54 protein-coding genes and 5 pseudogenes (2 of these 59 cut by a window edge) are annotated in these 56,503 nt (G+C 60.7%); 30 read left to right on the top strand and 29 right to left on the bottom strand.

What is annotated here, in order from left to right; translation table 11 throughout:
- The 18 genes and pseudogenes from IQ26_RS04465 to IQ26_RS04385 form a co-directional block, all read left to right on the top strand.
- A protein-coding gene (locus IQ26_RS04465) for a FliI/YscN family ATPase (RefSeq protein WP_145714115.1) crosses the window boundary here: on the top strand, positions 1-299 show its end. It extends 1,063 nt beyond the left edge of the window; the window shows 299 of its 1,362 coding nt (coding positions 1,064-1,362); the start codon falls outside the window, past its left edge; it ends in the stop codon at positions 297-299.
- A complete protein-coding gene (sctO, locus tag IQ26_RS04460) occupies positions 286-777 on the top strand; it encodes a type III secretion system stalk subunit SctO (protein WP_162457861.1) in 492 nt (163 codons plus the stop codon). The genes IQ26_RS04465 and sctO overlap by 14 nt, the downstream gene beginning before the upstream one ends.
- Before the next feature lie 64 nt (positions 778-841).
- Positions 842-1,867, top strand: a complete 1,026-nt coding sequence (gene sctQ / locus IQ26_RS04455; RefSeq protein ID WP_162457860.1) for a type III secretion system cytoplasmic ring protein SctQ — start codon at positions 842-844, stop codon at positions 1,865-1,867.
- Positions 1,860-2,513: a type III secretion system export apparatus subunit SctR gene (sctR, locus tag IQ26_RS04450; RefSeq protein ID WP_145714106.1), complete on the top strand. Its 654-nt coding sequence runs from the start codon at positions 1,860-1,862 to the stop codon at positions 2,511-2,513. Before sctQ ends, sctR begins: the two co-directional genes overlap by 8 nt.
- Positions 2,514-2,545: 32 nt before the next feature.
- Complete coding sequence (locus tag IQ26_RS04445) at positions 2,546-2,815, top strand: EscS/YscS/HrcS family type III secretion system export apparatus protein (RefSeq protein ID WP_145714102.1); 270 nt, start codon at positions 2,546-2,548, stop codon at positions 2,813-2,815.
- A 2-nt stretch (positions 2,816-2,817) separates the two neighbouring features.
- Positions 2,818-3,627 carry a type III secretion system export apparatus subunit SctT gene (gene sctT, locus IQ26_RS04440; RefSeq protein WP_240546994.1) on the top strand — a complete coding sequence of 270 codons (810 nt, stop codon included), beginning with the start codon at positions 2,818-2,820 and terminating at the stop codon, positions 3,625-3,627.
- 216 nt (positions 3,628-3,843) lie between these two features.
- A complete protein-coding gene (locus tag IQ26_RS04435) occupies positions 3,844-4,656 on the top strand; it encodes a D-glutamate cyclase family protein (protein WP_240546993.1) in 813 nt (270 codons plus the stop codon).
- Positions 4,657-4,846: 190 nt separating this feature from the next.
- Positions 4,847-6,211, top strand: coding sequence for an ABC transporter substrate-binding protein (locus IQ26_RS04430; protein ID WP_145714088.1), 1,365 nt, complete (start codon positions 4,847-4,849; stop codon positions 6,209-6,211).
- On the top strand, positions 6,199-8,133 hold the full coding sequence (locus IQ26_RS04425; protein ID WP_145714085.1) for an ATP-binding protein: 1,935 nt from the start codon (positions 6,199-6,201) through the stop codon (positions 8,131-8,133). Before IQ26_RS04430 ends, IQ26_RS04425 begins: the two co-directional genes overlap by 13 nt.
- Entirely contained in the window at positions 8,130-9,482 is a 1,353-nt protein-coding gene (locus tag IQ26_RS04420; protein WP_208760101.1) for a sigma-54-dependent transcriptional regulator, read from the top strand. Before IQ26_RS04425 ends, IQ26_RS04420 begins: the two co-directional genes overlap by 4 nt.
- Before the next feature lie 172 nt (positions 9,483-9,654).
- Positions 9,655-10,974 carry an ABC transporter substrate-binding protein gene (locus tag IQ26_RS04415; protein WP_145714082.1) on the top strand — a complete coding sequence of 440 codons (1,320 nt, stop codon included), beginning with the start codon at positions 9,655-9,657 and terminating at the stop codon, positions 10,972-10,974.
- 176 nt (positions 10,975-11,150) lie between these two features.
- Entirely contained in the window at positions 11,151-12,860 is a 1,710-nt protein-coding gene (locus IQ26_RS04410) for an ABC transporter permease (protein ID WP_145714079.1), read from the top strand.
- A gap of 16 nt (positions 12,861-12,876) precedes the next feature.
- On the top strand, positions 12,877-13,974 hold the full coding sequence (locus tag IQ26_RS04405) for an ABC transporter ATP-binding protein (protein ID WP_240546992.1): 1,098 nt from the start codon (positions 12,877-12,879) through the stop codon (positions 13,972-13,974).
- A gap of 19 nt (positions 13,975-13,993) precedes the next feature.
- The gene (locus IQ26_RS04400; protein WP_145714075.1) at positions 13,994-14,599 is read left to right on the top strand and encodes a histidine phosphatase family protein; all 606 of its coding nucleotides are present in this window, start codon (positions 13,994-13,996) and stop codon (positions 14,597-14,599) included.
- Positions 14,600-14,741: 142 nt separating this feature from the next.
- Positions 14,742-14,930: pseudogene (locus IQ26_RS40265) on the top strand (DUF2269 family protein); the annotation flags it as partial.
- 49 nt (positions 14,931-14,979) lie between these two features.
- Entirely contained in the window at positions 14,980-15,300 is a 321-nt protein-coding gene (locus IQ26_RS39415; protein ID WP_162457859.1) for a hypothetical protein, read from the top strand.
- 426 nt (positions 15,301-15,726) lie between these two features.
- Positions 15,727-16,023 carry a DUF1236 domain-containing protein gene (locus tag IQ26_RS04390; protein ID WP_145714071.1) on the top strand — a complete coding sequence of 99 codons (297 nt, stop codon included), beginning with the start codon at positions 15,727-15,729 and terminating at the stop codon, positions 16,021-16,023.
- Between the two features lie 114 nt (positions 16,024-16,137).
- Positions 16,138-16,299 carry a hypothetical protein gene (locus tag IQ26_RS04385; protein ID WP_322791106.1) on the top strand — a complete coding sequence of 54 codons (162 nt, stop codon included), beginning with the start codon at positions 16,138-16,140 and terminating at the stop codon, positions 16,297-16,299.
- Positions 16,300-16,365: 66 nt separating this feature from the next.
- Here the strand turns inward: IQ26_RS04385 and IQ26_RS04380 are convergent, their stop codons facing one another.
- Positions 16,366-16,617 carry a hypothetical protein gene (locus IQ26_RS04380; protein ID WP_145714064.1) on the bottom strand — a complete coding sequence of 84 codons (252 nt, stop codon included), beginning with the start codon at positions 16,615-16,617 and terminating at the stop codon, positions 16,366-16,368.
- Between IQ26_RS04380 and IQ26_RS04375 the strand changes: the two genes are divergently transcribed.
- From IQ26_RS04375 to IQ26_RS04340, 6 genes are all read left to right on the top strand, one after another.
- Positions 16,600-16,956, top strand: a complete 357-nt coding sequence (locus IQ26_RS04375; protein WP_145714061.1) for a sunset domain-containing protein — start codon at positions 16,600-16,602, stop codon at positions 16,954-16,956. The two genes, IQ26_RS04380 and IQ26_RS04375, sit on opposite strands and share 18 nt — an antisense overlap.
- Before the next feature lie 1,024 nt (positions 16,957-17,980).
- Positions 17,981-18,352 (top strand): ATP-dependent DNA ligase, encoded by a 372-nt coding sequence (locus IQ26_RS41225; RefSeq protein ID WP_338101578.1) that lies wholly within the window; start codon positions 17,981-17,983, stop codon positions 18,350-18,352.
- A gap of 56 nt (positions 18,353-18,408) precedes the next feature.
- Positions 18,409-19,071: a hypothetical protein gene (locus tag IQ26_RS41220; protein WP_338101577.1), complete on the top strand. Its 663-nt coding sequence runs from the start codon at positions 18,409-18,411 to the stop codon at positions 19,069-19,071.
- A gap of 252 nt (positions 19,072-19,323) precedes the next feature.
- Positions 19,324-19,716 carry a DUF982 domain-containing protein gene (locus IQ26_RS04355; RefSeq protein WP_240546991.1) on the top strand — a complete coding sequence of 131 codons (393 nt, stop codon included), beginning with the start codon at positions 19,324-19,326 and terminating at the stop codon, positions 19,714-19,716.
- A gap of 450 nt (positions 19,717-20,166) precedes the next feature.
- Positions 20,167-20,739, top strand: coding sequence for a histidine phosphatase family protein (locus tag IQ26_RS04345; protein ID WP_145714054.1), 573 nt, complete (start codon positions 20,167-20,169; stop codon positions 20,737-20,739).
- Positions 20,740-20,895: 156 nt separating this feature from the next.
- Positions 20,896-21,690 (top strand): inositol monophosphatase family protein, encoded by a 795-nt coding sequence (locus IQ26_RS04340; RefSeq protein ID WP_145714051.1) that lies wholly within the window; start codon positions 20,896-20,898, stop codon positions 21,688-21,690.
- On the opposite strand, the gene IQ26_RS04335 is transcribed toward IQ26_RS04340, so the two are convergent.
- The 25 genes and pseudogenes from IQ26_RS04335 to IQ26_RS04215 form a co-directional block, all read right to left on the bottom strand.
- The gene (locus tag IQ26_RS04335) at positions 21,680-22,756 is read right to left on the bottom strand and encodes an ABC transporter ATP-binding protein (RefSeq protein WP_145714048.1); all 1,077 of its coding nucleotides are present in this window, start codon (positions 22,754-22,756) and stop codon (positions 21,680-21,682) included. The genes IQ26_RS04340 and IQ26_RS04335 overlap by 11 nt on opposite strands.
- Complete coding sequence (locus IQ26_RS04330; RefSeq protein ID WP_145714045.1) at positions 22,756-25,038, bottom strand: ABC transporter permease; 2,283 nt, start codon at positions 25,036-25,038, stop codon at positions 22,756-22,758. The genes IQ26_RS04335 and IQ26_RS04330 overlap by 1 nt, the downstream gene beginning before the upstream one ends.
- 2 nt (positions 25,039-25,040) lie before the next feature.
- Complete coding sequence (locus IQ26_RS04325; protein WP_407660218.1) at positions 25,041-26,027, bottom strand: ABC transporter substrate-binding protein; 987 nt, start codon at positions 26,025-26,027, stop codon at positions 25,041-25,043.
- A 181-nt stretch (positions 26,028-26,208) separates the two neighbouring features.
- Positions 26,209-26,457: pseudogene (locus IQ26_RS40255) on the bottom strand (IS110 family RNA-guided transposase); the annotation flags it as partial.
- A gap of 196 nt (positions 26,458-26,653) precedes the next feature.
- A pseudogene (locus IQ26_RS04315) lies at positions 26,654-26,915 on the bottom strand (IS110 family transposase); the annotation flags it as partial.
- Positions 26,916-27,011: 96 nt separating this feature from the next.
- Positions 27,012-28,036: pseudogene (locus IQ26_RS04310) on the bottom strand (PQQ-dependent sugar dehydrogenase); the annotation flags it as partial.
- Between the two features lie 343 nt (positions 28,037-28,379).
- On the bottom strand, positions 28,380-28,586 hold the full coding sequence (locus tag IQ26_RS04305) for a hypothetical protein (protein WP_240546990.1): 207 nt from the start codon (positions 28,584-28,586) through the stop codon (positions 28,380-28,382).
- A 608-nt stretch (positions 28,587-29,194) separates the two neighbouring features.
- Positions 29,195-30,331, bottom strand: coding sequence for an acyltransferase family protein (locus IQ26_RS04300; RefSeq protein ID WP_145714037.1), 1,137 nt, complete (start codon positions 30,329-30,331; stop codon positions 29,195-29,197).
- Between the two features lie 56 nt (positions 30,332-30,387).
- Positions 30,388-30,885, bottom strand: a complete 498-nt coding sequence (locus IQ26_RS04295; protein ID WP_145714488.1) for a DUF995 domain-containing protein — start codon at positions 30,883-30,885, stop codon at positions 30,388-30,390.
- Between the two features lie 191 nt (positions 30,886-31,076).
- Positions 31,077-31,385 (bottom strand): hypothetical protein, encoded by a 309-nt coding sequence (locus IQ26_RS39910; protein ID WP_208760100.1) that lies wholly within the window; start codon positions 31,383-31,385, stop codon positions 31,077-31,079.
- Between the two features lie 162 nt (positions 31,386-31,547).
- Positions 31,548-32,852 (bottom strand): HipA domain-containing protein, encoded by a 1,305-nt coding sequence (locus tag IQ26_RS04285; protein WP_145714033.1) that lies wholly within the window; start codon positions 32,850-32,852, stop codon positions 31,548-31,550.
- Positions 32,853-32,857: 5 nt separating this feature from the next.
- Positions 32,858-33,451, bottom strand: coding sequence for a helix-turn-helix transcriptional regulator (locus IQ26_RS04280; RefSeq protein ID WP_145714030.1), 594 nt, complete (start codon positions 33,449-33,451; stop codon positions 32,858-32,860).
- 402 nt (positions 33,452-33,853) lie between these two features.
- Complete coding sequence (locus tag IQ26_RS04275; protein WP_145714027.1) at positions 33,854-35,500, bottom strand: ABC transporter ATP-binding protein; 1,647 nt, start codon at positions 35,498-35,500, stop codon at positions 33,854-33,856.
- Positions 35,497-36,420 (bottom strand): ABC transporter permease, encoded by a 924-nt coding sequence (locus IQ26_RS04270; protein WP_145714024.1) that lies wholly within the window; start codon positions 36,418-36,420, stop codon positions 35,497-35,499. The genes IQ26_RS04275 and IQ26_RS04270 overlap by 4 nt, the downstream gene beginning before the upstream one ends.
- Positions 36,421-36,423: 3 nt before the next feature.
- Complete coding sequence (locus tag IQ26_RS04265; RefSeq protein WP_145714020.1) at positions 36,424-37,338, bottom strand: ABC transporter permease; 915 nt, start codon at positions 37,336-37,338, stop codon at positions 36,424-36,426.
- 82 nt (positions 37,339-37,420) lie between these two features.
- Entirely contained in the window at positions 37,421-38,929 is a 1,509-nt protein-coding gene (locus tag IQ26_RS04260) for an ABC transporter substrate-binding protein (RefSeq protein WP_145714017.1), read from the bottom strand.
- Between the two features lie 96 nt (positions 38,930-39,025).
- Positions 39,026-39,931, bottom strand: a complete 906-nt coding sequence (kdgD, locus tag IQ26_RS04255) for a 5-dehydro-4-deoxyglucarate dehydratase (protein WP_145714013.1) — start codon at positions 39,929-39,931, stop codon at positions 39,026-39,028.
- A 63-nt stretch (positions 39,932-39,994) separates the two neighbouring features.
- A complete protein-coding gene (locus IQ26_RS04250; protein ID WP_145714010.1) occupies positions 39,995-40,747 on the bottom strand; it encodes a FadR/GntR family transcriptional regulator in 753 nt (250 codons plus the stop codon).
- 564 nt (positions 40,748-41,311) lie between these two features.
- On the bottom strand, positions 41,312-42,373 hold the full coding sequence (locus IQ26_RS04245) for a 4-oxalomesaconate tautomerase (protein WP_145714007.1): 1,062 nt from the start codon (positions 42,371-42,373) through the stop codon (positions 41,312-41,314).
- Entirely contained in the window at positions 42,366-43,037 is a 672-nt protein-coding gene (locus IQ26_RS04240; RefSeq protein WP_145714004.1) for a 4-carboxy-4-hydroxy-2-oxoadipate aldolase/oxaloacetate decarboxylase, read from the bottom strand. Before IQ26_RS04240 ends, IQ26_RS04245 begins: the two co-directional genes overlap by 8 nt.
- A complete protein-coding gene (locus IQ26_RS04235) occupies positions 43,034-43,756 on the bottom strand; it encodes a PIG-L deacetylase family protein (RefSeq protein WP_145714000.1) in 723 nt (240 codons plus the stop codon). Before IQ26_RS04235 ends, IQ26_RS04240 begins: the two co-directional genes overlap by 4 nt.
- Before the next feature lie 12 nt (positions 43,757-43,768).
- Positions 43,769-44,731, bottom strand: coding sequence for a catechol 2,3-dioxygenase (locus tag IQ26_RS04230; RefSeq protein ID WP_145713997.1), 963 nt, complete (start codon positions 44,729-44,731; stop codon positions 43,769-43,771).
- 303 nt (positions 44,732-45,034) lie between these two features.
- Positions 45,035-46,444 carry a vanillate/3-O-methylgallate O-demethylase gene (ligM, locus tag IQ26_RS04225; protein ID WP_145713994.1) on the bottom strand — a complete coding sequence of 470 codons (1,410 nt, stop codon included), beginning with the start codon at positions 46,442-46,444 and terminating at the stop codon, positions 45,035-45,037.
- Complete coding sequence (locus IQ26_RS04220; protein WP_145713991.1) at positions 46,441-47,382, bottom strand: methylenetetrahydrofolate reductase; 942 nt, start codon at positions 47,380-47,382, stop codon at positions 46,441-46,443. Before IQ26_RS04220 ends, ligM begins: the two co-directional genes overlap by 4 nt.
- Positions 47,383-47,384: 2 nt before the next feature.
- Positions 47,385-48,152 (bottom strand): GntR family transcriptional regulator, encoded by a 768-nt coding sequence (locus IQ26_RS04215; RefSeq protein ID WP_145713988.1) that lies wholly within the window; start codon positions 48,150-48,152, stop codon positions 47,385-47,387.
- A 268-nt stretch (positions 48,153-48,420) separates the two neighbouring features.
- Between IQ26_RS04215 and IQ26_RS04210 the strand changes: the two genes are divergently transcribed.
- Genes IQ26_RS04210 through IQ26_RS04190 form a run of 5 tightly spaced genes read left to right on the top strand, consistent with a single transcriptional unit; the run spans position 48,421 to position 52,952 of the window.
- Positions 48,421-49,599 (top strand): ABC transporter substrate-binding protein, encoded by a 1,179-nt coding sequence (locus IQ26_RS04210; protein WP_145713985.1) that lies wholly within the window; start codon positions 48,421-48,423, stop codon positions 49,597-49,599.
- 24 nt (positions 49,600-49,623) lie between these two features.
- The gene (locus IQ26_RS04205) at positions 49,624-50,487 is read left to right on the top strand and encodes a branched-chain amino acid ABC transporter permease (protein ID WP_145713982.1); all 864 of its coding nucleotides are present in this window, start codon (positions 49,624-49,626) and stop codon (positions 50,485-50,487) included.
- Between the two features lie 5 nt (positions 50,488-50,492).
- Positions 50,493-51,479, top strand: a complete 987-nt coding sequence (locus IQ26_RS04200; protein ID WP_145713979.1) for a branched-chain amino acid ABC transporter permease — start codon at positions 50,493-50,495, stop codon at positions 51,477-51,479.
- Positions 51,479-52,240: an ABC transporter ATP-binding protein gene (locus IQ26_RS04195; RefSeq protein WP_145713975.1), complete on the top strand. Its 762-nt coding sequence runs from the start codon at positions 51,479-51,481 to the stop codon at positions 52,238-52,240. Before IQ26_RS04200 ends, IQ26_RS04195 begins: the two co-directional genes overlap by 1 nt.
- On the top strand, positions 52,233-52,952 hold the full coding sequence (locus tag IQ26_RS04190) for an ABC transporter ATP-binding protein (RefSeq protein WP_145713971.1): 720 nt from the start codon (positions 52,233-52,235) through the stop codon (positions 52,950-52,952). The genes IQ26_RS04195 and IQ26_RS04190 overlap by 8 nt, the downstream gene beginning before the upstream one ends.
- Positions 52,953-53,811: 859 nt before the next feature.
- On the opposite strand, the gene IQ26_RS04180 is transcribed toward IQ26_RS04190, so the two are convergent.
- Together IQ26_RS04180 and IQ26_RS04175 are read right to left on the bottom strand one after the other, a co-directional pair.
- A complete protein-coding gene (locus tag IQ26_RS04180; protein ID WP_145713968.1) occupies positions 53,812-54,138 on the bottom strand; it encodes a HigA family addiction module antitoxin in 327 nt (108 codons plus the stop codon).
- A gap of 11 nt (positions 54,139-54,149) precedes the next feature.
- Entirely contained in the window at positions 54,150-54,440 is a 291-nt protein-coding gene (locus tag IQ26_RS04175; RefSeq protein ID WP_145714486.1) for a type II toxin-antitoxin system RelE/ParE family toxin, read from the bottom strand.
- A gap of 656 nt (positions 54,441-55,096) precedes the next feature.
- Here IQ26_RS04175 and IQ26_RS04170 point away from each other — a divergent pair.
- Positions 55,097-55,316: pseudogene (locus IQ26_RS04170) on the top strand (transposase); the annotation flags it as partial.
- Between the two features lie 57 nt (positions 55,317-55,373).
- On the opposite strand, the gene IQ26_RS04165 reads toward IQ26_RS04170, so the two are convergent.
- Positions 55,374-56,503: the 3' portion of a bifunctional sugar phosphate isomerase/epimerase/4-hydroxyphenylpyruvate dioxygenase family protein gene (locus IQ26_RS04165; protein ID WP_145713962.1), read on the bottom strand. Its footprint extends 757 nt past the window's final position; 1,130 of the gene's 1,887 nt are visible here — the last part of the coding sequence; its start codon lies beyond the right edge, outside the window; it ends in the stop codon at positions 55,374-55,376.

The following is a 56,503-nucleotide window of genomic DNA, read 5'->3' as shown; positions in this document are numbered from 1 at the left end:
AACGCAATCACTTCCCGGCGATTGACATACCGCGCAGCCGCAGCCGCCTCATGGATACTGTGGTGTCGCCCCGGCAGCGAGCGCAGGCCGGACGCCTTCGCGAGTTGATCGCTCGCCACGCCGACATCGAACTGTTGCTGCGGATCGGCGAATACGAAAAAGGCAGCGATCCGGTCGCTGACGAGGCGGTGGCCAAAATCGGCAGGATCAATGCCTTCCTGCGGCAATCGTCGGCCACCCATGAGTCGATGGAAAAGACGCAGCAGTGGATGCGGGAGATCGTCGATGAAAGAGCATGAGATGATCTCCCGGCTGCGGGATCTGCGCCGGCGGCGCGAGCAACGTTCGCAGAACATGGTCATTCGAAGTCAGGCTGAAGCCAGACGGGCGGCAAACGACGTGCAGCAAACGACTGACGCGATTGCGGCGCATCGCCGGCGGGCCGTTGCCGATGAGCAGGCCGCATTCGACGCAATGATCGGCCAACCGGTGACCATGCCGAGCCTCCACCGGCTGCAGGGAAAATTCGAAAAGGCGGCCGCACAAGCAATGCAGCTCGAGGACAGCCGCAGGGAAGCAGGCGCGGCGGAGGAAAAGTGCAACGCGGACCTTGCGGAAGCGCGGCGCCGTCACAATTCGCATTTCAAGGCGGTCACCAAACTGGACAGGCTGCTGGAGCAATTAACTCGTCGGGCAGCGGGCCGGCAGACGGCAATCACCGAGCTGGGCGACGAAGACGACCGTGGCGGGATGCCGGCCTCGGGCGACCGGTCGTGAGTCGCTGATGCTTCAGTCCATGCCGCCAAAAAAGAGAGCGACTTCCAAGGTATCGGCAACGCGGATGGCTCGCGCAGAGCCGCTTGAGCTGACACAGGTCGCGGCGATCTATCTCGATGCGTTGAATGCCTTCTATCGCCGCCGTCCGCCGGTCGAGGTGGTCGTAGGTGCCGAATCCGTGACGATCAAGGCTGTCTGGCCACGGGTTGCCGGACAGGAACCAAGAAGCTCGATTGGATTCGAGATCGCAGGTTCCAAGGCGTCGTTGGAGATGCCGCGGGCGCTGCTCGATAAATGGCTGGTACAGGCCGACCCTGCCGTAGACCTCGAGCGCATCGCGTTAGAGCACGCGGCGCTGCTTGTGGAATCCTTCCTTGCCAGCGAGTTGTCCTGGCTGGAGGCAAAGCTCGGCGAGGCGATCACGCTGGATGCGGTGAATGGCAAAAGCATGACGGCATCGCCGCCTTTTGCATTCATCGTCAACAGCGGCGAAGGCGCGTTTTCGTGCGCTCTCCGCTTCGACGATGCCGGCCATGCCGCTGCTCTTGCCGGGCTTCTCAATGCAGCTTCGGGCGAGGGCGCGCCGTTGCCGGACGACGTTCCGGTACAGGTTGGTCTTTGGCGTGGTGCGGTCGAGGTCAGCGTCGGGGAATTGCAGAGCCTTCGGCCGGGCGACGTCGTGCTGCTGGATGGCATCGGGGCGACGGCGCTGCTGGTGATCGCAGAGCGCCTTGTCGCACCTGTCGAACTGATCGATGCCGGCCCCCGCTTGATGGCTTCGCCCTGTCAATTCAACGGATCAAGATGGGAGTGGATCATGAACCAGAAGACGGCCCCGGATGCCGTGCAGACACTCGATGATGCCGCGTTGGACGACCTGCCGGTGTCGCTGGTTTTCGAACTCGGCCGTACCGTGCTGCCGATCGGTGAGGTCAGGCAGCTGGGGGCCGGCACCATCGTGCCGCTCCCAGGCCTGGAGAGCGAGACGGTGGACGTCATTGCCAACGGCAAGCGTGTTGGACGCGGAGAAATCGTGCGGATCGGCGAAAGTCTCGGCGTGCGTCTCTTCGGCATGTTCGGCAATGCTTGAAAGCTCGCCCAACCTGCTTGGCATTCTGGTCGCGGTGGGCCTTGTCGGTCTGCTGCCGCTCGTCGTGGTCACGATGACGGGTTTCCTCAAGATCTCCGTCGTGCTGTTCCTCATCCGCAACGCCCTTGGCGTTCAGCAAATGCCGCCGAACATGGTGCTCTACGGCATTGCGCTTGTTCTCACCGTCTACGTGACGATGCCGCTGATCAGCGAGATGTCGCGACGCTTTGAAGAGGGACAGATCCAACTCCAGACGGCCGATGATATCGCAAATGCGGCACAATTGATGCGAGAGCCCCTGAAACAGCACCTGATACGCTTCACTCAGCCGGAGGAGCGGCAGTTCTTCCTCGCAGGCACCAACCGGCTGTGGCCAGAACATGCGCGCGAAAACCTTCGCGATGACGATCTTTCCATTCTCGTGCCCGCCTTCGTTGCGTCTGAACTTACCCGCGCCTTTGAGATCGGCTTTCTGCTCTACCTGCCGTTCCTCATCGTCGACATGGTTGTCGCGAATATCCTCATGACGCTGGGAATGATCATGGTATCGCCGGTGCTCATTTCCGTTCCTTTGAAGCTGTTCCTCTTCGTCGCGATCGATGGCTGGTCCCGGCTCATGCACGGGCTAATACTGAGCTATGGGTGACGCGGCCGGTTTATTCCCGGGAGTCACGCGCCATGGCCGATGACATCCTGCTGGCCAAGGTCCAAGGTACCTTGCTGACCATCCTGTTCGCCTCGGCGCCGGCAATCGTCGCGGCGCTGGTGATTGGCCTTGTGGTCGGCCTCGCCCAGGCGCTTACCCAGATCCAGGATCAGTCGTTGCCCCAAACGATCAAGCTGGTGGTGATCATGGTCGTCATTCTGCTATTCGGACCGCTGCTCGGCCAGCAGATCGCCGAGCAGGCCTCCACGGCGCTGGACGAATTCCCGGTCATTACACGCTGAAGATGGATCCGATCGTCGCGGTATTGCAGGAATTCCAAGTCTACATTCTTGCTGCGGCTTTCGCGCTGGCCCGGATGGCCGGTCTGATGCTGTTGATGCCGCTGTTCTCGCGTGTGCGGCTGACCGGCGTGCTGCGCAATGGCGTGGCGCTGGCGCTGGCGCTTCCGTTGATCCCAATGATCGCCGACGTGCTCGCACGCTCGGACCTGACCTTGACGGTGGTCCTCGCCTTCATGCTGAAGGAAGTCATCGTCGGCGCTACGCTCGGCATCGCGATGGGAATTCCCTTCTGGGCCGCCGAAGCCGCCGGCGAGATACTCGACCTGCAGCGCGGCTCCACAATGGGCTCGCTGATCGATCCGATGATGACCCACGAAACCAGCACCACAGGTACCTTTCTTGCGATCATCATGGTGGCGCTCTATCTCGCCGCCGGTGGGCTGGAACTGACCTTGAACAGTTTCTATGACAGCTACAGCCTGTGGCCCATCGACCGCCTGTTGCCGGTTTTCAGCCACGAGGCCGCAACGGTTTTCCTCGGCTTGCTCAATCAGGTGCTGACAATGGCGCTCACGTTGGTGTTTCCGCTCATCATCTGCATGCTGCTTTCCGATCTGGTCCTGGCCTTTCTCGCGCGCGCCTCACCACATCTCAACATCTTCGCGCTGTCGCTTATTGTGAAGACGCTGGTCTTCAGCCTCGTCCTGGTGCTCTACGCTGCCTTCCTGATCGCCTATATGAGCCGCGATCTCGGTTTCCTCAATGATGTCACGCAGCAGATCGAGGCCATTGGATGCCGCGACTGCCTGTGATCTTGGTCCATTCGGCCGGCGTTGTTTGTGCCAAAGCTGGCAGCGTCGGACTTATATTAGCGATATGCGGTAATAAACTGGATTTATCGACCAGAGAAAATTCTGACGATTTGACAGTCCGCTGGTCGCCGCCGATCCTGCATCACCAATGCGTCCATGACAGGACAAGAATGCGTCCATGACAGGGAGACGCTTGTGGAATCGATCGCTCGCCTGTTGCCGCCGATCTACGAGGACCTGCGCCTTGTCGACGTTGCCCGGTTGCGCCGGATCATCAGGCTGGGAGCCTATGAAGGCCATACCGGAGGTCTGGCTGCCGGCAGATTGCAGGCAAGCCTGGTCGTCGTGCCGCGCAGCTTCGCTTCCGACTTCCACCGGTTCTGCGTCAGTAACCCGAAGGCGTGCCCGCTGGTGGCCGTGGGTCGCGCCGGCAGCCCGTTCATGCCGACGCTCGGCGACGTCGATGTCCGAACCGACATTCCTCAGTACGAGGTCTACCGGTTCGGCGAGCTGATTCGCCAGCAGGCGGATATCGTGGACATCTGGCGGGAAGATTTTTCCGCCTTCGCGCTCGGTTCGTCATCGACATTCGAACACGCCCTGATCGAGCGGGGCGTGGCGCCCAGGAATTTTGTCGTGCACAGGGTAGCACCGATGTTCCGCAGTTCGATCAGGACGACGCGGGTCGGGGTGTTTGGTGGCGATATGGTGGTTTCGATGCGCCCGGTTCGCTTGAGTCAGGTCGATACCGTGCGTGCGGTTACCGCACGTTTTCCGCACGCACACGGAGCGCCAATTCATGTCGGTGATCCCAGGGTCATCGGCATCGAAGATATCGGGGACCCGGATTGGGGCGAGCCTGTCGAAGTCCGGGAAGGCGAAGTCCCCGTGTTCTGGGCCAGTGGCGCCACCGCTCAAAGCGTAGTGGCCGGCGCCAGGCTCGAAGTCGCGATCGTACAGACCCCGGGGCACATGCTGATCACGGATGTCACGGCGCGGGAGAATGTTGGCGCATTCAAAATTTATTAGGCCAGTGCCGCTTCGATGCTCCCAGGTCGAGGTCGCATTTCGCACTGTTGCCGGGCCTGTGATTTCCGTTTGCAGCTAGTTTGAGACAAGAACGAAACATCTCCGCGCTCACGGTCACTAGGAATTGTTCCACTGCGTGCCGAACAGATGGATAAGGATTGTGTGCGGATCAAAGTCGGCTTGCATAAGAATGCGGGGCAGCTGGTGGTCGGTGCAACTGCGGGCGCTGGCGATACTGTTGCTGTGGTGCGGTGCCGCGGCAGCGATGGAAGCCGACAAAGGCAACCTGACCGTCGTCACATCCTATCCGCCGTCATTCTTCGAGCCGTTTCAGAAGGCGTTTTCGGCCAGGGAGCCGGACATCCAACTAACCATCGTCCAGCGCAACACAGCAAGCGCGGTGCGTTTCATCCGGGAAAAGCCAGATGTTCCGGCGGATATTTTCTGGGCGTCCGCGGCTGACGCATTCGAGGTGTTGAAACAGCAAGGCCAGTTGCGTCGAACCGCGCCGCGGCCGACAGGCGCGCCGGATACGGTTTCTGGCTACCCCGTGAATGACCCGGACGGTTTCTATCTGGGTTTTGCTCTTTCCAGCTACGGCTTTGTCTACAATCCCGCCTATCTTGCGGAGAACCGGCTGCCGGTCCCCCGAACCTGGTCGGACCTGACCTTGCCGATCTATTCCGGCCATGTCGGCATCAGCGCGCCTTCCCGCTCCGGCACCACCCATCTCATCGTCGAAGCGATCCTGCAGACATATGGCTGGGATGCCGGCTGGGCATTGCTGTCAAAGCTCGGTGGCAATGTTTCGACCGTGACGGCACGCAGTTTTGGTGTCGCCTCCGGTGTCGCGCAGCGCCGTTTTGGCGTCGGCATCACGATCGATTTCCTGGGTTCTGCGCCGAATTTCCCCCCCGACAGCACGAAATTCGTGCTGCCGCCCGACACAGTATTCGTGCCGGCCAGCATCGCCATCCTCGCGCGCAGCCGCAACGTGGCCGCGGCCGAGCGTTTCGTGGATTTTGCCCTGTCGCAAGAGGGCCAGGAGCTTTTGCTGAAGCCGGAAATCAATCGTATCCCTGTGCTTGCCAAGCTCGCTGCGAAAGCGGATCGGAACAGCATTGCTCTTCATGCCGGCGCCGGGCTGCTGCGTGGAATGCGCTTCGACGCCAACCTTTCCGCCCGCCGCTACCAGTTGGTCAATTTGGTGTTCGACGAATATATCGTGCGAAAACGCGCTGCCCTGGCAAGGCTGTGGAGGCAGGCCGCCGAGCTGGCGGCGATCAACGATCCGGGCAGCGAGCTGTCAGGAGCACTGGCCGAGGCGGTGCAGTATCTGGGCCGGCCGCCCGTCCCGCGCGAACAGGCGACCGGCGACAACGAACTTGCAGACCTGAGCGACGTTCCGACCGGCCTGCCTCTGCCTCCGCAACAGGCGGCGTTCATGGACGCAGTCCGCACGTCGATTGAGCATAATCTCGCCGAGGCCGAGAGGATTATGTCCCAAGCCTCCAGCAAGTATACGCTGCCCGGTTTCAAACCATGGAGGCAGTGATTCCGGCAGGGGCGAAACAATGGGCAGCCGAGCCGGAGGGCACATGGCGTTTTGGCATTGGCGCGCGGCTCGTCACCGCCTTCGTCGTGATCGTCGGCTTGGCGGTCGGTGCGTGCCTTGTCGGATGGCTGTCCTATGTCCGGCTGGCGGGGGAGTTGTCGCAGATTGCCCAAGCGCATATGCCGCAACTTGCCTTTGCTACACGCCTTTCCAAGGCGGGAGCCGATATCAACGCGGTCATGGCGAGCCTTGCCGGTGCGCAGACACGTGGCGCCTACACCGAAATACGGCGATCCTATTCCGAACGCCTGGAAGCGCTGCAAATGCTGCTGGATGGGGCTGGCAGCAACAGCGTCGGCAATGATCTCCTGCTGCCGCTGGCCGACGCAGTCCACCGCAATCTGGAACAAATCGATCTGGCTGCCGGCAAGCGTTTTACCCTGGTTGAAGAAATGCGCTCGGCTGTTGACGAACTCCGATGGGTTCAGGCCGACCTGCTGGAGGAGGCCGATCCGCTCGTCGAAGATGTCCGCTTCAACATGGAGACAGAGGCTGACCAGACCGGTTTCAACAGAGGGGTCTTGCTCGAGGAGCAAAGGAAAAGCGAGGCTCTGCTGACAGTTGTATCGCAGGCGAACCTGGCAACGGGATTGATCGGCCGACTGGTGAACATCGGCACGCTTGAAGACCTGCAGGAGACAAATGCTTTCCTGGGAGACAGTGCTGACGATCTTGCGATCCGCATTCGCAGCCTCTCCGACTGGCCGGACAGCATCACGGTCCGGCAGTTGGCGGAGCGCGTCCTCAAGCAGTCGGATGTCCACACCGGGATTCCAAACCTCAAGCGTTCGGAGATGGCTGAAGCCAGCAGGCTGGAGACGCTGGCTGCGGAAAACCGAAGGCTGGTGCAGGACCTTGGCGCCCGCATCGAGGCTGAAGTCATTGCCACCGAGGCAAGGGCTGCTGAAGCCTCCGCTCGTGCGGAGACAGCGATCGCCACCGGCCGCAAGCTGCTTGTGGCGATCGCAATACTGGCGGTCACGCTGGCTATCGTGATCGGATATTTCTATGTGCACCGAAACCTCCTGGCGCGAATCCGCTTGCTTGCTAACGTCGCCGGCAATATCAGCGCCGGCCGCTCCGGCACGGCGATCCCGTCGGGCGGCCGCGACGAACTTGGCGATCTTGCCCGCGCCCTGAACATTTTCCGGCAGACTCGCGACGAGCTCATCCAGTCGGCAAAACTGGCAGCACTTGGCCAGATGGCGGCCGGCATCGGCCACGAGCTCAATCAGCCGCTTGCCGCGATCAGATCGCATTCGCACAATGGAATGCTGCTGATCGAGCGTGGGCAGGAAGATCAGGCCTTTCGGAATCTCGACAAGATCAAGTCGTTGGCGACACGCATGGGAGAGCAGATCAGCCATCTCAGGCGTTTTGCCCGACGGCCGGATTCGCATCTTGGTCCGGTCGAGCTGGGCGCTATCGTCGAGGACGCGCTGAGCCTGCTCGACCATCGTTTCGATGAGGAGGGAGTCGAGCTTGACCTGGCCCTGCCGAAGGAATCGAAACTCCAAGTGTTGGCCGAGCCGGTGCGGCTCGAACAGGTTGCGGTCAATCTGATCGCCAACGCCCTCGATGCGGTGGCCGGGCGCGAAGTCAGGCGGGTGAGCATCCGGGCGTGGGCGGAGGGTACGAAAGGATTTCTCTTGGTCGGGGATTCAGGCCCCGGTATCGCACCGGGAGATCTCGACTCCATCTTCGACCCTTTCTTCACCACCAAGTCCGCAGGTTCGGGCCTTGGGCTGGGGCTCTCGATTTCCTACAATATTATCAAGGATTTCAACGGAACGATCTCGGTCAAGGACACTGGTCCCACCGGTACGCGGTTTCTTGTTTCGCTGGATGAGGCCCACAGATGAAGATGCAAGACGTCATCCTGATCGACGACGATCCGGAGGTGCTGGAGGCATATTGCCAGACGCTTGAGCTGGAGGGGATGACCGTTGCCGCCCATGCCTGCGTGGAGGAGGGACTTTTCGGCCTCGGTTCCGACAGCGCTTCAATCATCGTTTCAGATGTGCGGATGCCGAACCATGACGGCTTCGATCTGGTCAGCATGACGAAGCGGATCGATGCAGACATACCCGTCATTTTGATCTCCGGTCATGGCGATGTACCGATGGCGCTGCAGGCGATGCGGGCCGGGGCCTGGGATTTGATCGAAAAACCCGCCGATCCGGTCCATCTGGTGGAATCGGTTCGCCGCGCACGCGAGCACCGCCGCATCGTCCTGGAAAACCGACGACTTCGCCTGGCATCGCTGCCGGACGGATGGGAGACGCGGGTGATCGGTCATTCACCGACGATGGTTGCCATGCGCAACACGCTGGCACGCATCGCCGGCGCCAAAACGGACGTGCTGATCACTGGGGAGACCGGGACCGGCAAGGAGGTCGCCGCGCGGGCCATTCACGATTTCGGCAGCCATGCGAACGGCCGCTTTGTCGCCGTCAATTGCGGCGCCATTCCAGAAGCCATGCTCGAGTCCGAGCTTTTCGGTCATGAGCCGGGCGCCTTCACCGGCGCCCGCGAACGTCGCATCGGCAAAATCGAGTATGCACATGGTGGCACGCTGTTCCTGGACGAAATCGAGTCCATGCCGCTCGCCGCACAGGTGCGGCTCTTGAGGGTGCTCCAGGAGCGCACCATCGAGCGGCTCGGCTCCAACAAGGAACTGCCGGTCGACATGCGCGTCATCTCGGCCACCAAGCACAATCTTCACAAGCTGGCCGCCGATGGCAAATTCCGCGAAGATCTTGCCTACCGCCTCGACATCGCGCGCATTGAAATCCCACCGCTGCGTGACCGCAAGGGCGACGTCGCGTTGCTGTTCCATCATTTTCTCGACCTCGCCGCGAAGCGTCAGGGCTGGGTCGCACCGAAAGTCGACGGGGGAAGGCTGACGGAGCTCGCGGCCCGTTCCTGGCCCGGCAATGTGCGCGAATTGCGTAATGTTGCGGAGCGTTTCGTGCTTGGACTGGAGGAAGATCCCGCAGATGGCACCGGTGCGCGCGTCCCGGTGGCTCGGACCGATACCCTGGAAGCCCAGCTCGATTGCCACGAACGCCTGGTCATCCTCGACGCACTCTCCGCCCACGACGGCAAAATCGGCGCCACCGCGGATGCCCTGGGCATCTCGCGCAAGACGCTTTATCTGAAAATGCGCAAATTCGACATCGCCGCCAGAATGGATACTGCGGCAGAATAAGTGCCCGGGCTGTTACCGTTCTTTCCCAACCGGATCACCAGCGATGTTACCCTGACGACCCATCACTTGCCGGAAAACCTGCGTTTGCGGGCTTTTTTAATTGGCACGGCAGTTGCAGTCCTCCTTCAGCGAGCCGCCGCATCAAAGGGCGCGGCCCAACGGAGGAGAAGACATGCTCAAGACCATTGCCGCGGCAGTGCTGGTTTCGGCTGCCGGACTGATGAACGCCTACGCGCAGGGTGGCGGAAAGGTGACGGTGGTCACCTCGTTTTCCAAGGATGTGACGGATCCCTTGAAGGCTGGCTTTGAGGCTTCCAATCCCGGCTTCACCATGGATGTGCAGAACAAAAGCACCAGCTCGGGTGTCAAATATCTCGACGAGATCAAAGCCAACAACCAGGTCGATTTGTTCTGGGCGTCGGCGCCCGATGCCTTCGACAGTTTGAAGGGTAAGAACCTGCTGGCGAAATTCACACCAGCGGTCACCGGATTGCCCGACAAGGTCGGTTCCTACAATGTCAACGATCCGGACGGGTTCTATTTCGGTTTCGCCGCTTCGGGATATGGCATCATGTGGAACGAACGCTATCTCGAGGCCAACGGCCTGGCGAAACCGGCCGAATGGAGCGATTTGACGAAGCCCGAATATTTCGACCACATCGCGATTGCGGCGCCGTCGCGCTCGGGCACGACGCACCTGACCATCGAGACGATTCTGCAGGGTGAAGGCTGGGACAAGGGTTGGGGCACGCTGAAGGCGATGGGCGGTAATCTGCAGCAGGTGACCGAACGCTCCTTTGGCGTTCCGGATGCGGTTAATTCGGGGCAGACCGGCATCGGCGTCGTCATCGACTTCTTTGCATTTTCGGCCCAAGCCAGCGGCTTTCCGATCGGCTTCGCCTATCCGTCGGTGACGACGGTGGTCCCGGCCAACGTCGCGATCATCGCCAACGCGCCGAACCGGGAGGGTGCCGAGGCGTTCATCAACTATCTGCTTTCGGAGCCGGGACAAACGGTGCTTCTGGAGCCTTCGATCCGCCGGTTGCCGATCAATCCGGCACTTTATGCAATGGCGCCGGAGGGGTTCCCGAACCCGTTCAAGGATGCCCGCTTTCAGTCGATGATCTCCTTCGATGCCGACGTCTCGAAGAAGCGCACCGACGTTGTCGATACGCTCTACGATCAACTCGTCACTTTTCAGCTCGACAATCTGAAAGCCGCGACGAGGGCTATTCACGATACCGAAGTCGCCCTGGCGTCTGGCGAGAATGCCCAGGCGCGCACCCTGCTCGACGAGGCACGCGCCATGATTGCTGCAATGCCGATCAGCGCCGAGCAGGCGGCGAGCGCCGGGATCGGCGACGCCTTCACCGGCGGCGATCAGAAGACGGCTCGTCAGGCCGAACTCGAACAGCAGTGGGCAGCCTTTGCGACTGAAAAATACGCTGCTGCCAAGGCCAAGGCTGAAGAGGCGCTGGCGCTCACCCAGTAGCGGCGCCTGCAATCTGCATAACGCCACTCGAAGGCTGCCCGGTTACCGGGCAGCGTCACCGCGGCGGCACAATCTTCATTCGCGGCATCGCCGGGCGACTGCCTTGAACATTTCACAGCGAGGTCGGAACGCGTGGCAGCGCGGTCGCCGAGCGGCAACTTTCATCGGGAGTCAGCATGGCTTATGCCCTTTCCAGCCCCTCGCAGCGCGTCTCCTCGAGACCAGGACAAACGGCGGCAGTGCTGGTGATCGCACTGTTCCTGGGCGTGTTCCTCATCGTTCCGGCAGGCACGGTCATCTACACGGCATTCACGGACAAAGGCACCGGGACGTTTACCTTCGTCAATTTCTTCGATTTCTTCGGCACCGACCTGTTCGTCCGCTCGTTCTGGAACTCGGTGTACGTTTCAGGCATGTCTGTGGTCTGGGCCACGGTGCTCGCGCTGCCGCTTGCCGTGCTCACCACGCGTTTCGAATTTCGCGGCGCCATCGTCATACAGACGCTGGGTTTCGTGCCGCTGATCATGCCGCCCTTCGTCGGTGCTGTGGCGATGCAGTTGCTGTTCGGCCGCAACGGCACGGTGAACCTGCTGCTCAATGACCGGTTCGGCTTCAAACTGCCTTTCATGGACGGCCTGAACGGCGTCATCTTCGTGCAATCGCTGCACTATTTCCCATTCATCCTGATCAATCTGTCGACCAGCCTGCGCAATATAGACCGTTCGATGGAAGAGGCCGCCCAGAATCTTGGCGCGTCCGGATTTCGCCTGTTCAGGCGCATCGTCTTTCCGCTCGCCATGCCTGGCTATCTTGCCGGAGCCTCGCTGGTCTTCGTGAAAGTCTTCGATGACCTCGCCACGCCGCTGCTGCTCAACGTCAAGGACATGCTGGCGCCGCAAGCCTATCTACGCGTCACCTCCGTCGGCCTCACCGATCCGATGGGATATGTCATTTCGGTCATCCTGATCGCGGTGTCGATCTTTGCCATGTGGGTGTCGGCGATCGCCATGCGCGGCAAGGACTATTCGACCGTTCAGCGCGGCGGTGGCGGCCTGTCGCGACGCCAGCTCGGAACCGGAGAAAGCGTCGTTGCCTATGGCGTCGTCATGCTCATCCTGCTTCTGGTGCTGTCGCCGCATATCGGCCTGCTGCTTCTCTCCTTCGCCACGGTCTGGTCGTTCAGCCCATTGCCGGACGCATTCACCGTGGCGCATTACGGCCGCGTCTTCGGGGAGAGCTCGCTCTACATCAAGAACACGCTGATCTATGCATCGCTTGCTGGGCTGATCGACGTGGCCGTCGGCGGTGCCATCGCCTATCTCGTGCTTCGGACCAGGATCGTCGGCCGCCGCTGGCTCGACTGGGCCGCAACTTCGGCGCTCGCCATCCCCGGCGTCGTGCTTGGCATCGGTTATCTCCGCACCTTCTACGGCGTCACGTTGCCCGATGGCACGCCACTGGCGGCGCTCTGGGTCATGGTGGTCCTCGCGCTTGCGATCCGTCGTCTGCCTTATGCGCTACGTGCATGTTACGCGGCTCTCCAGCAGATTTCGGAATCGCTTGAGGAGGCCGCGGAAAATCTCGGCGCCACCAAATTCCATACCGTCAGGCGGATCGTGCTGCCGCTGATGATGGGGGGCCTGCTCGCCGGTTTCGTTACCAGCTTCTCCACCGCGGCGGTGGAATTGTCGGCGACGCTGATGTTGATCCAGAGCAATTCGGACGCGCCGATCGCCTACGGGCTTTACGTCTTCATGCAATCGCCCGCCGGCCGCGGCCCAGGTGCCGCGCTCGGTGTCATCGCCGTCGTCATGGTGGCGCTCTGCACCCTTCTGTCCCACTACGTGATCGAACGGCGCCAGAAGGCAAACGGAATGGCCAAGTAAGCCAAGGGAGAAAACAATGGATGCAATGGTCACTGGAACCGGCCTTGCCGGCTCGGCCAAGGAAATCAACATCCGCGACGTCGATCTGTTTTACGGCGATCTTCACGTGCTGAAGAACGTCAACCTCGACATCCGGCCAGGCGAATTCTTCGCCTTTCTCGGTCCATCGGGTTGTGGCAAGACCACACTGCTGAGGCTGATTGCCGGCTTCAACACGGCTCGCAACGGCCAGGTGATGATCGCGGGAAAGGACGTACTCGGCACGCCGCCGTGGAAACGCGATATCGGCATGGTGTTCCAGTCCTATGCTTTGTGGCCGCATCTCACGGTCAGGAAGAATGTTGCGTTCGGCCTTGAGGAACGGCGGCTGCCGCGCGCCGAGATAGACCGCGATGTCAACGCGGCGCTCGATCTCGTCGGGTTGCGGCATCTCGCCGATCGCCGGCCTGCGCAGCTTTCCGGCGGCCAGCAGCAGCGCGTCGCCGTTGCGCGCACCATCGCAATCGAGCCGAAAGTCCTGCTTCTCGACGAACCCCTTTCCAACCTGGATGCCAAGATGCGGGTCCAGGTACGCCGCGAATTGCGCGATCTCCAGCAGCGGCTTCACCTGACCACGATTTTTGTCACTCACGACCAGGAAGAGGCCAACACAATCTGCGACCGCATAGCGGTCTTCAACGACGGTCAGATACAGCAGGTCGGAACACCGATGGAGCTGTATGAAAAGCCAACCAATCTGTTCGTCGCCAATTTCCTCGGCACAGCCAACATCCTGAATGGAAAAATTGGTGGCGCCGGGGCCGCGAAGACGTTCGAGGTGGAGGGTGGTGGCGTCGTGCCGATACCGGAAGGTGCAGGCGTTCCGGCGAATGGCAAGCTGGTTTTCCGGCCGCAATATGCCACGCTCGGCAAAGCGGCCGAAGGCGCGGTCCGCTTGCCTGGGACCATCGTGCATCGAGAGTTTCTCGGAGCCACCGTCCGTTACGGAGTCAAGATTGGCTCGTCGGAGGTGCTGGTCGACCAGCCGTTCCATTCCGGCGCGTCATTGCTTGAAACGGGCACTGCAGCCGACGTCGGATTGCAGCCGGCATCTGCTCTCTGGCTGGCGGCGTGAACGCGAGGGGAGCTGACCGGTGCGGCTGATATTGATGCGTCACGGTCAAACGCTATGGAACGCCGAGCAGCGCCTTCAGGGGCATGACGACTCCGATCTCTCCGAGCACGGCGTCCAGCAGGCCCTCAACTTCGCGCCATATGCGAGGGCGCTCATGCCGGTGGCAGTGGTGTCCTCGGATCTCGGTCGGGCCCGGCAAACTGCCGCATTGATCGGTTGCGCCACGGCCCCCTCGGACAGGAGGCTGCGTGAAATCGATATGGGCGTGTGGACTGGACGTACCAGATCGGAACTTCTCGCCGACCACACCTGCGAATATCTCGCGTGGCGGGCAGGCGCCTATACGCCGATCAAGGGCGAGGCCTGGAGCGCGTTCAGGGCACGCGTGGCGGCGGGACTGAAAGACTGGCTGACATGGGCGGCCGGAGACGTGCTCGCCGTGGTTCATGAAGGCGTGGTGCGCGCTGCGTGCCACGAGTTTCTCGACCTGCCACCCGCAAACGCCGTACCCGTGACTCCGGGAACGGCGACCATCCTCAGCTTCGCTTCGGCCGAAGCATCGGCCGCCAAACTCGAAGGCTACAACATCGGCCCGTTCCTGCCGGACTACCTGGCCGCCGACTGACACGTTCGCCGGCGCGTTCCAACAAGAGGATTCGGGCCGCCGCACATTGGCTGCTCCCGGCAGGCTGGCGGGCTTCCTCACGCTCAATCCGGCAACGGTGCAGGAAAAATGGTTTGCCCGGCTGTATTTCATCAGGCCGGCGATCTTAACCGGAATGTTCTGGCTCCCGGTCGTCTGGATGCAAATGGAGATGCGCAAGCTGTCATCTCAAGCCGCCGCTGCAGGCGCGCCGTAGCCGCCGCGCTATCATCGGCTCTTCTGGCTGTGGTTCGCCTTCGGCTTCCCCGCCTTCGCTACGTTACTGGGAATTTTCTGGCTGATGATCGCGCGCCGGCCATCGACTGGTGAAGACAAGCCGCGTGCCGCTGCCGGGATGAGCGATGACTATCACATCAGCGGCAGCCAGCGCGAGTGGGGCATTGCGCGCCCGCCATTTCTCGCTTTTCAGGCAATATACTGCTTCGAAAACGGAACTGACTAATCGCGATCGCCCAGGCTTGCCGAAACAGGTGCAAACACGAATATCGAACTCTATTCTCAGCACCCGTATTCCTCCCAATGCCTGGCGGGACATTGCACGCACGCACCACGCTGCGTTCGCCGCCTTCGAGGCGGCCGCAACTGAACAGGGACTTCACAAACAGAAGCCGCCAAGCGTCGGTCTCAAGGAATTCGACGGAGTTGCTGAAGATATGATGTGAGGTGGTGGAACCGCTGACAGGCCTTCATCTGCGGACCACCCGCCAAATCGAGGAATGGCGGGTGGTCCCCTTATCAGCGCAGGAAGGGACGTAGCTGCGCAGATCTCAACTATTTGGTGGGCCTAGCTAATGGCCATTCCAATCGCCAGAAACACAATAGAGACAGTGAAGACCGGAGCGAGTAACCAGCGGGCTTGATGGACGCTATTTTCCATGGGCTCCTCCCATGAGCACATGGCGAGCAACGACTACGAGCAGTCACGGTTCCGGGCTGCGCCCCATCTTCGTCCTTTGCGACAGCAAGGTCAGACTAAGGTCCTACCCTTTGAGAAGACCGAAGCCCCATCAGGGAACATTTGCGGGCGGCTGAGGTTGGGTGGGCTGGCGCGAAGATAATACCGTTCAGCGCAACGGAAGGAGGCAATTGTGAGAATACAGTCAACTTTCGCCGCGGGATTTCTGTTGCTGGCAGGTATCGGCGCCGCTACCGCACAGGACGTGATCATCGAGCCTGAGCAGGAGACGGTTATCAGGGAATATGTGAAGAAGCAGCCGCTCGCATCGGTGAAAGTCCCTGGGCTAGAGCTCAATATCGGCTCGGCGCTGCCCGATACGGTCGAGCTTCATGAAGTCCCCGATACCAAATACAGTTACGTGGTTGTCGACGACCGGACCGTTGTCGTTGATCCGGGCACGCGCAAGATCATCAAAATCATCGAATGACCTAAGCGACTGGGAGGACAGCCCGCCGTGCCGAAAGGTGCGGCGGGTGGCCAAGCAAGGAGGAATGTGATCACCATGTCGAACCGTGAGATTGGAGCGTCCCAGGCGCTCCGAATGCGCGTGACTGACCTCAACAAGAGGATGCGCGACGCCAGGATTTCCGAGGGCGAACTGAACACCTTTCGAAAGGTCGCGGCCGTCATGGAGGGCGCCAAGGGCAGAATCGAAGCCGACGATCTGATTGCGGCATCCTTCGTCGCCGAGACACTGGATTAACCGCCTCGCCATGATGCCGGAAGCGCGGCAGATGCGGGCTGCCCTGCGGGCGGCCCAAGGTCTTGGTCAGCGTGCCGGCAAAGCCTTCGCGGCCTCTGTCAGGGTTGCCCGATCGCTGCCGTGATTGCGGATCAGCTCGCGCACCTGCTCCGGCGTGATGTTGTTCTGCCGGGCGGTCGGTATTCTGGTGAGCTTCGCAACAATGGCAACGCCGGCAAACAGAATTCGTTGCCGCGCAGCCGCCAGCCCAGCTTTTGACTCGCGTCCGCAATGGAAGCATTCTTCCTTCGGGGAAGGGCAATGGGCAAGATCGTTCATGCAGGGAGGACTTGGAGACGAAGGCCCTGGTGGCGTTCGCTTCTCCGCAGCCGGCTTTTGACGGTTCTGGGATTACTTGCAATTTCTTCCGCAGCCTACGTCGCTGTTGATGAGCGGCACGAACTGCCGCGCGTTCACCGTTCGTCGACCGGCAACGCTGCCTTTCATAAGTCAGGCTGCGACATCAAGGGGAACATCAACGAGAGTGGCGAGCACATCTTTCACGTGCCAGGCCAGGAGTATTATCTGGCTACGCGCATTGATCCGGCTCGAGGCGAGCGCTGGTTCTGCTCGCAGTGGGAGGCCTGGTGGGCGGGCTGGCGCAAGGCGAAGGTGTGAAGGTCTCGGCCAGGAATCACGTTGTGTTCACTCGTAAAAATTGATTGGGAATTTTTTGCTATCCGTAAGTCACGATGGCAGACAGAATTCCGGGTAGCAATTCAAAAACTCTCTGAGTTCGTTGTCGTTAAGTAGCAGGCTTTGAACTGCTGCTGAAGTAACTACCAAAGGAGAGTGTCATGGCAAATGTCGTTAAGAGTTTCGCCACAGCCTTAGCCGGTGGTGCACTTATTTTATCTCTGTCTTTACCCTCCGGCAGGCGGCATTAGCGTCGGCGCCGGCGCATCGGTTGGCGGCAGTGGCGGCGTAAACGCCGGTCTTGGCGCCTCGATCGGATGGCCGCAAGCGCATTATCGCTGGTGCAACGGCTAAGGTGGGCGGCAGTGGTGGTGTCGCCGCTGGTCTGGGTGCCAGTGTCGGTGGGACCAGCGGTGTCACTGCCGGCGCTGGCGCAAATGTGGGCGGTTCCGGCGGCATTACCGCGGATGTGGAAGCCAATGTGGCGCGAACGGGAGGTGTCGGCGTGGGTGCCGGTGTCGGCGTTGGAGCCGCAAGCCTTCCCGGTACACCGGGCGCTCGTGGAACGTTGGGGGCTCTTGCAACAGCCGGGACGCCGAGCACTCCCAGCGTGCCGAGCGCGGTCGCGCAGTTGTCCAGCAGTCAACTGACGCGCATGAAGAAGCGCTGTGTCGATGTGCTCAGCAGCGAAGGCACCTATGACCGTGACCTGCGGCAGCTATGCATGCTTGTCGCTCGTCGCTGAGTAAACCCAAACGGAGTGTCGCATCGGCCGTGGAGGCTTTGACAAACACTCTCCTGGTCTCGCGGTCGGCCCGCCACTCGCAAGGTGGCGGGCTTCTCTTGCGGCCGGGGCCGGTGCGCTGAGCGGCCCGACGAGCGACCTCTCGCACTCCCCAAAAATTACCTTTCATTCACTATGGCTAATATAAGCCGACCGCCTAGACTCTTATTTGTGCGTAAAATTGTAAGTACCGGCACCCGCCGGCTCGAGTTCATTGCGCCGATGGAGCCCAAGCTGGTGGCCAAGCCGCCCGCGGGCGGCGACTGGAGCCACGAGGTCAAGTTCGATGGCTACCGTTCCCAGATCATCATTGACGAGGCCGGCGTACGCATCTTCACCCGGCGCGGGCTGGACTGGACGGCCAAATATCGCGATCTCGCCGTGGCTGCCGCGTCGCTGGAGGGTTTGGAAAGCGCCATCGTCGACGGCGAGGTCATTGTTTTGAACGAAGCGGGCCCGTCCGACTTCGGCGCGCAAGGCCATCACGCGCCGTCAGAACGACCTCTATTTCGTCGCCTTCGATCTCCTCTATTTGAACGGCCACGATGTGCGCGACATAGCGCTGGAGGACCGGCGATATCCTTGCCGGTCTGACCGAACCTGGCAGCCGTATACAATTCAGCGCAGCGCTGCCGGACACCTCCGATGCGGTGTTCTACCTCATCGAGCAAGCAGGGCTCGAGGGCATGGTATCGAAGCGAGGCGACAGCAAGTACCGCAGCGGCCCGACGACGAACTGGCTGAAGACGAAGAGCTTCACGGTCGGCGAATACGAACTGCTTGGTGTCGAGCGCGAGAGAGGCAAGCCCGCATTCGCGCTCGTAGGCAAGCCAGGCACTCGAAAATATATCGGCAGCGCCTTCGTGAGCATCAATCGCGAGATGCGCGAGCGACTATGGAAGCGCGTCCAGGAGCATGCCGGGCCGCCGCCGAAGGACATGCCAAAACGGCCGGCGACACAGTGGGTCAAAGCCGGGGATCAAGGTCCGCATCAAGCATCTCAGGGGCGAAGAAGACCTGCGCCACGCATCGCTGCAGGATTTCTGGGACGAGGACTAAGCTCAGATCCCTTACACCAGCGCAATGAAGACCACCGGTGTAAAGATCAGAAAGATCGCCATTGCTATAATCACGGCAAGAGCCAGGCGCTCTGCTCGCCTGATCATGTCAACGACCTCGTCGCCCGACGAAACGAGATCAAGCACCGGGAAATCCGGCAGGTTAGGAGTTTGATTGTCGTTTGCGGGTCGCCCTGCGACCTCATCGACGTTCTGTCTGCTTTGGATAAGGGTCACAGTTCGCTCCGCTGTTGAGGGAGTCATTTCCGGGTGCCCGCCGATTTCGGGGGCAGCAGCGGGCACCCGGTGAACCACCGATGAAGGGACTTTTCTCGGCGGCCCAATACCAATGCATTGGTAAGGTCCTGGTTGCCGGCCCTCAGCCCTCTATCCTTGACGCATGGACTTCAGTCTCACCGCATGTCGGACCATAGCCCAGCGGCGGAACCGAGTGCTGCCCGTCCCGTTTGCCGGCCAACGAATAATTCAGAGGTAGGAGGGGCAGCCATGGCTGGCGGTCCAACCGTTCTCAACTCGGGCGGAAATGGCGGCGGCACCCTCATGGGTATCCATTGGTTTCACCCTCCAGTCTACATCGGAACCGACCGACCTTGGCTCACCTACGTCTGTTCCAATGTCGAGGGTGCCGCTGCGGAACTCATGAAGTGGACCAAGCGGGGACCTAAGTGGATGGAGGCCGTCGAGGCCTGCATGGGTCTCATTAAAGGCGAGCGCACGCCCGACGACGTAAGGAGGGCCTTTGAGGCCGCTGCCGAGGAGGAGGGGTTGCTACGCTCCTCTAAAAATGGGCCGGCCCTGGCTGAAGCTGCGCGTCAGCATCTTCGTGGCGATCATAGCCGTATCCGACATCGGTCCTTGCTGAGTTTCAGCGACGTGTGAGCCGCTCGACGGTCTCGATGATGGCCCTGGCAAGCGCCTCGCCCTCATGCATAGGGGACGATCTGCTTACCGGCTTCGAGAAGCAGGGCGGAGAGGTCGGATATTCCGTCTTGAAAAGGGCCGTCTCAGGCGGATCGATTGAGCCGATTGCTGTCCCCAGGAATTCGCCACAGTCGTCGCAAAATATCAGGTCGTCAGGTCCTACCCTTTGGCGTCCCTGAAACCGAACAGGTGCTGCCGGGAAAAGGGATGGCCCTTGGGGCGCTGCATGAGGTCGCCGGCAGCGCCAACGGCGCCTGATGGCAGCGCGATACAAACGTCCCTGTTTCTGATGTCCATTGAGGCTGTGAGAAGGTACGCCGGTGCAATGTGATGTGGGTTGCTGAGTCACTTCCTGCGCTTGACCAGCTCTGTTAGGCCTTCGGAAGGATATTATCGGAGCGCAAAGGCATGCCGACGGCATTCTTTATCACTCACCCGGAAGTCACCGTTGATCCCGCCCAGCCAGTCCCTGCCTGGCGTCTTTCGGACCGTGGTGTCGCCCGGATGAGGACTTTCGCGGGGAGTGCGGTCCTGTCCGGCCTGACGTCCATCTGGTCGAGCTCTGAGGCCAAGGCAATTGAAGCGGCTGGCCTGCTGGCCGCAGGATTTGGCGTGCCTGTCCAAGTAGATGAGCACCTTGGCGAGAATGACCGCTCCGCAACAGGCTTCCTTCCACCCGTCGATTTCGAACGAGTTGCCGACGCCTTCTTTGCTAATCCACATGAGAGTGTTCGCGGCTGGGAGCGTGCGGTCGATGCCCAAGAACGCGTGGTAGGGGCCGTATTTCGCATTCTTGGGAGCCATCGCGCCGGCGACCTTGCTTTCATCGCACATGGCGGTGTCGGCACACTCCTGCTCTGCAAGCTACTGGATGCTCCGATTTCGCGCAGTCGTGACCAACCTTCCCAGGGACATTTCTTCGCTTTCGACCTGCAAAGCTGCCAGATCATCCACGAGTGGAGATCCATCGACGAGGATTGATTCAACCTCTCCCAGACTGCGCAATAATGCGGACAGGCGTCGGGCGGTCGCCACCTGCTTTGACCAAAGCGTTTCCATTGCGCCTGAACGACTGCTACGTGTCGCAAATGCGAGGGGTGGATTGTTCCTTTACCCAAAAACATTGAGCGGATGCCCATGGCCGGTGACAATAACGATCGGATGCTGTTTGCAACTGCGTTGGCGCAGCGCGGCGGTGAACTCGGCATGCAGTATTTCCGACAACTGGAGACACTCACGATCGAGAGCAAGGGTCATCAGGACCTGGTCTCCGAGGCCGACCGGAATGTCGAGACGTTCATCCGCCAGGAGCTTGCGGCGCAATATCCAGAAGACGGCGTTATCGGAGAGGAACACGCCGCGCTTGTGGGCGGATCGGGTTACACATGGGTGATAGATCCGATCGACGGCACTGCCAACTTCCTGCGCGGCATCCCGGCCTGGACCGTCGTCATCGCCTGCGTCAAGGACGGTGTGACGGTCGTGGGCGTTATCCATGAACCGTCCACCGGCGAGACTTTTTATGGCCGGCGCGGCGGCGGAGCCTTCCTCAACAACCGGGCCATCAAGACAAGCCCGACGACGAGCCTGACGCAAGGCTCGGTCGGAACCGGCTTCTCCAATCGTCGTGAGGCTCGCAACATCGCCAACCTGATCGATCTCCTGCTTCAGGAGGGCGGCGTGTTTTTCCGCAATGCGTCCGGTGCGCTGATGCTTGCCTATGTCGCCTCGGGCAGGCTGCTTGCCTATGTCGAGGAGCATATGAACGCTTGGGACTGCCTCGCCGGCATGCTTCTGGTCGAAGAGGCTGGCGGATTGGTCGTCACGCCCGACCCGAAAACGGTCCTGGAGGAAGGAACATTGGTCATCGCGGGCGGTAAAGGCGTGTTCGACAAGGTCCACGCACTTTGCAAACAGGCATTCAGTCTGTGATCAGCACGGGTCCGCGTTCGGGAAAGCCGATGCTCACCGGCTGCCCAGCTTGAAACGCCGTATCGACATCCGGCGAGATCACGAAGACTTCGCCGAATTCCGTGGCGACCACGAATTCGAGGTGGCTGCCGACATAGGTCACTTTTTCAAGCGTGCCGGGCAAAGTGCCGGGAGCATCCGGTTCGCCAATCTCGAGGCGGGACGGTCGCGCCGCAAGCTTGGCTGGCCCCGGCTTGCGGCCGCGAGCCGGCAGCTTCAGGACGGCGGGGCCTAGATGCACGGTGGCGCGTTCGCCTTCGACCGACACGATCTCGCATTGGAACATGTTGGCTTCGCCGATGAAGTCGGCCACGAAAGCATTTGCGGGCTGCTCGTAGAGGTCGCGCGGCGTGCCGTCTTGAGCAATTACCGCATTGTTCATCACGATGATGCGATCGGAGACGGCGAGTGCCTCCTCCTGGTCGTGGGTGACATAGACGACGGTCAGGCCGAGTTTCTGCTGAATCTCGCGGATTTCCTCGCGTACGCGGCGGCGCAACTTGGCATCCAGGTTCGACAAGGGCTCGTCGAAGAGCAGCACCTGCGGCTCCAGGACCAGCGCCCGCGCGACCGCGACACGCTGTTGCTGTCCGCCTGAAAGCTGGCTCGGCAGGCGGTCGCCGAAATTGGCGAGTCCGACCAGCTCAAGCCCGGCCCTGGCCCTCTCGACCGTCTCCTTCCTGGCGAAGCCGGAAAAGCCCAGGCCGTATTCGACGTTCTGGGTCACGGTCATGTGCGGGAAAAGCGCGTAGGATTGAAACACCATCGACACATCGCGGTCGGTTGCCGGCAGCCGGGTGACGTCGGCGCCACCGATCAGGATCTGGCCGCTCGTCACCATTTCCAGTCCGGCGATCATGCGCAAGGTGGTCGTCTTGCCGCAGCCGGACGGGCCAAGGAGGGTGACCAGCTTCCCTGCCTCGATGAACAGCGAGATGCCGTTGACGGCGGGCGTCTTGCTCTTGCCGTAGATCTTGGTGACGTTCCTGAACTCGACTGAGGCGGCATTGCTGCGAATTTCGGCCATCATCCACCTCCCGAGATCGCCGGTTGTGGACGCGCCACGGCCGCCTGGCTGACATTGGTGCGCGACTGCGCCAGATCGCCTTCGAGGCCGCGCCGGCCGATCATGCGGCTGCCAACGGCAAGCTGCATCAGTCCGATCACCGCCAGCATGACGCCGATCAGCACGGCCGAATAGGCGATGGCGATGCCGTATTCATTGTTCTCGACGCGGCCGACAATGTAGCTGGTCGACATGTCGTACTGGGCGCTGACCAGGAAGATGATGGCGCTGATGGCGGTCATGGCGCGAACGAAGGAATAAACCAGCGCGGCGAGGATCGCCGGCCGCAGCAGCGGCAGCACCACCTTGCGGAAGGTCTGCCAGGAGTTAGCCCCAAGAGTCAGCGAGGACTCGTCAAGGCTGCGGTCGATCTGCGACATCGACGCGACACCGGCGCGGACCCCGACCGGCATGTTGCGGAAGATGAAGGAGAGCACCAGGATGATGCCGGTGCCGGTGAGCTCGATCGGCGGCACGTTGAACGCGATCACATAGGACACGCCGATGACAGTGCCGGGAATGGCGAAGGACAGCATCGTTGCGAACTCGAAGGTGTCTTTGCCGGCAAAATTCTGGCGCACCAGCAAGTAGGCGGTCAGCAGTCCGATGGCTGCGGTCAGCGGCGCGGAGATCAACGCAATTTCCATGGTCGTCCAGAACGAGCTCCAGGCCGCACCCCGCCAGTGGATGCCGAACTGGTTCCAGCCGACGGCGAAGGATTTCACGTAGTGGTCGAAGGTCAGCGAGAAATCGACGCCCCACAGCTTGACGAAGCTGCCATAGAAGATCGTCACGTAGATCAGCAAGGTGAACAGCGTCCAGACGGCGGCCACCGCGAAGACGAGGTTGCGGAAAGTCGTCGGCAGATGCGGGTGGACGCCGGCGTCGCCCTTGCCGGAGACGGTCGTGTAGGACTTCTTGCCGAGCCAGAATCGCTGGGCGTAGAAAGCCCCGAGCGTAAAGAACAGGAGCACTATGGCGAGGATCGCTGCCTGTGCCTGGTCGTACTGTGCGCCGACGATGGCGAAGAAAATCTCGGTCGACAGCACATCGAAATTGCCGCCGAGCACCAGCGGATTGCCGAAGTCGGCCATGCTCTCGATAAAGCCGAGCAGAAAGGCGTTGGCCAGACCCGGTCGCATCAAAGGCAAAGAGACGGTGATGAAGGTCTGCCAGCGATTGGCGCGCAGGGTCTGGGCGGCCTCCTCCATGGACGGGCTGACGCCCTCGACCACTCCGATCATCACCAGAAAAGCGATCGGGGTGAAGGCGAGCACCTGCGCGATCAGCAGGCCGGGCAGGCCATAGACCCATCGCGTCGGTTGGACACCGATGAGCTCGGCGAAACCCTGATTGATGGCGCCCGAGAGGCCGAACAGAAGAATGATGGCGAGGCCGATGACGAAGGGTGGTGTGATGATCGGCAGCACGGTCAGCGCGCGCAACAGCGCGCCGTAGCGAAAGCCGGTACGAGTCACCACCAGGGCAAAGACAAGGCCGAGCGCGGTGGTCATCACGCCGACGAGGATGGCGAGAAAGAGCGAGTTCCAGGCGACGCCGCAGCGCGGACCGCCGGAGAGGCAGCCGAGACCCCAGAGCCGGCCGCTGAAGAGTTTCGCGAGAAAGACGGGAAGCGAATAGTCGCCCTCCTGTGTGAGCAGCGCGCTCCCCAGCATTTGACCGATTGGCATGAAGATGAAGATGGCGACCACAGCGACGACGAAGCCGATCGAGCCGACGACGAATTCGTCGCCGGCCACCGCGCCGCGCGCCGCAAGCCCGAGGGTGAACAGGAACAGGAACGCGCCGCTTACCAGCAGCGCTCCCCAGCCCATGCCGAACTGGCGGTCGTCAAGCTCGCCGAAAAGCGAGGTCAGCCATTGCCACTGGAAGCCGCGCAGACCGATGCCGAAGCCTTGAAGCAGGAAGTAGGCGAAGCCGGTCGCGCCGACGGCGATCAGCAAATACCCGAAGAAGGGACCGGATTTCCGCCGCCCCCATAGCAGAAGCGGCGCGAGAAGCAGCGGGCCGAGGGGTGCGAGCCAGAGTTTCTCGCCTTGCAGCACAAGGAAAAGCGCCGGCGCGACGTCGTCGTCAAGCGGATAGCCGTCCAACAGCCAGGACAAGGTGAAGAAGTTGCCGTCCAGCCCGTACCACGGCAGCAGCGCATAGCCGACCAAGCCGACCGCCGTCCACAGGACGACGGTCGGGTGAAGCGCGCTGGTGGCAGTGCGGACGCGCATGATTACTGCGGCAGGGTCGAGACCTCCGTATCCCACTTCTGCAGCAGGCGCTTGCGCTCGTCGCTCGATCCATACTTCTTGAAGTCGTAGTCGATGAGCTTGATGGTCGACAGGTCGGGCGACAGTTCGGACGCGGTGGCGTTCTTGTTCGAAGGCAGCTGGAACGACTTCACGTCCTTCGCCTTCGACTGCATCTCGGCGGTCAGCGCCCAGTCGTAGAACTGCTTTGCTGCGTCCGGGTTGCGGGCGCCCTTGATCAGCGACATCGAGCCGATCTCATAGCCGGTGCCTTCGCAAGGCGCCACCGTGACGATCGGGAAGCCGGCTGCCGTCTGCGCCACCGCGTCGTGCATGAAGACGATGCCGATGGTCGTTTCGCCGAGACCGGCGGCCTTAATCGGAGCGGAGCCGGACTTGGTGTACTGGTTGATGTTGGCGTGGAGCGCCTTCAGGTATTCAAAACCCTTGTCTTCGCCCATCAGCTGAACCATCGTGGCGAGCATCGTATAGGCGGTGCCCGATGAGTTCGGGTTGGCTATCTGGATGTGGCCCTTGTATTCCGGCTTGGTCAGGTCGGCCCAGCATTTCGGCTCCGGCAGGTTGCTCTTGGCCAACAGATCCTTGTTGTAGCCGAAGCCGAGCGCACCGGAATACACGCCGATCGTCTTGTTGTTGGCGGCTTCCGCCTGCTTGATCGCCCAGTCGTGCAGTTCGCCGCGCATCGGGGACGTATATTCCTCGGTCAGTCCTTCCTCGGCAGCCTGGAGATGGGGATCGCCGGTGCCGCCCCACCAGACGTCGCCCTTCGGGTTTCCGGCTTCGGCGCGCAACTGGGCATATGTCTCGCCGGAGCTCTTGCGGGTCATGTCGACGGTGATGCCGGTCTTTTCCTCGAAGGTGGTCTTGATCTGCTGGCACCAGGCCTCGTCGGCGGCGCAATAGAGGGTGAGGCTGTCGGCGTAAGCCGAGGTGGCGGCACCCACGAGCATTGCAGCCGTTGCCGCCAGACGGACATAGGACTTTTTCATGTGCGAATTTCCTCCCGTTGCTTCGCCGTCTAACAAATATCAAGCTTTGCTGCGGCGGCAACCAGATTGGGAGCTTTTATGCCGATTTGCAAATCGAGTCGGTAGCGGCTGAACAGGGCTGTCCCTATATCCTCCCGCAACCATGAGAGTTGTCCTTGTAGCGGTCCAGCAACGCCGCGATCGAATGCCGGTCATTCTTCACCCGGCCCGAGCGCAGTGTTCGCCCGCCGCCGTCCTGAACGACGAGATGGCTATAGGATTTGTGGTAATCCACGCCGATAGGATAATCGTAAGACACGGTCCCACTTCCTCCGTTATTGAGAGCCTCGAAACCCCAATGCGGTACGCTGCAAGGCAGGAAGTGCGACTGACCCTCCATCGCCATCAGCATCTTTCAGCGGTCCGTTCTTCCGAGAGCGCGACCTCTTTCATGCCACCTCCGTTCGATGCCTGGGCCTGGTGTCGATCGTGAGCCCGTTCTTCATCCTATCGGGGGACAGCCAGCCGGCTAGATGTTCGAACATCGCCGCCACATCTTAGGTGGCCACCGCTCCCGCGATTACGTCATGTTCTTGCATCGATCGAGCGGCAGGGCCATCGGCATCGTTCGCATCGGTCTTGTTCGCGGCCATATCAAGCGCGGCCTTGCCGCGCGTCGATGCAGATCACCGGCAGCCCCTCTGCTGTCAGCACATAGTAAAACCACACCGACAGTGGCCCCGTCTCGAACCGCCGGGCATACGGTGCGCGCTTGCGGATCACCGCCGCGAGCAGTTGCGGGTCGGACGCGCACTTGCCCCGCCAAATCCTCTTGCCGTCCTGCCGGATCGATATTGCCGTCTCTTTCATGGATACGGCTGCTACCAATCTGAAAAGCTGGCATTAGAAACGGCACAGGTTTTTTGCGCGCGGAGACGCGGCGTCCGTATAACGGGCTTGAGGCGCTTAATGGCGATTTGCACGGCTCACCCGCCAGATGACATTACCGACATCGTCGGCAACGAGCAGTGCGCCGGCTTGATCGATCGCAACGCCGACCGGACGGCCCATCGCCTCGCCATTGCGCCCGATAAAGCCTGTGAGCACATCCTTAGGCGGACCGCTCGGTTCACCACCACGGAACGGCACGAAGATCACTTTGTAACCGCTGTGCACGCTTCTGTTCCACGAGCCGTGCTGGCCAACGAACGCGCCGTTGCCGTAGGCCGGACCGAGCGGCGCGCCTTTGGAGAAGGTCAGTCCCAGCGAGGCGGTATGTGAGCCTAGCGCATAATCGGGCTTGACCGCGCGCGCCACGAGATCGGGGCGCTGCGGCTTGACGCGTTTGTCGACGTTCTGTCCGTAGTAGCTGTAGGGCCAGCCGTAGAAAGCGCCGTCACGAACCGAGGTCATGTAATCCGGCACGAGATCGTCGCCGATCTCGTCACGCTCGTTGACGGCAACCCAAAGCTCGCCAGTTTCAGGGTTCCAGGAGAGCCCGTTCGGGTTGCGCAGCCCCGAAGCGAAGACCCGCGTGCGGCGGCTAGACAAATCCACTTCAAGGACGGCGGCGCGGTTCTTCTCCGCGGCCATACCGTTTTCTCCAACGTTACTGTTGGAGCCGACGTGACGTAGAGCTTGCGCCCATCCGGACTTGCGATCACGTCCTTGGTCCAATGATGGTTGAGGTCTCCGGCCGGCAAGTCGATGATCTTTTCCGGCGGTGTGATGACTCGGGTCTGGCCATTCGAGTAGGGTAAAGCGACGAGCGCGTCGGTATTCGCGACGTAGAGCTTGCCTTTAGACAGCGTCATACCGAAGGGTGAATTGAGACCTTCCGCGAACGTCCTGCGCACATCCGCAACGCCGTCGCCATTGGTGTCACGCACGAGCGTGATGCGGTTTGCGCTTGGGGTCGCGGCGCCGGCACGCTTCATGGCCAGGTCCATGAAGACCTTTTTAAGGCTAAAACCTTCATCATGGAATGCGGGGGGCCTTCATCAGCGCAGGAAGCGATGTAGCTGCGCAGATCTCACTTTCGTTCTTCGGTGCAATCGTCAAAGTCGGTCCGGCCCCAGGCTAACGACCATTCCAATCGCCAGAAAAGACGGCGAAGATCGGAGCGAGTAAGAAAGGCGCCGGCCAGACGGGCCATCAGATCCGCCGCGCCTTAGCGATACCGAGCCGCGGCTTCGGTGTGCATGGCGTGTGCCAGCAGTGGTCAGAGGGGCAAGCCCTGCGGAATGCCGCGCCGTTTGTCCCTTGCTCCACATTGGGCAGCGGCAGATCGGAAGGCTTTGACGGCCCGGATGGTTTCAATCCGTGCGAAGTCCTTCATCGCTGGGTGAAATCGATCTTCGTCAGGCGCGCTCTGGCGTCGACAACTCGACGTTTCGCAGACCTTATCCTGCTGCACAGCGCGATATTGATTCCGACTCCGCAGTCTTCATCCAGCATTTCTTTCGAGCGCTTGAGGACGAGCTCCGCTCGCTTAACGCGCTGCCTGGCCTTAGCCAGCTCCAAGTTCAGAAGGTTGGCCATCGTTCCGCGTCCGTCGTGTTTCAGGGCGTATATCATGAAGTGCTAACCCATAACGTAGCAGTTCGTTCCCTGACGCAGGGCCGGGGCGGTCCAGCTGGCCAAGTTCCGAGGCCGCAACCGAAAGCGAGGCAGCGTAATGAGCGCTGAGGTCCTCGCCATTTTGCGGCTGTGGTGCGCATGTTTTCGGGCGTCACCGGCCCGCTAGGCCTGACGCCGGGAAGCGGACGAAGTCGAACAACGTGGCCCGATCGACGTTTCTATCTTCCGACCCATGCATCATGATCCGGGCAGATCCCACCACCCACGGCGACTGCTCTTTGGCGAACCGGCGGAGAGCCGCGCAGCCCGCAGGCGCGGCTCGTCATCGCAGACAGCCCGGTTGAGGCGATGTCGTTATCCCGGAGGATTTTTCCGCAAAAGCGGTCGAGGTCGAGGTGGCCACCGCCGTTGGCCCTCGCCGCGTCATCGGGTGGATGGGCGCATCTGTCGGTGTTTGAGGGTCAAACGGAATATCCCGTTGAAGCTTGGCAAAGCCTTTCGCTCACGGAAGCACCACGCGCTCTTAGGTTGCGGAGGAAATCGGCGTCTGCGCTGCACCGTTACCGACCTCACCAACCAGATCGCGCGTAAGAAATAGAGCCGTCTTTTGGACTTGCCGTCTGACTTTTCACGGGGAGATTCCGGGGCCGATCCGATACTGTATCCCCCGCAGGGTTATGGAGCGTTTTCGCCACCGGAAAAAAAACCTTAAGGGCATCGAAATGCTTTTCGACCAGATGCCACGACAAGGTAGCGACAATGATTGTGCTAGTGCTCATGGCAAAGAAGGTAATCGGACCCTTGTGGTAAAGTGTTGGCCAGTTTTCTGCAATAAGCCACCAGATCGCCATGTGATATATATAGGTGCTGTAACTAACGCGACTAAGGAAACGCGCAACTGGGTTGGCCAACACAAGCGCTACGACCCCACCATATCCGACGTATGCACTCAGAACGACGGATGATAACGCATATATGCTTAATATCCTGTAGCTTTCTGACTGACCAAAATTATGACCAACAACAAATGGCGAAAATATGATCGCAATTGAAACCAAATTGCTTAGTCTGCTTGTTAGGACGGCTTGTACGTCCCTGTTCTCTTTTACCAACGCCAGAATGGCTCCTGCGGCTAAAGGATCGAATACAAAGAGGACAATTTTTGCCCAGGGACTGATTCCTAGATCCACACAATGAACGCGGAGAACAATAGAGAGAGCAAATACGCCTGCATAAATTAGGAATATCGATCTTCTGCTGAAGAACATTATGATTATAGGTGAAAGTATGTAGAATTGCTCAACGACATTAAGACTCCATAGATGAGCTACAATCCATGGTTTCCATCCTTCTGTGTTCATAAAATAGAGATTCGATCCTTGGAGCACGTGCCATTTAACGCTCGATCGTATACCGTCCATATTGAACAAAACCGCGATGAGCAAAACTAAAAATAGCGACGGAAGCAGCCTGAGAGACCGACGAATATAAAAGTTAATGATGCTAATTTTGGATAGAGAGTCTTTAGAGGAAAGCAAGATATGGCTGATCAGGAAGCCGCTAACCACAAAGAACAAGGATACTCTCACGAACTCCAAAGTTGGGCGTTCGTTCCAATAGTGCACATAGAGCACGCCGACCATGGCAAGAACGCGAAGCCCATCGATCTGAGCGCGCCTGCCGCCCTCGTCGCCTAACGCTGCCATCCTTTATCTCTCCAGGAAAAATGTTAGTGAGGAACCAGCGGCAAGTGGCTGGCCGATCACCGGTTGGCCAGCCGAGCCTTGGTCTTTTCCAAACGGTTGGCGACGTAGTCGCCGCGCCGCACCTTTGCGTACTCGTCTTCTTTTTTCAGTTGGGCATGTTTGAAGAGGTACCACTTCCCCTTCTTACTTTTTTGGTAGACGTTCGCGCCCTGCTTCCGATGGCTGAAGCATGAAAGCGCCGGAGTACTACCATCCTTCGAAGTCCACGTAGCTCGGAAGCAGAGCTTTCCGGGATCAATAAGAAACCAGCGTCCCTCACCATAAGAAGTCCCTTTGCCAGTCGTGGCGGTAAACCGACGCTGCCGTGGTGAAAAGTGGCCTGCTCCGTCTTTCCAAATCCATGAGCGGCCCTGATAAAGTTGGAATAGCTCGTCAGTGGTCAATGGGGTGCCGCGCTGCGATTTCGCGTATTGCTCAGCGCTGGCCTCAGCGGCACCTAGCGCTATACCGCCGGCGAGAGCGAGGCTGACTACTACATAATGCGTTTTCTTCATCATTGGTGATGTTCCTCTCCATGGATAGAGTTCAGCATCGGGCGGGTATTCACGAGAGCCCGCACACTGTTCAGCCACCGTACTCAGCAGCGGCAAGGATGTCGTTGGCCCGACATTCAGAAACTTACCTCACCGTCCATATCTGCAAGTATTAAAGCGCCAGGGGCACTTGGGAGCGCTGGTGCGGCTCGTCAGCTATTCTGGCCGCCGCGAAGGCGGGGCACCTGCCGGTCGATGATGCCCTCGACCGCATGCATCGCGTGCTTGCGGTGGCCGACCTCGAGGTAATCGAGCAACTCGACGGCGTGCTTATGCGCTGCCGCGGCGCTAAATCCCGCAAGGTGGAGCACCACGGCCACGTTGTCGGTGGCATCGAGGAACAGCGAGGCCGGCAGGTGCTGAAGGGCGACACTCCAAGCCCCGCAATCCGCCCTCAGTCCCTCCGAAGCTGGCGCCGGGTCAAGGCGGCGCGGCCGGAGAGCCCCTATGGCATGCGCCATTGAAGGATGTTAGGCACAGGCACAGGCTCTCGTGGACTTCCGCGTACCCAATTCCATGCCCAATAATAGCCGAAAGCCATCGCGAAGCTGCGGCGCGTAAGCGGCCTAGTTAAGCTAGCTTAGAAGCCATCCACCGGCGCGGCCAACGAATGCGTCTCGCTCCTAAGCTGCATCAGGCACATCGACAGCCAGAGCGCCAAGGAGAATCCTGGTATTGGATGCAATCAGGTCCGCGAACCGCTTCATTCCCCCTTTGTTGAGTTCAGCCAGGTGAGTGGCCAGCCTCGAGGCGATTTCATTTGTGTGGCGCAGGCGGATACGTCGTCGCGCCGCGGCGCTGTCAATTCCCATCGCTTGAAGAAAGCCTTCGAAGTTAGCGATAGTGACCTCGTTGAGCGTGCGCGCGGACCCAATTTTGTACGCGAGCTCATCGGTTAGGCGGTCGTCCAACCTGGTCGGCAGGATGTCATAGCGTGGCGCCATGCGGATGCGCCCCCCCTGCTCAAACAAAAGGGCGAAGTTCTTCGCGTGCCCATCAGCGTTGCCGATCAACAGATCAAACAGCGTCGCTCTGATAAATGTGTCCTTCTCACCAGCCGGGTCGCCAGTTGCCTCCAGAATTCTCCGGATACCAGAAACATCGAATCGGCGACCTTCCACCCCGCGCCGTTCATATTTGAAGGAGGCAGGCAGGCCGAGCGCCTGGGCAAAATCCTCCTGATGGATTCGAACGATCCTGTTCTGCTTGTCCAGGCCGCGGTCAAATCGCGTTACCAGCAGCGCGTTGATATCAGCTATTGGCGTCACAACGGCTTCAGCCGTCTCAAACCCCAGTGCCTGGGACACATGCATTGCCTCGGCCTCAAGTAGTGCATCCTGAAGGTGATCCTGGTCTGGAACCTTCAGGATGTGAGTCGTCGGCGCACCAGAACCTGGATTGGGTTCGGCGAGCGTTCCGTCCGGCAGAAGCGTCAAAGCGATTTTGCTTTGCACGCCTGCCAGAGGCGATGGGTCTTCAGTGCCCTCCGGCAAGCGCCGGCGCTTGTGAAGCGACTCGACAATCGCTTTGAGCCGATCCGGCGGTATCGGCACATAATCTTGGTCATAGACCCCTGGGACCTTTGTTGGCGGAGCTCCGGCTGGGAGAACCGACAGAGCTCCGGCGCAGTCCTTTCCAATGTGAAACAACAGGCCTGCTATGTCGTCACGCGCGAGGCTCTCGCGTGCCATGATGTCTGCGAGCGCTCCATCGCGTTCCTGAAGGAGATTGTCGAAGAATGGGCGTGTTACGACGTCTTCGTAAGGATCGGTCGTAAGAGGCAAAGAGAGCGACAGGGGCGTGGAATCCGGGTCGGACAAATATTCCGCCTTGTACGCAAACGCCACCGCGCCTTTGTTATCACGTACGAGGACGCCGACAGGATCGGCGTAGCCGTCAAGGCGAACGTCAAGGGCAAGTATCTCCATTACTGTCAGCGGCTCCGGGCAAATATCGATATGCCGGCGGCGCGCGCGACCTTTAGAACCTTACCCAATTCGAGGGTTGCCTTGCCGTTCTCCAGTTCGGAAACAAATCGGCGTCCTACGCCAGCCAAGTCAGCAAAACTTTGCTGCGATAGATTTCGCCCCTCGCGAGCGCGACGGATCAGTAATCCTAGATTTTCTGGTGTTGCAATCTCTAGCTCGACTGGTTCGATTTTGGAGACATTTACCTCCGGTTGCTGCACGGCGTCCTCGACGACGGCTACGTTTTGCTTGCGGCGGGGCAAATGCGTGTCCGAAAGCGATCGCGGTAAGGAAGCCTGTATCGTCCGGGATATGTCCGGCAAATTGAGATTTACCTTCGGCAGCGACACAGCCCGATTCTTGGCCAGATCACCCAAAGTGTTATGGCTAGAAAGTATCCTAGCGATCTCAGCAGCGGTTTGGGATAACGCGCTACTCGGCGCAGCGATGGCAGCGATCTGCCTCGCAAGATCTTGGGTGGATCCCGCCTGCGCGGCTAACTTTCCCAAGTCCTTGGCATTGACCACGCTTGTCGCGGATTTGCTCTCTTTTTTTTCCATCTCATGCTCCTGACGGGAACCTAGCGATTATTCCACGCTTTTTCAAGACGATTCGATCCCGTTCGGGGTCAATAATAGGGAGGCATGACACCGTACAGGATCATTCTGCTGAAATTTTGGCTAAAAAACCGCCGCGTGATCCTGTACGGGAGCGAAATTAAACACTAAGGGCAGAGACGCCCGCCCTCAGTTGTCGTTCCAAAACCTCCCAGCACAGTGGACGTTACGGTCCCCCCGTCTTGTCTTCCGGGATACGTTGCCTGCAACTAGCTCGGAAAATTCATGGGGTTGGCGGATATGGTTCAAGCCGTTGAAATGACGTAGGATTTAGTTGCTAGGCCGATCCGGGTCATTTCCCGGAGACCACATCGGCTTCCGGCGTTGCTCGCGCTTCGGCCCGGACTATTGAGCGTGCGTAAGCCATTTGGGCTTAGGCACAGCCTGCAGCAGGCTTTGCGTATATTCGTGGCGAGGCGCCCCGAACAGCGCCGAGGTTTGGCCTTCCTCGACAATCCTTCCATCTTTCATGACCATGATCCGGTCCGCGAAATGGCGCACGATCGGCAAGTCATGTGTGATGAAAATATATGAGAGGCTAAGCCGGGTCCTAAGGTCGGCCAGAAGGTCGATCACCTGCGCTTGGATAGAGACGTCGAGCGCCGAAACCGCTTCGTCGCAGACGATCAGTTCCGGCTCGCTCGCGAGCGCGCGCGCAATGGCGATGCGCTGTCGCTGGCCGCCGGAAAACTGGTGCGGGTAGCGGTCGGCGTGCTCCGGCAACAGCCCAACCAATTCCAGGAGCTCTGCCACTCGAGCCTTCCACCTGTTCTTCGACAGAATATCGCGGTGGATCGCCCAGGGTTCGGAAATGATGGAGTAGACGCGCATGCGCGGATTCATCGATCCGTATGGATCCTGGAATACCATCTGGACCTTGCGTCGAAACGCCATAAGACGCTTCTCGTTCATTTCGAAGATGTTTTCACCGGCAAAGACTGCCTTGCCCGAGCTTGGCGCGTTCAGCCCCAACAGCATGCGCGCGACGCTCGATTTGCCGGAGCCGGACTCGCCGACGATGCCGAGCGTTTCTCCTCTCCTGACCTCGAAGCTTATGTCATCCACCGCCTTGAACGTCCGCTTGCCGCTAAAAGCTCCGGAAGCAAGCACATAGTGCTTGGTGAGATGTTCCACCTTGAGCAGGGTTTCGCTGGCGATCGCCGTCGAACGCTTGTTCGGCGCCTCCGCTGCGTTGCCGGGGGGCAGGGCGGAGATGAGGCGGCGCGTATAGGCGTGCTGCGGATTGCTGAAGACCTCCTTGGCGATGCCTGTCTCTACAACCTTCCCGCCGTTCATGACGATAATCCGGTCCGCCATGGACGAGGCGACTTCGAGGTCGTGGGTGATCATAATCAACGCCATGCCGGTTTCGCGCTGAAGATCGCGCAGCAGATCGAGGATCTGCGCTTGCACGCTGACGTCGAGAGCGGTCGTCGGTTCATCGGCGATCAAGATGTCCGGTTTCAACGCGATCGCCATGGCAACCATCACGCGCTGGCGTTGTCCGCCCGAGAACTGATGCGGATAGAAGTCGACGCGGTTTTCCGGCTCTGGAATGCCTACGCGCCGAAGCAGTTCTATCGTCTTGGCGCGTGCGTCCTTGCCGCTTCCCGCCCCGTGGCTCTCATAGACCTCCTTGATCTGCCGCCCCACCGTGTAGACGGGGTTCAGGTAGGCGAGCGGATCCTGAAATATCATCGCTATCCTGCGGCCGTTGATGCTTCTGCGCGCCTGCGCGCTGAGGTCTGAGAGTTCGACGCCATCGAAGAGACAGGAGCCGGCCACGATATCACCTGGCGGACAATCAATGAGATCCATCACCGTGCTGGTGCTGACGCTCTTTCCCGATCCGCTTTCGCCAAGGATCACGAGAGTCTCGCCATGGCCGACGTGGAAAGAGACATCGTCGACGGCGCGTACCGGCTCATCGTCCGAAAGGAAATCGACGGTCAGGCCCTCGACTTTGAGAATGGGATTAGTGGCATTGCTCATCGGGCAGCTTTTCGCAATGTCTGAAGACGCCAGCGTTGCTGCGGATCAGCGACGGTGCGGGCCCAGTTCGAGAGGATGTTGAGCGACAGCGTCGTCAGCATGATTGCAAGACCCGGCCAAAATGCGATCCACCAGGCGGTCGTGAGATAGCCGCGGCCGTTTGCCACCATTGCACCCCAGGTAAAGTCTGGTGGCTGAATGCCAAGACCAAGGAAACTCAGCGCCGATTCCGAGAGAATGACGGTCGCGAAATCAATGGCTGAAATCGTCACCAAAGTCGGCAGGACGAGGGGTGCGATATGCCGGACGATGATCCGGGCCGGCTTGGCACCCATGGCTCGCGCCGCGCTCACAAACATGCGCTCGCGCAACTCCAACACTTCGGCGCGCGCTGTCCTGAGGTAGATCGGCATACGCGTGACGGCGAGAACGATCACCAGGTTGGTGATGCTCGGGCCCAGCGTGTAGAGCACGATGAGCGCCAGCAGCAGCGAAGGAAAGCTCATGACGACATCGGCCAGGCGCAGAATGAGGTGGCTGTACCAGCGCTCCGAATAGCCCGCTACTAGGCCCAGTGTTCCACCAATCAGCATGGACGCGAATACCGCCGCCGCTGCAATCCCGGCCGTGTTCTGCGCGCCGACAATCAGCCTGGCCAGGATGGGCCGGCCAAGGGTGTCGGCGCCAAGGACGTAGATCCAGCCGCTACCCAGCGAGAAGGGGGCGAGATTGCGCTGGCGCAGCCCCAGCCGCGATGCGGCGTCGCCCACCAACCAAGGGCCGAGGATCGCCGCGAGCACGACGATCGCCAGGAAAATAGCGGCGGCGAGCGCAAGCTTGTCGCGCTTCAAATAGGCGAGAAGGAGGCGACCCGTACCTGGAGCTGTCACCGATTTGGTGTCGGTGGTGATGATCGTCATGGCTTAATACCGGATGCGCGGATCGAGAACCGCGTAGAGCAGGTCGATCGCGATGTTCAGGATGAAGATGGCGGTAGCCGTCACCAGAATCGTCGACTGGACGACGGCAAAATCGCGCTGAATGATCGAGTCGATCATCAGCTTGCCGATGCCGGGCCAGCCGAATATCGACTCCACGACCACGGCTCCGTTGACGAGACTGGTCGCCAGGTCGCCGGCGACCGTGACAACGGGCAGCAGCGAGTTGCGCAGCGCATGCCCGAAGATGATCTTGTGTCGGGGCAGGCCCTTGGCCCTTGCGGTCTTGATGTATGGAGAGGCAAGCGCGGACAGCATCGTTCCGCGCACGACCTGCACCAAAAGACCAAAGGGGCGAAGCATCAGCACGAAGGAGGGCATGATCCAATGGGCCCAGCTTCCGGTACCGGATGTCGGCAAGAGCCCGAGCCCCACAGCAAAGACAAGGATGCCGACGATAGCGACCCAAAAATCCGGCGCGCTTGCGCCGGCCAGAGAGATGAGGCTGGCGACACGGTCGAACATGCTGCCCGGTCGCGCGGCCGCAAGAGAGCCGACAAGGATAGCCAAGGCTGTCGACAGCGTGATCGCGACGGCGGCAAGCTTCAGCGTTTCCGGAAACGCCTCTAGCGCGACCTGCATCGCCGAGCGGTTCTGGCGTAACGATTCACCGAAATCCAGATGCAGAAGATTGCGCAGGTATTCCAGAAACTGCCAATGGATCGGCTGATCGAGACCGTTCAACCGCGCGAACGCGGCCCGAGCTTCCGCAGTCGAGTCCAGGGGCAGGTACAAGGCGGAAGGATCGCCGGTAAGCCGTGTCAGGAAAAAGACCAGCGTTAACAGACCTATGACCGACAGGATACTGTGGGACGCCCGGCGTCCAAGGTAGGTAATCATTTCGGATGCCCTTGGACGGATATCGACGGAGGCAACGGGTCAGGGGCGCAGGACCACGATCGGACCGGCGCCCCCGTATCACTCAGTCCTTGATCGCGATATTGGCCAGCGGTATTTCGCTGTTGGTGGTGATATCGGGCTTCCATTCCAGCCTGGTGCCAACGCGGGTGTAGCCGATCATGTGGAACATCGGGATGTCCCCCGCCACTTGCCTGCGGGCCTTGCCGAAGATCGCCTTGAAGTTGTTCGTGCGGGCCTCGCCGGTCGCAGCCAGCGCCTCGTCTATTTCCTTGTCGAATGCCGGATCGGCCAAGGTCGAGTAGCTGCCGCTCGATCGGTAGAAGATCGGAACGGTGAAGGCCGCATCGCCCTTGTTGTTGTCGTGCATCATCTGCAGGAGATTGGGGCCGCGCTCCGACGGGAAAGGCTTTTGCAGATAGCGCAGCCAGTCGGCGACATCGAGCATGGTAAGCTTGACGTTGAGGCCGGCGTCCTGCCACATCGTCATCATGGCCTCCATCGCTTCCGCGCCGTTCGGATAGATGCCGTTTCGCCCGATGAGCTTGATCTCGGTGTCGACTGCGACGCCAGCCGTGCGCGCCTCTTCGATGAGCTTTTTCGCCTCTTGCGGATCATACGGCCAGGGCTCGAGCGCTTCGTCATGCCCGTTGATCCCAGAGACGACCATCTGCGACGCACGCTTGACGTCGTCGCCGAACAGCTGGGCAAGGCCTTCCCAGTCGATCGCAAGGTTGAGCGCCTTGCGGACGCGCGGGTCATCGAGCGGCGGCTCGGCGGTATCGATACGGATCGCGGTGGTTTCGGAGTTCAGGTAGGCGAAATCCGTCTCCGGATTGCTGGCGTCCTGGATGGCAATCGACGGCGTCAGGTCGGCTTCCCCGGTTTCAACCATTGCCGCTCGAATCGAGGATTCGGGCCGCCAGACATAGGTTGCCTTCGTGATCTCCGGCTTCTTGCCCCAATAGCCATCGAACGCGTCCAGCACTACAGTTTGCGGGGAAAAGGTCGATAGCGTGAAGGGACCGGTCCCGACCGGATCGTTCACTGCCTGGTCGACCGGTGTCTTCGGCGAGACGATCATGACCACGCTTAACAGCGTCGGCATGATGGGCTCGGGTCTGTCCGACTTTATTTCGACGGTCAGATCGTCGACCGGCGACACCGTTAATTTGGCATCGCCGAATTTCGCCATGTTGCTGCAGGTGATCTTGCCGTCGATCATCCTGTTGATGGAGAACGCGACCGCATCCGCGTTGAGTTCGGTTCCGTCCTGGAACTTCACGCCCTCACGCAGCTTGATCCGCCAGGTTGTCGGGTCCACGCTGGTCCACTCGGTCGCCAGTTTCGGCTGAGGTTGTCCGGTGATCGGATCGATGACGGTCAGCGGCTCAACAACGTTTTGGCTGAGTATCTGGCCGACATTTGTGATGATGGTGCCGCAGGGCTCCAGATTGGCCGGCTGCTCCGGCAGGACGATACGGATCTCCTGCGCCGCATCTTGTGCCACGGCCGTTGGCGCGGCAGCGGTCATCAATACGACCGCTGCCATCGTATGAACGCTTCTATTCATGTCTCTCCTCCCTTTGAGCTTCCGTTTTGGCTGTCGTGCGGCGGACGAACCTCCTCGTCCTCCCGTTCGTCCGACAATTTGCCGATCTCCCGGTGACTAGGCGGCGATCTGCTCGATCAGTCCGCGCAGCACGTCTTTTTCCTGCGGCTTCAGATCCGTCAGCGGCGGACGAAGCGGGCCGGGTGTCCGCCCTATGAGTTCGACGCCTGCCTTGATGATCGACACTGGATAGCCTTGTTCTCGATCGCGCAAAGCCGCGAAGGGGAAGAAGAAGCTGTGCAGGATTTCTTCCATTGCAGCGCGATCGCTTGTCCGCATGGCCCTGTAAAAGCGCTGTGCCAATTCCGGCACGAAGTTGAAGACCGCAGAGGAATAAGTCGTCACTCCGACGCCGTTGAAGCCTTCGGCAAAGAGCTCATGCGTGGGCATGCCACCGATGTAGCAGAGACGATCGCCAAGTTTTGCCGTGACGTGGCGGACAAGATCGATCTTGCCTGTGCCGTCCTTGAAGCCGATGAGATTTGGGCACGCGTCAGCAAGGCGAGCAACCGTGTCGGCATTGGCGACCGAGTTCGCACGGTTATAGATGATGACGCCGAGGCCGGTGGATTCGCACACGGCTTTGACATGCCGGAATATCCCCTCTTGGGAGGCCTCCATCAGATAATGAGGCAGAAGCAAAAGACCGTCGGCTCCCGCAGCCTCGGCGCGGCGAGCAATTTCCTTGGCGAGCGCCGTGCCGTAGCCACAGCCGGCGATGATAGGCACATCTCCCGAGGCATCCTTGGCCGCGCGGGTAACATCGGCGACCTCTTCCGGCGACAGCGAGAAGAATTCGCCCGTGCCGCCGGCCGCGAACAGGGCAGCGGCACCGAACCCCGAGAGCCATTCCACATGCGCGCGATAGCTTTCGAGATTGAGGCTAAAATCCTCGTTGAAATGTGTGACCGGAAACGACAGCAGCCCTGAAGCGACACGCGACTTGATTTCATCTGGCGACAAAGGAACTCATCCCGAAAATTAATATGATGTCATCTAAATTCATATGATGAGTATTCGGATGAGTCAACTGCCGGTCTTGTCCTGATTTGGCGAGCGCCGGACGGTCAGGGCGCGATAGCGCTTTATCCCCGTCACCAGGTGACGGCGCATCGCCTCACGCGCTTTTTCCGGGTCGCGGGTAAGAATCGCATCCGCGATTTCCCTGTGCTCCTCCAGAATCGGATGGTCGCGATTGGGCAAGGGGTCGACGCCACCCATCATCGTCTTGAACTTCACCCGCGGGATCATCCGCCGGCCGACATGTTCGAGGAATGCCTTGAACCTGGCGTTGTTCGTTGCGGTGGCAATCGCCATGTGGAACTGGAAGTCCGCCTCGTCGGTGGGTTGCCCTTGCGCCATGAGATCGGCGAACCTTTCGACCTGGGCCTCGATTTCGGCCTCCTGCGCCGGCGAACTGCGGGCTGCGGCAAGGCCAGCTGCCTCGACTTCGATACCGATGCGCAGCTCGAGCTCTTCGATGATGTCGGAGATCTTGTTCGTTTCGTCGGTGAAGAGCTTCAATCCCTCGTCGACAGGCTTCGGGCCGAGAACGAAGACGCCGGCACCTTGCCGCGACTCCACCAGCCCGTCGGCGCGAAGGGCGGCAATGGCCTCCCGGACCACCGTGCGGCTGAACCCGAACCGGTCAATGAGCGCAGGTTCTGTCGGCAATTTGTCGCCAGGTGCATAAAAGCCGGCTTCGATCTGTCCGCGCAGCGCATCGGCAACCTGAGAAACGAACGACCTGCGGGATGTTCGATGTTCGACCTGCTGCATGGGTCCTCCAAACTTTTGCCGGGTCAAGATATTTCATACTCCCGGCGCAGTGCAAAAGCGAGGTCATCATATGAAAATTTGCCATCCAAGGTCGAATGTCTTCAGGTCATCATATGGCTTTCTGGCTCCGCCTGTCGGCCGTCTGGCCGTCTGGCTCGTTTTTCGCGCAGCAGGGTGGTTGCGCTTTGCCGGTAAACGGATCTGCAGCGTTCCTGGATTGGTCGGCGCGAGGATCACGCGGGAACCCGCCGCACCGGATAGGGCGTGTCGAAGCGCATGATTTTCCTATCTCGGCTTGCTGGTGGCCAATCCACATTGCGTTCTGATGTCTCTCGACATCCGGGCTTATGGTGTCGGTCTTGGACTTTGCCGTGCTGTTTGAACCGGAGCGGCCGCTTCACGCTCCGCGCTGCGAAGCGGCTTCCGGCACATGCCCTCCCATTGTTTTGATCATACGATCACGTGACAGCAGGCCGGTCAAGAATGCCGCTTCGAACATGTCCGACCGTGTCCCATACGATGCGGGGAGGGCAGGAATCCACCGGCATTCGGGGCGATCTCGGTTCAGTCGGCGAACACGAAGCCGTCGAACAGCTTGCGCGCCGTGCGCAGGACGGCCACGCGCCGCCCGACCTGATCCCCCTCCATTGTCGCCACCACTGACATCTCGCCGGTCGGATGCTCAATGGACAGCGTCTTCTCGCCGCCGGCAGGAATATTCGCCAGTTCCGGCGCCGGACCGCTTGGCAGGAGACATGCGGTGGCGACGCTGACCGCCCCGAGCACGCCGATCGAGGCGTGGCAGCGGTGCGGGATGAAGGTGCGGGTTGAAATCGCACCGCCGTTCCTGGCCACCGAGACCATCGTCATCTTCGGCACCGACTTCTCCACCACCTCGCCGAGATTCATGAGTGGACCGGCTTTCAGGCGGATCGATTCGAGCCTGCTGCGCAGTTGCGCGTTGGCTTCCAGTTCCTTCGGCGGCTCGTCGCCTGAAATCCCCAGATCGGCAGCGCGCAGGATAACGCAGGGCATGCCGTTGTCGATGAGCGTGACCCAGACGCCGTCGATCTCGTCGACTGCATTGCCGCTCGGCAGCAGCGCCCCGCAAGAGGAGCCGGCGGTGTCCTCGAAGACGATCGGTATGGCCGCGGCAGTGCCGGGCACGCCGTCGATCCGCGCCTCGCCCGCATAACGCACCCGACCCCCGGGCGTGGCTATCGTCGCGGTCGCGACCTGACCGGTGTTCTCCATGTAAATGCGGACCCCGGTCGTTCCGTCGCGGGCCTTCACCAAGCCACGTTCAATGGCGAAAGGCCCGACGCCGGCGAGAATGTTGCCGCAGTTCTGCTGGTCAGTGACGGTCGGCCGCTCGACGAAGACCTGCAGGAAGAGGTAGTCGACATCGACGCCCGCGCGCGCGGACTTGGCGACGACCGCAACCTTCGAAGTGAGCGGATCGGCGCCGCCCATGCCGTCTATCTGGCGCGCGTCGGGCGAGCCCATCACACGCAGCAGGAAGGCGTCGCGTTCGGCGGGACCCCGCGGCAGGTCTTCAGCCAGGAAATAGCCGCCCTTGGATGTGCCGCCGCGCATCCACATGCAGGGCACGCCGTTCTCAGACATATTTCAGCCCTTTCGCTGCAAGCTTCTCGCGCATGCCGTAGATGTCGAGGCCGAGTTCGCCGGCGATCAGCCTCTTGCGCGTTTCGGCCTCCTTGGCCTCGCGCCCGCGGCTTGCTTCGAGCACTTTCTCCGCTTCTTCTCGCGTCACAATGCAGACGCCGTCGTCGTCCGCCACAACGACGTCACCGGGATTGACTGCCGCGCCTGCGCAGATGACCGGCACGTTCACCGAGCCGATCGTCTCCTTGACCGTGCCTTGCGCGAAGATAGCCTTCGACCAGACCGGAAATCCTATCTCCTTCAGGTCGCGGACATCCCGCACGCCGGCCTCGATGATCAGGCCTCTGATGCCGCGCGCCTGCAGTGAACGCGCGAGCAATTCGCCGAAGTAGCCGTCCTCGCTGGGGCTGGTCGGCGCCACGACGAGCACGTCGCCTTCGCGACACTGCTCGACCGCGACGTGGATCATCCAGTTGTCGCCGGGCGGAATCGAGACCGTGACGGCTGGCCCTGCGATGCGCGCCCCGGGATAGATCGGCCGCATATGAGAGCGCATCAATCCTTTCCGTCCCTGCGCCTCGTGCACGGTCGCCACGCCGCATTCGCCAAGTCCGGCGGCGGTCTCGAGGCTCGCGCGCTCGATATTCCGAACGACGACGCTCATGGCACAAGATCCTCTACGACATGGGGAAAGACCGCTTCGTAGGCTTCACCATAGGTGATCTTCTTGTCGGAGTTGCGCGACGCCTGCACGCCGCGCTGTTGGGCCACACGCGTATAGTAGTCCCAGAGGTGCTCCTGGCCAGCCATGCATTCGATGGCCTCCCGCTTCTTCTCCCAGACTGCGGTGATGTCCAACAGCACGTTCGGCATCCATCGGCATTGCTCCGGCTGATGTGGCTCGAACAGAAAGACCGGCGGCGCACCCAGCACCTTTTCGCCTGGCTTGTGTCCGTGCGCCTGCGCGACGATGCGCGCATGCTGGGTGAATTCGCTCACCAGCGGGTGGTCATGATTGTAAGGGTCTTCCTTGGAGTGAGTCAGCACGAAAGACGGATGGAGCGCGCGGTAGACATCGGCGAGCCTGAACAGCGCCTCGTCGGGAAGCGCGATGGGATAGTCGCCGAGATCCCAGAACTGGATGTCGGACACTCCTAGTGCACGCGCCGCGCCCTCGGCTTCCTTCCTGCGTTCGCTCTTCACCCGATCGGGAGTCATCCCGTCTTGACGCCAGAGCTTGGCGCTCTCGCCGCGTTCTCCATAGGAGAGGCAGATGACGGTCGCTGCGATGCCCCGCTTGGCATGGAGCGCAATAGCCCCACCGGCTCGCCAGACGAAATCGGCGGAATGCGCGCTGACGATCAGCGCCGTCCTCTGAGCCATGCCAATATCCTCCTATTTGGGGCTGTCCACCGGGGGCGTGCCGTAGGTGTGAAAGCTCGGGATCGTCTTCAGCCCCCACGCCTGACCCTTCTTCCGCTCGGTCTCGGTCCAGGTGATTGGCTGCCAGTCCGGTTGCAGGATCAGCCGGGCGCCGGCATTCGCCACCTCGACCCGGTTGCCGGCCGGCTCGTAGACATAGAGAAAGAAGGTGCCCTGGATTGCGTGCTTGTGAGGGCCGGTTTCGATGAAGACGCCGCTCTCGAGAAAGATATCGGCGGCGCGCAGCACATCCTCCCGCTGGTCGACCGCAAAGGTGATGTGGTGGAAACGGCCACGTGCCCCTGAATGGTCCTCGGTCACGGCCATGTCATAGCTCTTGTTGTTGACCGTGAACCAGCAGCCGACGAGGCGACCGCTGTCGAGCCGAATCTGTTCCGTCACGCGGCTGCCCAGCGCAATCGTCATGAAGTCGCGCATCTGCGAAACGTCGGTCGCGAGCAGATTGAAATGATCGAGCCGACGCACCGCCGCGCCGCGGCCGTGAAAGCGCTGGGCAATATTCTTAAGAGCCGGCCGCTCACCTTCTGGCGGCTCGTACTTTCGGGTTTCATAATAGAGTTCGAAGACATGCCCGTCCGGACTTTTGAACCGGTAGGCCCGGCCATGGCCGAGATCACCGTCGCCCCAGCCGGTACCGCAGCCCATCGCTTCGATGACGGCCACCCGGCGCTCCAGCGCGGCCTGCGACGAGGCTCGGTAGCCGACATGGACCATGCCGGTGGTCCTTGAGGCCGTCAGCTTCAATGTGTGGAATTCGTAGTCGTCCCAGCCGCGCAGATAGACGGAATCGCCTTCTCGGCCGCTTTCCGTCAGGCCATAGGCATTGATGAAGAAGTCGAGGCTTTCCTCGGGCTTGTTCGTCAGTAGTTCGACATGGCCAAGATGCGCCACGTCAAAGCAGGGCTCTTCCGTCATAGGTTGCTCTCGTGATCCCCTGTGGTTTCCGCTACACCCATCCAAGCCATTGTATACATCACCCAGGCAACACTGGCACGGCATCGGCCGGAACTGTGCCGTTGCCCGCCTCCAGCAGGCCGATGACGATTGTGAGGGTCACAAAGCTCACGGCTGTCGCGGACAACACGCAGCCGGGCCGCGGTAAAGCCGATCGCGGCCAGCAGAAAGATTGGCAGCGTGATCGAAACCAGGTCGACCAAGTTTCTCCTCCAAGCCAGCCGGCATGCCAGGCGAGGACGCCCGGAGCGCCTCTTGATGCTGCTACTCCGTAGCCTGGCGCGTGCGCCAGCTTTCGGCATAGTTCTCGCGCACTTCGCGCGAATAGGGAGCCGGCGAGACCTTGACCCGAATTTCGGTCTGCTTATGCGGCTCTACGGTTGTTTTCTTCGTTCCGCCGTTCTCCTCGCCCCAGACGAGTGTCAGCACGTCGCCGATCTGGATATTGGAATCCACGATGCCAAGTGACAGGTATGAGCGCTCGTTGTAGGAGTAGCCGGAGAACATCGAGAAGCCGACCATCTTCTTGCTGCCGTTTCGAATAATGTCGTAATTGGCCGACGCATAATTGGCATTCGGCACGTCGATATATTTGTAATTCTCGATGCCTGGCTCAAAGAACGAGCGGAACACCTTCGCCACATCGTCGGCGTTCCACGCGAAGGTGACCTTCTTGCGGTGCGGCTTGCCTGCGATCTTCTCCAATGCCTCGCGACCGATGAAGTCGTGGTCGAATTTGACGAAAGGCCCGTAGCCAAGCTCGTAAGGCGTGACATAGTAGTCCTCGATATTTTTCGAGGCGAAGCTGCCACCTATCGAGCCGCCACCCTCGTAGCCATCGGCGGGGAGGTATTCGCGGTAGGATTTCATCCGCTCGTCGGTGTAGACGGCCGGCAGAGGCGAGGGGATCCAGCCCGATTCCAACGTGTTGGTGGCGTAGGCGCGCGAGCCGCACAGCCGAATGCCGAACTCCTTGCCCGCCTCGAAGATCATATCGCGGATTTCATCAGCTTCCTCGTATGGACCCCAGATTTCGAGTCCGGGCGCGCCCGACATTCCGTGGCGCAGGCAACGCACCTTGCGGTCGGCGATATTGATGGCGTCCATGGTGAAGAACTTGACGTCCGGGATCGGGCCACCGTTCAGCTTCTCAAGGATCTTCCAGGCGTTCGGCCCCTGCACCTGATAGCGGTAGCGCTTGCGAACCACGGCCTTTGGCCCGGGACGCGATGGTGAGCGGTCGTCGCGCTCCATCTGGACGTTATAGCCGCCCGTCTTGCCGTGGAACTCGACCCAGTTGATTGTGGGTACGCGGCCGACGATTAGCAACTGGTTCCGGGCGAGATGGAACAGGATCACGTCGCCGATGACGTGACCGCTGTAGCTCGTCGGCACGAACTGTTTGGCGCGATTCACCGGAAAGTTTTCGAAGCTGTTGATGCCGAGATGCGAGATGAGCTTGAGCGCATCCGATCCCTCGATCATCAGTTCCGCCATGTGATGCGTCTGGTCGAAGAGAACCGCTGTGTTGCGCCACGCCCACTGCTCGTCGCGCCAACTGGTGAACTCGTTCGGCACGACCGGATAGATGTAGGCTCCGATCTGGGAATTGCGAAGCATGTCGACGGTGTTGTCGGTTTCGCGCAGAAGCTGTTCGAGATTTCTCTTTGTCATGGCTCAATGCCTCCCTGATGTTTGAATATCGTCGCCGCAGCAAAGCCCTTGCGGCCATCAATCCGGTCTTGCGCCCATTCAACGGATCTTTCCGGCGCGCCGAATGTGAAGAAGTGGACGCCTTCGATGCGCAGTGAGGAGTCGTCGTGAAAGGCGAGGGCGATCGCGGTCAGCAGTTCCTCAGGCGTTTCGGTGCCGAGAAGACCGGCAACGAGATGCCTGCGCTCGGTCAGCGCGCGCAGGGACGCGCCCACGCCGCAGCGCATTGCATATTTTATCAGCGTGGCGCGGTGGGCAGGGCCGGCAACGCCGACCCGCAAGGGGACCGAAATGCCCGCCGCACGAAGTTTGCGCGCGAAGTCCAGCACCGGCTCCGGCTTGAAAGCGAACTGGCTCACAAGGCGCGCGCCGATGCCACTTTCGGCGATGGCTGCGAGCTTTGCCTTCAGGGCGTCCTGCAGCACCTGGTCGCCGATACGCGGATGTCCTTCGGGATAACAGGCGATCGCGATCTGCCTGATGCCATATCGTTCGAACGATCCGGTCCGGATCAGTTGCAGGCTTGCGTCAAATGCGCCGACGGGCCGTTCATGGTCGCCCCCGAGGGCCAGCACTCGATCCACTCCTGCCTCGCCGACCAGCTGGCCAATGAGATCGTCGAATTCACGGCGGTCGCGAATCTTGCGAGCGACGATGTGCGGCACGGGAATGAGGCCCGCCATGCGTAATCGCGAACAGGCAGCCACCAGGAGATCGTGACTGTCTTGCGGCAGATTGGCGACGAACACCTCGCCGCCAGGCGGCAAGCGATGCGCCGTTGCGTCGGCATCGCGCGCGGTGACTTCGACGGAGTAGTTCGCGAGGAACTTCGCCAGCCCCCCATCGGCTGATGCCCAAGCCGTTTGGTTCGTGCCGGCGCGGGCAGGCCACCAGTCCATGACTACCTCACATTGCGTATGAGAGCGCCACCCGGCACCCGTTCGAGCGCCTTTTCATGGCGCAGCGCAAGCCTCAGGTTCCGCCCAGCGAGGCGCGCATGTTCCTGCATGACGGCCTCGGCGCGGGCGCCCTCGTGATTGGTTATAGCCTCAACGACACAGCGATGTTGGTCCTGGGCGACAAGGAGGACCCTGTGTGATTCCGGCATCACCGCTTGGGCCATGACGAAGGCATTGGGAGAGGCGAAAGGCAGGGAGACCGCCCTTTCTATCTGACGCTCGAGGGCCGGGCTTTCCGCCAGATCAACGATGAGGGCGTGAAGGCGCGCATTGGCGGTCACGTAGCGGGAGAAACCGGCATCCGTGTCAATCGCGGATTCAACCACCTCGTCGAGTTCCTGCAGGCAGGCATTGAGCGGTCCGAGCCGCGCCATGGATCGGCGCTCCGCCGCAAGACGCGCCGCCAGGCCCTCCAGAGTGCCGCGGATCTCGATGGCATCGAAGACATCCTGCTGTGAGAAGGACTTTACCGCGAAACCGCCGGAAGGAATGGTCTCCACCAGGCCCTCCTCTTCGAGCCGCTGCAGCGCCGCGCGTATTGGAGTGCGGGAAATCCCCGTCCGCTCCGCGACTGAAAGCTCTGAGATGCGCTTCCCTGGGGAGAGGACACCTTCAAGGATCAGTTCGCGAATCGTCAGCAGGGCCTTGACCGTCCGCGACTGGCCCTTGTCCGTTTCCGAATCAGATGGAAAGTCCGTCACCTGGCTCATGGTTACGACATTCCGGGTTCATCCATGGCACCGGAGCGACAAGGTTGCTGCCTGCCGGCTCTTTTCTTGAATACAGATTGTATACTGTTGCGGCGTCTCTGCTGTGTCAATAGCCCCGCCGGATTGTCGCCTGCTTCGATTGTGTCATTCCATCTCGTGCGCCTCTTGGCTTGTAAGGCGAGAGCTGTATACATTCAGTTCGCGGCGAGCCGTCGTTGCCTAGTCGAGGCGCCAAGGTATCGCAGCCAAAAAAAGGGAGGAGTATCGCATGTTAACAAGGACAGCAGCCGCAATGGCCCTTGTGCTCGGCCTGGGCTGGTCGTCGAGTGCGTTCGCGCAGGAGACGGTCAAGATTGGCGTCATCCTGCCGTATTCGGGGCCGTTCGCTGACGCGGCGAACCAGCTCGAAGCCGGCATCAAGCTCTATATGCAACAGAACGGCGACGAGGTCGCCGGCAAGAAGATCGAGATCATCCGCAAGGATACCGGAGGCCCGGCGCCGGACGTAGCCAAGCGCTTGGCGCAGGAACTTGTGGTGCGCGATCAGGTGGATATCCTGGCCGGTTTCGCGCTGACGCCCGAAGCGCTGGGCGCGGCCGATGTTTCCGCGGAAGCCCAGAAGCTGATGGTGGTGATGAACGCCGCCACTTCGGTGGTCACGGAAAAGTCGCCCTATATTGTCCGCACCTCGGTGACGATCCCGCAGGTCAACTACGCCTTCGGCAAGTGGGCTTTCGAACAGGGCGGCGTCAAGGAAGTCTACACGCTGGTTTCCGATTACGGGCCAGGCCATGACGCGCAAAGCTCCTTCTCAAAAGGCTTCACCGAAGCCGGCGGCAAGATCGTCGGCGCCGACAAGACGCCGGTCGCCAATCCGGATTTCTCGGCCTTCGTCCAGCGCGTGAAGGACGCCAATCCGGAGGCGGTCTACGTCTTCATTCCGGGCGGTGCGCAGCCGGCTGCCCTCGGCAAGGCGCTCGCCGACCGTGGCCTTACCCCGCCCAATGTCAAGCTTTTCGGCCAGGGCGAGCTGACGCATCCTGAGGCGCTCGAAAGCATGGGCGAGACGGCGAAGGGCATCATCACGACGTACCACTACACGCTGGAGCGTGACGATCCGCTCAACAACGAATACGTGAAGTCCTATCGCGAGGCCAACAACGGGCGGAGCCCCGACCTGTTCTCGATCGGCGGCTATGACGGGATGCACCTCATCTATGAATCGCTGAAGAAGACCAACGGTGATACCGGTGGCGACGCGTTGATCGAGGCAGCCAAGGGCATGTCCTGGACAAGCCCTCGCGGGCCGATGTCGATCGACCCCGAAACGCGAGACGTCGTCCAGACGGTCTATATCCGCGAGGTCAAGGAAGTTGACGGAAAGCTCCAGAACGTCATTATCCACGAGATCCCGGATGTGAAGGATCCGCTGCACGGGGCGAAGTAGTACGACAGGGTCCAAGGGCGGATCGTGATAAGCCAGCTTGCCATCGTCCTCTTCGACGGGTTCGCGTTCGGGATGCTTCTGTTCGTCCTGTCGGTGGGCCTGTCGGTGACGCTCGGATTGATGAACTTCATTAATCTCGCGCACGGCGCGTTCGGCATGCTGGGCGGCTATGTCGCCGTGACGGCCATGCGCGGACTCGGCTGGCCCTTCCTCGCCGCCCTGCCGGCCGCATTCCTTGCGGCGGCAGGAATCAGCGTCTTGCTCGAGCGGACGCTTTTTCGCCGGCTCTACAAGTCCGGCGAGCTAAACCAGGTGCTGTTCACCATCGGCGTGGTCTTCGTCGCCGCCGCCTTGGCGACCTATGCCTTCGGCACCGTCCAGCAGGTGATCCAGCTTCCTGCCTGGCTGCGCGGCTCGGTCGAGGTCGCGGGGCTGCGGCTCGGCACGTATAGGATATTCATTATCGCCGTTGCGCTGGCGATCACCGGGCTCCTCGTGTTCGGGCTGGAACGCACGCGGCTCGGCGCCCGGATACGCGCCGCGGTGGACAATCAGCGCGTCGCCCAGGGGCTGGGCCTCGACGTCGAGAAGATCTTCGCGGTCACCTTCGCGCTCGGCAGCGGACTGGCCGGTCTCGGCGGAGCGCTGGCGATCGAGATCGTCGGCCTCGATCCGTCCTTCGGCTTCCACTATCTGGTCTATGTGCTGATCGTGGTATCCGTCGGCGGCCTCGGCTCGGTCGCGGGCTCCTTCTTCGGCGCTGCGTTGTTGGGCATCTGCGACGTGGCTGGCAAGTATTTCGTGCCCGAGATCGGCTCGTTCCTCATCTACCTGCTGCTCGTGGCGATCCTCTTCGTGCGGCCGCTCGGCCTGTTCGGAAAGCGGTAGCCGCGATGACGGTCGAGGCGCCCACACTCGCTGATCCACACGACTGGTTGAGGCGCAGGAGCCGCTGGTCGGTCTTCGAGATCGCCTTCTGGGTCGCGTCCTTGCTGCCGTTCTTCCTCTTCCAGACCTACCTGCCGCTGGCCAGTCAGATTGCCATCACCGCACTTTTCGCAGTCTCCGTCGATCTGGTGCTGGGCTATGCAGGCGTTGTCACGCTCGGCCACGCAATGTTTTTCGGCTTAGGCGCCTACTCGGCGGGCCTGATCAGCAAGGCCGGCTGGGGCGAACCGCTGACGGGCCTCATTATCGCTGGTCTCTTCGCCGGGCTCGTCGGGTACATAGCCAGCTTCATCATCGTGCGCGTCCAGCACCTCGCGCTCATCATGATCACGCTCGGCTTCTGCTTGCTGACTTACGAACTGGCCAATTCGATGAGCTGGCTGACCGGGGGCACAGACGGCCTCCAAGGGGTCGAGACCTGGCCGATCCTCGGCGTCTTCCGCTTCGACCTGTGGGGCTATGCCGCCTATGGTTACGCGCTTGCGGCGCTCTTCCTCGGGCTCGTGCTCAGCCGACGTATCGTCCACTCCTCCTTCGGTCTTTCTCTTCGTGGTATCCGCGAGAATGTGAGGCGCATGCCGGCGATTGGCTCCGACTATCGGGGTCATCTGCAGAAGATCTACACGATCTCAGCTGTCATGGCCGGATGTGCGGGCGCATTGCTCACCCAGACTACCGACACAGTGTCGCTCGACACGCTCAGCTTCCAGCGCTCGGCAGACGTGGTCGTCATGCTGGTCCTCGGCGGCACGGGGCGTCTTTACGGCGCCGTCGTCGGCACCATCATCTTCATGGTGGCGCGCGACCAACTCTCCGACATGAACCCGCAATACTGGTACTTCTGGATCGGGCTGCTGCTGATGGTCGTCGTTCTCCTGATGCCGAGAGGTATCCTTGGCAGCTTGGCGCAGCTCGCGCGCAGGCGCGATTGATGGAGACGCAGCAGCCCGCCCTGCGCACGGAGGCGCTGTGCAAGAGCTTCGGCTCGCTCAAGGTGACGCGTGACGTCACGTTCGAGCTGCCGCGCGGTGCTCGGTATGCGCTGATCGGCCCGAACGGCGCCGGCAAGACCACGCTGATCAACCTGATCACCGGCGAGATGCGCCCAGATTCGGGGCGCATCCTCTTGGACGGCAGAGAGGTGACGCAGGCTCCGACCATGGCGAGGGTCCGCCAGGGGCTGACGCGCACCTTCCAGATCAACACGCTGTTTCCTGACCTGACGCCAATCGAGGCCGTGCTGCTGGCTATTTGCGAGCGCGACCGCGCCGCGGGTCAGTTCTGGAGAAGCCTCACGTCGCACCGTGTGGCCATCGACGAAAGTTTCGAGATACTTACCCGGCTGCGCCTCGCCGAGGTTGCAACCCGGCCGACGCGCACCTTGCCTTACGGGCAGCAGCGGCTGCTGGAGATGGCGCTTGCGCTCGCCACCAAGCCCAAGGTGCTGCTCCTCGATGAGCCCGCCGCCGGTGTGCCCAAGGACGAAAGCGCGGCGCTCTTCAGCGTCATCGCCGCACTGCCCGGTGACATCGCCGTGCTCTTCATCGAGCACGACATGGACATCGTCTTCAGCTTTGCCTCGCGCATCATCGTGCTCGTCTCGGGCGGCGTGCTGCTCGAGGCCGAGCCGGCGGTCGTGCGCGGGGATCCGCGAGTGCGTGAAGTCTATCTGGGCAAGGTGGGACATGTCTGAACCGCTGCTCGAATTCCGCGACGTACGCTCGGGCTACGGCGAGGCCGTCGTGTTGGATGGCGTGTCCTTCGCACTGCCGTTGCACGGCAGCCTCGCCGTGCTCGGCCGCAACGGTGTCGGCAAGACAACGTTGCTGCTGACCGCCATGGGATTTGTCACGCTGGCGCGTGGCTCGGTTCTGTTCAATGGCAGGGATATTTCGCGCCTGCCGCCGCACAAGCGCGCGCTCATGGGCTTGGGTTGGGTGCCGCAGGAGCGGGAGATCTTCCCTTCGCTCACGGTCGAAGAGAACCTGACGGCAACGCGGCGGCCCGGCCGCTGGGACCTCGAGACCGTCTACACGCTGTTCCCGCGGCTGCGCGAACGATGCGGGAACATGGGCAACCAGCTTTCCGGCGGTGAGCAGCAGATGCTTACCGTCGCCCGCACGCTCATGACCAATCCTGCTCTGCTCCTGCTCGATGAGCCACTCGAAGGACTCGCTCCGATCATCGTCGAAGAACTCTCCGCCGCGATCCGGTACATGGCCGGCGACGGAGGCACCGCGATCGTGCTGGTCGAACAGCACGCAGAGGTCGCGCTGCGGCTGACCGAGCAGGCAGTCGTCATCGAGCGCGGGATCATCGCCCATCGGGCGCAGTCGTCGGACCTTCTCGGCAATCGCGACATCCTTGACCGCTATCTCGGTCTGCACCTGCAAGAGCGGCGATAACCGGCAAGGCCGGCGTGCCATGACAATGGCATGGACGTTCGCTGTTCGCGCCGGTGCCATTCCGCACAGTAATACCAGGGGCCCTGATTTCTGACTCGTGCCTCCAGATTCCTGGGTGGTCCGATTTATGGTTCCTTAGAGCCCGTTTTGAAAGTCGCTCACTATGCCCATCACCCATTTTCGGTCATAGCTCATGTCTGACAGATCGAGTGCTTGGTGTCGTGACGCCATCAGGAACGACCTTTGCCATCGAGCAACTCTGATACTGGGAGTGGCAAGTCGGGATGTGCGCGACATAAACCGAACAGGTCTTCTCTGGCATCCGGATAATCCTGAAGCGCTGCGCGACGGTACCATTTGAATGCCTCTGTCAGATTGATCTCGCAGCCTACGCCGTGCTCTTTCAATTAGGCTAGCCTGTACTGCGCACCAGCATGATCCTGATCTGCAGCTTCGCTGTACCATCAAACGGCTCCCATTGGATCAATATCACAACCGTCACCGTCTTATTTCAACAAGCCCAATAAATATTGCGCATCGACATTGCCTTGTTCGGCTGCTTGGCGAATTGCGACCATTTTAACGGCAGTGATATCAGCGTTGTCCTGATTGCTTATCGGCACCACATCCCCTCATTTTCATTTAAGGGCTAATTTTAAAATTGGTTGAGTGATCGATTTCCGTGTGAACACCATGTCGGAAGGCTGCTGGAGGAAACGGCCAGTTCCCTCGAACTGAGGCAAGCGATGTATGCGTGAAGGAGATTACGCCCGAGATCGTCGTGTGCCTTGGCCGCACACTCTTCAAAGCGCTTAAGTTTTGTCATCAGGATCGCTGGTTCCGCGCAGGGCATTTGCCATCATGCCGGCTTGAGATTGAGCGGCGTCGGCTTGTAGCGCGCGACCTTGATCTCGCCCTCACGTTTGCGAGCCTGGGCGATGTCGTAGCTCCCCTGCATGCGCATGAGCGTGTCCATGCTAAGCCCAAAAGCCTTTTCGATACGCAGCGCCATATCCGGCGAGAGCGCTGAGCGCTCGTTGAGAAATGCCGATAGCGCAGGCCGCGTCACGCCGAGCACGTCGGCCGCCGCCGTCACCGACAGTTCGGCTGGCTCGATAATCTCAGAGCGCACGAAGCTTCCCGGATGCGGCGGGTTCTTCAAGCGGAAATTCATCTTCTCAGTCATAAGCCACCTCCTTAGTGGTAATCTTCATAATCGAGATCTATGATCTCGATTTCCTGCTGATCGATGCGGAACGTGATGCGCCAGTTCTTGCTGACGAAGAGGCTCCATGTCCCTTTTCGATCGCCCGTGAGCTGGTGGGCCTTCCATGTCGGCACGGTTCGCAATTCATCCTCCCGCTCCATGTCTTGCAGGAAGGCGATGATGTTGCGGACTTTGCCGATGAACTGCGCCGGAAGCCCGCTTGCGTCATCATCCACAATTAGTCGGCGCAAGCCTTTATGCTTCACGGATCGAATTATCATCCCAACCACCATAGCAGATTGCGGTCCGACCGTAAAGCGTAAAGTTACGCAAGACACTCGAGGGGAAGCGGCCCAGGGCGGCCCGCTTTGTTGCGGTCCAGCGACAGGCGCTGGTAGTTGGTGGGTCACGGGAGGGACGCGAAAGGCCCCGGCGTGCCCGATGAAACCGCGCAGGTTTCGCGCGGCGCGTTCCGGCTCGATGCCGGTTCAAGCGCCGCATCACGGGGGATGGCGGAACGCGAATTTTCTTTCGTAAGGTTCTGCTGAACCGAGTGACCGCCTGTTGACCTTCTCAGGCTTTCGACTTCGCAACTGCTCAGAGAGGACGCGGCCCGTGGTCTTGGGATCGGCCGGATCGTCGATGCCGTACCTCGCGATCGTAGCTATCGATTGTCCCGAAGGCTTGCGATCTTCGCCAGCGACCTCTCCGGCCATTCAAACCCGGCGATCGGATGCGCTGCGCCGAAGCGGCTATGCATTGCAAGTTCGGATCAGACAATGCCTGGGCCAGCTGACCCTGATGATCCGACCACCAATAGGGTTTAGTGCTTAGCGGCGGCCGCCGCCTGACACCACAGCGCCGATGACACCGTGGTACGATGCACCATGATCGAATCATCGGCCCCGCAACCACACCACCGCAAATCTCGACCTGCCTGCCCGACAACATCACGCCGATCTTCCTGCCCTCGCGTGCTCTCGAACTGAACCCGGTCGAGAACATCTGGAAATATATGCGCGCCAGCTGGCTCTCAAACCGAGTTTTCGATGACTACGAGGCGATTATCGACGCTGCATGTGAGGCATGGCAGAAGCTTCTCGCCAGGCTAAACCATCAACTCTATCGGAATGAGGCGGTGGGCCCATGTCGGTTGATCATTATGACCGTATAAGTAAATTACAGACATTCCGCTTTTCGGTCAGTCGTGACGGTCAGATCTTTGGCAAACCTTTTGGCCGGAGCGTTCGCTTCTGGGCAGCGATGCGGAACGGGGCATTGGGTGCCCCGTAGCCTCTGTAGCCTGCGCGACGCTCGACGATCTCGAAGAAGAACCCTTCGCCGCAGTTCTGGCTGTAAAGCTGGAAATAGTCGCCGTGTTCGTCCCGATCGAAGAGGATATTTCGGTCACGCAATCGGTTCGTGAAATCCGCTGCAAGTCCCAGGCGCGCTTCAAGATCGTCATAGTAGTTCGGTGAAATTTCCAACGGATTGAAGCCGAGTTCAGTCAGGCGGTCGGCGGTCAGGAAAATGTCACGACTGCGGAAGGCCAGATGCTGAACGCCCGAGCCGAAGCTCTCGGCGATAAAATGGCCGGCGAGGGTCCTGCGGTTCTCCGCGCCGTTCAAAGTAAGTCGAAGTCCGCCGTCTTCGCTCTCCACGACCTGGCTGCGCACGACGCCAGCCGGATCGATCACGTCCACCATGGGCAGTTTTCTCGTCCTGAAGATCGCGGTGTAAAAGAGCAGCCAAGTCAGCATCTCTTCGTAATGCATCGATTGCGCCAGGTGGTCGACGGCCATCAAGCCCCCATCGTCCCTGACGTCCTTAGCCGGCTCAAATTCGATCTCCCAGACCCTGGCCAGCTCGCTCTTGCCATCGATGAAGTAGATCACGCCGCCTCCGACCCCGCGTATCGCCGGTATCGCCAGCTCATTAGGACCGTGGCGTTGTTCGAATGGCTCGGCACCCAGTGCGCGAGCACGGGTCACAGTCGCGGCAGCATCCTCTACCTTCAATCCGAAGGCATAGGCGGAGGTACCGTGAACAAGGTACGAGGAGTGCGCCAGTCCTTCCTTCTCGGTGTTGACAACGATGTTGATGGCACCCTGCCGAAACAGAACCACATCCTTGTTCTTGTGACGGCCGACGAGCGAGAACCCCATGGCGCGCAGCAATATCGTCAGCTCTTGCGCCTCGGTCTCGTTTGCGGCGAACTCGACAAATTCGACGCCGCTGACTGTTACGCGCTCCGGCAAAGCCGGTACGTCGATCGCGATGTCCGGCTCGGCGCGAGCCACCTGGTCCATGAGGTAGACAAGAGACCTGTGGCCATCCACCGCGA

It is taken from the genome of Mesorhizobium tianshanense (assembly GCF_007830515.1).
Classification (GTDB): Bacteria; Pseudomonadota; Alphaproteobacteria; order Rhizobiales; family Rhizobiaceae; genus Mesorhizobium; species Mesorhizobium tianshanense.
The sequence above is the reverse complement of the archived record's forward strand: the minus strand, read 5'-3'. Positions and strand labels throughout refer to the sequence as shown.

What these genes read in the sequence shown, in the direction of transcription:
- IQ26_RS04220 (WP_145713991.1), bottom strand. Translation starts at nt 47,382, where the DNA reads ATGGACTGGTGGCCTGCCCGCGCCGGCACGAACCAAACGGCTTGGGCA.
- sctT (WP_240546994.1), top strand. Translation starts at nt 2,818, where the DNA reads ATGGATCCGATCGTCGCGGTATTGCAGGAATTCCAAGTCTACATTCTT.
- IQ26_RS04405 (WP_240546992.1), top strand. Translation starts at nt 12,877, where the DNA reads ATGGATGCAATGGTCACTGGAACCGGCCTTGCCGGCTCGGCCAAGGAA.
- sctO (WP_162457861.1), top strand. Translation starts at nt 286, where the DNA reads ATGAAAGAGCATGAGATGATCTCCCGGCTGCGGGATCTGCGCCGGCGG.
- IQ26_RS04240 (WP_145714004.1), bottom strand. Translation starts at nt 43,037, where the DNA reads ATGAGCGTCGTCGTTCGGAATATCGAGCGCGCGAGCCTCGAGACCGCC.
- IQ26_RS04295 (WP_145714488.1), bottom strand. Translation starts at nt 30,885, where the DNA reads ATGAAGAAAACGCATTATGTAGTAGTCAGCCTCGCTCTCGCCGGCGGT.
- IQ26_RS04175 (WP_145714486.1), bottom strand. Translation starts at nt 54,440, where the DNA reads ATGATAATTCGATCCGTGAAGCATAAAGGCTTGCGCCGACTAATTGTG.
- IQ26_RS04330 (WP_145714045.1), bottom strand. Translation starts at nt 25,038, where the DNA reads ATGCGCGTCCGCACTGCCACCAGCGCGCTTCACCCGACCGTCGTCCTG.
- IQ26_RS04265 (WP_145714020.1), bottom strand. Translation starts at nt 37,338, where the DNA reads ATGATTACCTACCTTGGACGCCGGGCGTCCCACAGTATCCTGTCGGTC.
- IQ26_RS04345 (WP_145714054.1), top strand. Translation starts at nt 20,167, where the DNA reads ATGCCGACGGCATTCTTTATCACTCACCCGGAAGTCACCGTTGATCCC.
- IQ26_RS04230 (WP_145713997.1), bottom strand. Translation starts at nt 44,731, where the DNA reads ATGACGGAAGAGCCCTGCTTTGACGTGGCGCATCTTGGCCATGTCGAA.
- IQ26_RS04445 (WP_145714102.1), top strand. Translation starts at nt 2,546, where the DNA reads ATGGCCGATGACATCCTGCTGGCCAAGGTCCAAGGTACCTTGCTGACC.
- IQ26_RS04335 (WP_145714048.1), bottom strand. Translation starts at nt 22,756, where the DNA reads ATGGCCGAAATTCGCAGCAATGCCGCCTCAGTCGAGTTCAGGAACGTC.
- IQ26_RS04325 (WP_407660218.1), bottom strand. Translation starts at nt 26,027, where the DNA reads ATGCTCGTGGGTGCCGCCACCTCGGCTTACGCCGACAGCCTCACCCTC.
- sctR (WP_145714106.1), top strand. Translation starts at nt 1,860, where the DNA reads ATGCTTGAAAGCTCGCCCAACCTGCTTGGCATTCTGGTCGCGGTGGGC.
- IQ26_RS04375 (WP_145714061.1), top strand. Translation starts at nt 16,600, where the DNA reads ATGGGCAAGATCGTTCATGCAGGGAGGACTTGGAGACGAAGGCCCTGG.
- ligM (WP_145713994.1), bottom strand. Translation starts at nt 46,444, where the DNA reads ATGACAAAGAGAAATCTCGAACAGCTTCTGCGCGAAACCGACAACACC.
- IQ26_RS04270 (WP_145714024.1), bottom strand. Translation starts at nt 36,420, where the DNA reads ATGACGATCATCACCACCGACACCAAATCGGTGACAGCTCCAGGTACG.
- IQ26_RS04355 (WP_240546991.1), top strand. Translation starts at nt 19,324, where the DNA reads ATGGCTGGCGGTCCAACCGTTCTCAACTCGGGCGGAAATGGCGGCGGC.
- IQ26_RS04340 (WP_145714051.1), top strand. Translation starts at nt 20,896, where the DNA reads ATGGCCGGTGACAATAACGATCGGATGCTGTTTGCAACTGCGTTGGCG.
- IQ26_RS04425 (WP_145714085.1), top strand. Translation starts at nt 6,199, where the DNA reads ATGGAGGCAGTGATTCCGGCAGGGGCGAAACAATGGGCAGCCGAGCCG.
- IQ26_RS04190 (WP_145713971.1), top strand. Translation starts at nt 52,233, where the DNA reads ATGTCTGAACCGCTGCTCGAATTCCGCGACGTACGCTCGGGCTACGGC.
- IQ26_RS04250 (WP_145714010.1), bottom strand. Translation starts at nt 40,747, where the DNA reads ATGCAGCAGGTCGAACATCGAACATCCCGCAGGTCGTTCGTTTCTCAG.
- IQ26_RS04430 (WP_145714088.1), top strand. Translation starts at nt 4,847, where the DNA reads ATGCGGGGCAGCTGGTGGTCGGTGCAACTGCGGGCGCTGGCGATACTG.
- IQ26_RS04285 (WP_145714033.1), bottom strand. Translation starts at nt 32,852, where the DNA reads ATGGAGATACTTGCCCTTGACGTTCGCCTTGACGGCTACGCCGATCCT.
- IQ26_RS04410 (WP_145714079.1), top strand. Translation starts at nt 11,151, where the DNA reads ATGGCTTATGCCCTTTCCAGCCCCTCGCAGCGCGTCTCCTCGAGACCA.
- IQ26_RS04385 (WP_322791106.1), top strand. Translation starts at nt 16,138, where the DNA reads ATGCGCGTGACTGACCTCAACAAGAGGATGCGCGACGCCAGGATTTCC.
- IQ26_RS04195 (WP_145713975.1), top strand. Translation starts at nt 51,479, where the DNA reads ATGGAGACGCAGCAGCCCGCCCTGCGCACGGAGGCGCTGTGCAAGAGC.
- IQ26_RS04215 (WP_145713988.1), bottom strand. Translation starts at nt 48,152, where the DNA reads ATGAGCCAGGTGACGGACTTTCCATCTGATTCGGAAACGGACAAGGGC.
- IQ26_RS04415 (WP_145714082.1), top strand. Translation starts at nt 9,655, where the DNA reads ATGCTCAAGACCATTGCCGCGGCAGTGCTGGTTTCGGCTGCCGGACTG.
- IQ26_RS04275 (WP_145714027.1), bottom strand. Translation starts at nt 35,500, where the DNA reads ATGAGCAATGCCACTAATCCCATTCTCAAAGTCGAGGGCCTGACCGTC.
- IQ26_RS39910 (WP_208760100.1), bottom strand. Translation starts at nt 31,385, where the DNA reads ATGGCGCATGCCATAGGGGCTCTCCGGCCGCGCCGCCTTGACCCGGCG.
- IQ26_RS04305 (WP_240546990.1), bottom strand. Translation starts at nt 28,586, where the DNA reads ATGGCCAACCTTCTGAACTTGGAGCTGGCTAAGGCCAGGCAGCGCGTT.
- IQ26_RS04260 (WP_145714017.1), bottom strand. Translation starts at nt 38,929, where the DNA reads ATGAATAGAAGCGTTCATACGATGGCAGCGGTCGTATTGATGACCGCT.
- IQ26_RS04300 (WP_145714037.1), bottom strand. Translation starts at nt 30,331, where the DNA reads ATGGCAGCGTTAGGCGACGAGGGCGGCAGGCGCGCTCAGATCGATGGG.
- IQ26_RS04380 (WP_145714064.1), bottom strand. Translation starts at nt 16,617, where the DNA reads ATGAACGATCTTGCCCATTGCCCTTCCCCGAAGGAAGAATGCTTCCAT.
- IQ26_RS39415 (WP_162457859.1), top strand. Translation starts at nt 14,980, where the DNA reads ATGACTATCACATCAGCGGCAGCCAGCGCGAGTGGGGCATTGCGCGCC.
- IQ26_RS04420 (WP_208760101.1), top strand. Translation starts at nt 8,130, where the DNA reads ATGAAGATGCAAGACGTCATCCTGATCGACGACGATCCGGAGGTGCTG.
- IQ26_RS41225 (WP_338101578.1), top strand. Translation starts at nt 17,981, where the DNA reads ATGGAGCCCAAGCTGGTGGCCAAGCCGCCCGCGGGCGGCGACTGGAGC.
- IQ26_RS04210 (WP_145713985.1), top strand. Translation starts at nt 48,421, where the DNA reads ATGTTAACAAGGACAGCAGCCGCAATGGCCCTTGTGCTCGGCCTGGGC.
- IQ26_RS04200 (WP_145713979.1), top strand. Translation starts at nt 50,493, where the DNA reads ATGACGGTCGAGGCGCCCACACTCGCTGATCCACACGACTGGTTGAGG.
- sctQ (WP_162457860.1), top strand. Translation starts at nt 842, where the DNA reads ATGGCTCGCGCAGAGCCGCTTGAGCTGACACAGGTCGCGGCGATCTAT.
- IQ26_RS04180 (WP_145713968.1), bottom strand. Translation starts at nt 54,138, where the DNA reads ATGACTGAGAAGATGAATTTCCGCTTGAAGAACCCGCCGCATCCGGGA.
- IQ26_RS04280 (WP_145714030.1), bottom strand. Translation starts at nt 33,451, where the DNA reads ATGGAAAAAAAAGAGAGCAAATCCGCGACAAGCGTGGTCAATGCCAAG.
- IQ26_RS04245 (WP_145714007.1), bottom strand. Translation starts at nt 42,373, where the DNA reads ATGTCTGAGAACGGCGTGCCCTGCATGTGGATGCGCGGCGGCACATCC.
- IQ26_RS04235 (WP_145714000.1), bottom strand. Translation starts at nt 43,756, where the DNA reads ATGGCTCAGAGGACGGCGCTGATCGTCAGCGCGCATTCCGCCGATTTC.